This is a genomic window from Rothia sp. HMSC076D04 (assembly GCF_001814645.1).
GTDB classification, from domain to species: domain Bacteria; phylum Actinomycetota; class Actinomycetes; order Actinomycetales; family Micrococcaceae; genus Rothia; species Rothia mucilaginosa.
Map to the genome: position 1 here is coordinate 1 of NZ_KV817370.1, position 41,860 is coordinate 41,860.

Here is a 41,860-nt window from a genome sequence, read left to right on the forward strand (position 1 = left end):
TATTTAATGCGTCCAAGTTTCGGGGCGCAGTTCATAAAGTACCGGGGCTGACTTCTACGCTATACGGGTGAGAACCTTGCGGAGAAAAACGTTATGTTAGGAACCGCAGCGGGGCAGGGAATCATCCGGGGTGCCAGACTTAATTGCCTCGACCGTCTTCACCGCCTCATCCAGGGTCGACACCGGCACAACCACCATCGTGCCGCGCACCTGACCGGCGTGATAGTAGTTGAACAGGTCGGGGTCCTGCGCCTGCATCTTCACAATCGAATCGCAGTTCTCCTTAGGCGCCAAGAAATAACGCGCACCGTAACGGCCCGTCGCCAGAATCTTGTACTTGATACCGCCAATTGCGCCGACCTTACCGTCTGCATCAATCGTGCCGGTACCCGAAATGTAGCTGCGGTACGGGTCGCCGCCGGCGTCCTCATCGGCGAGCAGAGTACCCTCGCTCAGCTTATCGACCGTGCCCAGCGCCAGCATCAGACCGGCACTCGGGCCGCCCACACCGTCCAGGTTGTACTGCACGTGTGCCGGCAGGTCATAGCTTTGCTTCAGGCCAGCGCCCAGAATCCAGCGGCTATCATCACTCGAACGGACCGGGGTCAGCTTAAACGTCTGCTGCTTGCCGTCACGCTCCACGGTCACCTCAATCGGCGAACCGTTCGACGCATTCACAGCCTTCGGAACATCGGTGAGGGTCTCAATCTGCTTCTCCCCCACCTTCACGATGCGGTCATCAGCCTTCAGCGCACTCGCCGCCGGGGAACCCTCCACCGTGGAAAGCACCTGAACCTTCTCAGTCACCGGCATCTTCAGCTGGCGCATCGCCGCAACCTTCGCCTGAGTCTGCGAATCAGCCATCTGCGCGCCGGTCGCCGCCGTCGCCTGCTCATGGCTCACGTGCGGGTACAGGGCATCGGTCGGCACCACGAGGCTGCGGTTACCGTCAAACGCCAACCAGCCGTAGAACGCCTCCGCGCCGGACAGCTCCGTGTACGGGCCGCCCGAAACCGACACCGTGGTCATGTTCATCTTGCCGAACGTCTTATAGCTCGGCGCACCCGAGACCTCAATGACGTCCTTCTCCTGGTAGGTTCCGAGCACGTCAAAGAGAGGGCCGGGGCCCTCCTTCACATAGGAGCTGGGCAGCACAAAAGCACCAGCCAGCAGGGCGCACGTCGCCACAGCGCTCACCGAACGCAGGTTCACACGGCGCGGCGCAAAACGCGAACGGCGCTTAGCCGCCTTCTCATTACTCTTCACGCTCGCGGAGGCGGCGTTCGGCTGCTGCTCAGCATCGGGGGTGGACTTAGTCATGGTTTCTACAGTACCGGATAAACCTACTTTTCAACACGCGCGCGGGCACCCTCACCCAGCTAAAAATAGAGCAACCACGGGGCGTTTACTCTCTTGCCCCCGCTCTTGCCCCCGCCGCACTGTGTCAGCACCCCGAGGTTACAGCGGCACGAAAAAGCTCCCAAACCCCGGCGCCAGAGACAAGCTTGTGAGCCCTCAGCTGATTAAGCCGCATCCACAGCGGTGGCGCGGGAAATTCTCAGCAAAAATCGGTAGGCTGGACAGCGAGCGGGCCAGCTGCGCCCACCCCCGGATTACGAAAGGCTTCACATGTCTGAGAACCCCACCGGCGGCGCCTCCAACGAGCGCGACCCCCTCGAAGAATTCATTAAGAAGATGCAGGAGCAGGGCTTCGATCCCTCCGCAGGGGCAACCGGCCAGGGCGGTAAGGGCGCCTCCTCCAACGCACAGAACCCCTTCGGCGCGCTCTTCGGCGAAGGCGGTCAGAACCCCTTCGGCATCAGCATCGACCCCGAAGACCTGAAGAACATGGGCATGAGCTTCGACCCCGCCATGATGCAGAGCATGTTCGCGCAGGTACAGGCAATGTTCTCCGGCGCGGGCGCATCCGACAGCCCCAGCGGCGTGAACTGGGATAACGTGAAGAACCAGACCCGCCAGATGCTCGCATCCATGGGTGAAGACCCCTCCGTACCCGAAAACCTCAAGCGTGCCGTAGAAGACGCGGCGAACCTCGCCGACCTCTGGCTGGACGCCGTAACCACCGTTGAACGCCACAACCACCCGGTGCAGGCATGGTCCAAGGCCGAATGGGTTGAGCATTCCTTCGACTCCTGGCGCGAAATGGTCGAGCCGGTCGCAGCCGAAGTCACCCAGTCCATGGTCATGCCCGGCGCACCTGAAGACGTGCCCGAAGAGATCTCGCAGATTCTCAACAGCGGTTTCTTGAACAACATTGGTTCCGTGATTTTTGGTGCGCAGATGGCTCAGGCACTCGCGCAGCTCGCCGGTGAGGTGTACTCCTCCACCGACGTGGGCTTCCCCCTCGCGCCCGGTTCCTCCGCGCTGCTGCCCAACGGCTACCAGCAGCTCGCCGAGAGCATCGAGGTTCCCCCGCAGGAGGTCCTGCTCTACCTTGCCGTGCGTGAATCCGCGCTGATCCGCCTGCACAAGGCAAACCCCTGGCTGCGTGAAGACCTGGTCCAGCTCGTGGCACGCTACGCCCGCGGCATCCGCGTGGACATGAACCGCATGCAGGACGCCGCATCCCAGGTGGACATGAGCAACCCCGACGCCGTACAGGAAGCATTCGAAGGCGGCATGTTCAGCCCCCAGCGCACCGAGGACCAGGAGCTTGCCGTTCAGCGTCTCGAGGGTCTGCTGGCCCTCATCGAGGGTTGGGTGTCCGTCGTGACCGAGGATGCGACCCGCAACCTGCCCAAGGCACCGCAGCTGACCGAAATCATGGCGCGCCGCCGCATCGACGGCGGCCCCAGCGAGCAGGTCTTCGAGAACCTGGTCGGCCTGGAACTGCGCCCGCGCCTGGTGCGTGAGGCACAGCAGTTCTGGCGCTGGTACGAAAACTCCCACGGCATTGAGGCGCGCGACGGCCTCTGGGACACCCCGGAGACCCTGCCCACCCCCGCCGAGCTGGAAGACTTCACTGCATACGATGCGCGCATGAACGAAATAAGCCTGGACGATGTGGACTTCGACTCGGAGCTGCAGAAGCTGCTGGACGGTGGCTTCGGCGACGCGCCCGAAGAAAAGTAAAGCTGAGCAAAGTAACGCTGAGCGAAGTAAAGCTAAGCGTTAACAAGTAAATAGCTGACAGTCGAGCGGGGGTGGCTTGTGAATATACAAGCCACCCCCGCTCGAGTGTTCGGTTGGTTTTTGCTTCTTTGATTTTCGGGAAGCGCTTTAGTCGGCTGGATTTTAGTCGGCGCTGTTTTCGCCGCGCTCGCCCTCGGCACATTCGCTCTCGGCACGCGAGCGCCCCAGCGCGTACCCCTCCAGGTAGGCCTGCGCCCGCAGCAGCTGCGGGTAGCGCGCCTCCAGGGCACGGAACGCCGCCGAATGATTCGGCTGCAGCAGGTGGCAGAGCTCGTGGTGAATCACCGAATCCAGCACGTACTCGGGCACGCCCTGCAGCTCCGAGGAGATGCGAATCTGCGTGTTCGCGTAGGTTGCCGAGCCCCAGCGCTGACGCTGGTTGCTCACCCAGCGAATCGACAGCTTCTCGAGCCTGCCCGAGGCGACCAGCTCCGGCAGGTTCTTCTGCGCCAGGTGCAGGGCGCGGGAGCACAGGTACTCGTCCGTGACCGTCAGCTGCGTGGCACGCTCACGGCGGGCGGCACGACGCTGAATGCGCGGCAGCAGGCGGGCAATATGCTCGTCAATCTCTTCGCTCGTACTCGCGGCGGGAATGAGCAGGCGGTAGGCGGGGTTGCCGTGCTCGTCCACGCCGTTGCGCTGCATGCTGATGGTGCGGGTGCGGCGCGCCGAGCGGACCAGCTCAATCTGCGGACGGTCCTCGGTGGCGGGCAGAATCTCACGCTTAAAACGCTGAGCCATAATCTCCTCTTCCCTTCGACGAACGGCGAGTCTGAGCCGAGCGGGCCTGGCCGTACGAGGAACCGGCGCTCTCCACCCTGCGGCGGCGCTTCGCCGGATCAATATCGTCCAGGAAACGCGAACGCTTACGCTGACCGCGACCGCCCACGGTGCGGGTCATCGTCCAGGTTAGCCACAGGTACTTGCGGGCGCGCGTAATGCCCACGTACAGCAGGCGGCGCTCCTCATCCACCTCGTCCGGGGTGGTCGCAAAAGTGATGGGCATGAGGCCCTCGTTCAGGCCGCACAGGAACACGGCGTCCCACTCCAGGCCCTTAGCCGCGTGCAAGGAGGCGAGGGTTACGCCGTTGACCTGCGGTGCGTCATTGAATTCGCTGCGGTGGTTCAGGGTCGCCACGACCTCGTGCATGGTCAAAGGTAGTGGCTCGGGCACGCCCGGGCGCGGGGTCGCGCGGTGCTCCTGAAGCTGCTCTTGGCGGTGCTGCGCCATCATGTCCACCATGTGCACCAGGGCGGCGAGGGACTCCCACTTCTGGCGGGTGGCGCCTCCCGAAAGGGGGCCCTCCTCCTTATAGCCGAGGCCGCCGAGTACATCGCGGGTGTAGCGGGTGACGTCCTCGGTACCGTCCGTGGACTTCGCCGAACCGCGCAGGGCAAGCATCGCCTGCTTGACCTCGGGGCGCTCAAAGAAACGCTCCGCGCCGCGCAGCTGGTACGGAATATGGGCGGCAGCCAGCGCAGACTCAATCGCCGCCGACTGCGCGTTCGTGCGGAACAGCACGGCAATCTCTGAAGGCGGCACGCCGTCCTTCTCAATCAGGTCGCGGATATCCTCGGCAATGCCGGCCGCCTCCTGCTCATCGTCGGCATAGCCGAACCACTCCACATCCACGCCGGGGCCGCGCTGAGACATCAGCTCCAGCGGCGGCGCCCACGAATGCGGGCTCGAATCCGGATGCGGACGACGCGCCGCCAACAGACGGTTCGCCAACTCCACCACCTGCGAATGCGAGCGGTAGTCGCGGGTCAACTTCACCGTGTGCGCGCCACGGTACCGGCGCGCAAAATCCAGCAGGTAACGGCTGGTCGCACCGGTAAAAGAGTAAATCGTCTGAGAGGCGTCACCCACCACGCAAATATCGTCGCGGCCACCCAGCCACACATCCAGCAGACGCTGCTGCAGCGGAGACACGTCCTGGTACTCATCCACCACAAAATGGCGGTACTGGTTGCGGACGGTCGCGGCGAGCTTCTCATCCTCCTCCAGCATGGCGATGGTCAGCAGCAGCACGTCCTCAAAGTCGATGAGGTTACGCTCATCCTTCAAATCCTCATACGCCTGGAAAATACGCTGCATATTCTGCGGGGTAACCGTCGAGGGCAGCTGCTTCTCGCTCAGACGCTGCATGATGGTATCCGGGGTGAGTAGCTGAACCTTCGCCCACTCAATCAGCGATGCCAAATCACGCAGCAGAGAACGGTCCGTGCTGATGCGCAGACGGTTCGCCGCCTCCGTAATGAGTGCTGCCTTATTCTGCACGATGGACGGGAACGTACCGCCCACCACCTGCGGCCAGAAATACGCCAGCTGACGCAACGCCGCCGAGTGGAAGGTACGCGCCTGCACGCCGTGCGCACCCAGCTGGTGCAGGCGGGTACGCATCTCCTCCGCCGCGCGCAGGGTGAAGGTCAGGGCGAGTACGCGCGGGCCCTGGTAGCGACCGATCGCAATACCGTAGGCGATGCGGTGCGTAATCGCGCGGGTCTTACCGGTACCGGCACCCGCCAGCACGCGCATGGGCCCGTCCAGTTCGGTGGCGACCGCACGCTGATCCGGGTCAAGCCCGGCGAGGATATCGTCTGCGGAGATCATATGCTGAGGCTGCTGAGGTGTGGCGGTCATAATGCTCCATCAGTAAGGCGGGCGGTACGGGCAGACGGCTTACGCTCGCGCGGGCATACGGACATGTGCGTATGCGGGTGCGCGAGGCGGTGATAGCCGGTCTTCCATTGTATTCTCCCAGGCTGTGTTCTCCAGACCCGCCGCGGCTTCTTAGCTGCTGCTTTCATTCAGGGCGTGAGGAACCCACCTCTTTTGGAGTGGCAAGTAAAAGCGCAACAGGCAACGCAGACGAGCACGTTTAGGCTTGTCCACAAGTATCTTCACCACTTGGCATAAAGATCCTAAAAACTACTAAACGGCACACATTGGTTTGGTAACCTTAACCCGTGACTTTATCTCCCCTTCAGCTAGCAGCCATCGTCTCCGCCGGAGTGCCCGGGATTTACCCCGTCGGCGCCGAACCGGTCCGTGAAGACAGCGACGACTTCGACTCGGCAATCATCGCCGACTCCACCGGTCGCCGCTGGCGAGTGCGCGCCCCGCGCCGCCCCGACGCCAGCATGCGTCTGGAAGCTGAACACCTTATCCTGCAGTCGTTCAGCCCCGGCCTGCGCGCACGACTGCCCTTCGCCGTACCCACCGTCGCCGGGACCGTACCCTACGCGGGCGGCAACGTCTTCGTGTACACGCACATCCCCGGCACCATCTACGACGTGGACCAGCTCGCCGAACTGAGCCGCCGCGAAGTTGCGGCGAACCGCCCCTCCCTGGCGTCCATCATCGCCAAGGACATCGCGACCCTGCACGTGATGCCCGAAGACATTATTTACGAAGCCGACCTGCCCTCCTACTCTTCGGAGCAGATTCGCCTGCGCAAGAACGCCGAGCTCGAGCGTGCCGCCGCAACCGGCAAGGTGCCCGCCGACCTGCTCGCGCACTGGCGTACCGTGCTCTCCCCCGGACCCATGTGGCAGTTCCGCCCGCGCGTGGTCCACGGTGACATGGGTGCAGAAAACCTCGTACTGCATGTCACGCCCTCGACGGCGCGCATCGTGGAGGTCACCGGCTGGTCCGAGGTGCACGTGGGCGACCCCGCGCAGGACTTCGCGTGGCTGTACTCCTGCCAGGACATCGACTTCACCGACGAGGCAATCGAGGTGTACCGCCAGCAGATGCCTCAGCTGCCCGACGCCTACCTGGCGCAGCGCGCGAACTTCTACGCGGAGTTCGCGATCGCCCAGTGGCTCACCCACACCGTGGAGGTTGGCGACCGCGACGGCGCAACCCACGCCGTGTCCATGCTCCTGGATATTCAGGACGACCTGCGTGCCTCCGGCGAACTGCTCGGTCAGGAGGAGGTCGGTCCGCTAGTCGGCCCCACCGAGTAGGTATTGGGTCGGGTAGCTGTTAGGTTGCTACTTACCGCATAGGTTTTCGGTTCAGCTAGATTTTCAGTTCAGCCCCGCAGTACTGCGCTGCGGGGCTGAGCTGTACCTACTGGGCTGTATATCCGCTAGGTTGTAATCCGTTGCCTCGCGCCCGGTGAAACCAGCTCTCCTGACTGTCTGTCGAACCGACGGGATGATGCCTATAAGGGCTAATGGAGGGGCTTTAGTGGCCTTTTTGACAAAATTTCTTTAAGTGTTTCCTCTCACCTTTTGAGCACCAGTTTTGCATTTTTGTGCATGAATGACTCAGATTAAGGCTGAGACTTGAAGGTGCGCTAAAGGTGCCATTCACAATATTTCCCGGACGCAAATACGCCACAAACCCACAAAAACCAACTTTTGGTTTTGAGAGTCCACAGAGCCTCAACTTCACCTTGAACTATGCTCAAAATAGTGCATTTTAGGGTAAAAACTTTGCCCGTAGATTTTTTCAAAAACTCCTGGAATACTTTTGCTGTGCCGCGAGAATACCAGCGGACACACTCCCCATAGCGCACTGACCAGCGCTGATATCGTGGCAGCGATAAATTGGGGAGACAGATTGGACGGGACCCTGACCGGTCATGTCAGACCCGAGCCGGATTCATGCACCGCGCAACCAATCACCGATGGCAGAAATCTATAGAGTTACTTTCGAGGTTGTGTTTGAGAGTAAAGACGCACGCAAACCCCACGGGGCGCCGGCGGCGCGAGTGAGGTCGCGAGAGCGGCAGTCGTTCGGCGCGATTCTTTCCCGGAGCGTGCGAGGGCACGAAGTACCTCTATAGTTCTTCAGCGGCTGAGGACGCCTCTTACCCTAATGCAGTGGGGTAACGAGGCGTCCTCTGCCATTAACCGTAAAAGTCCGCGCAGAAAAGCAGCTCACGAGGCGCAACGCCTACGTGAGCTGCTTTTCTCTATTCGGTGACAGTAAGCGCTAGCACGCGAGCGCCGCCCGCCCGGCGCTGGGAGATTCGCTGTTGAGATCCGCTACCTAGCCCTTGCGCGCCTCGCGGATCACCTTCGCCAGCTGCGCCTCCGAGGGCAGGCCGCCGCGGATCTGGTGATCCCACACCTCCGCAACACCCTTGCCGCCCAGGTACACGAACACGGTGCTGATACGCTCCGGGTCCACGCCCATAATGCGGGAGAACGCGATGCGGTACAGGCCCAGCTGGAAGCGTCGAGACTGCATGGTCGACATCTTCGGGCGGGAACCGCTCTTCCAATCCACCAGCACCCAGCGTTCGCCGCCCTCGTCCTCGGTGCGGAACACCGCGTCGATACGGCCGCGCAGGCTTACGCCCTCGATGTGGGTTTCGACCGGGTATTCGACCGCCCAGATGCGGTCCTTCCACTCGTCGCTGCCCCACTCACTGTTGGCGAAGCGCTCCCAGAGGCGCTGAACGGAGGCGTCCAGTTCGCTCTCGGATTCCTCGAAGTCGTCCTCGAAGGTGAACTCGTCCTGTTCCTGCTGGTCAGCAGGATCTGCAGAACCAGAGGAATCTGCAAGCTCAGCGGGATCTGCAGGCTCAGCGGGCGCGGCGGAGGCGGAGGCAGCAGCAGAAGCAGGCAGGTCAACGCCCACCGTGTCCTCCGCGTCGGGTGCCTCCAGCGGGTCGGCGCTCGGCGCCACCCCGAAGTGCTCCTCAATTAGCGCGTGCACCGCCGTACCAATCGTTGCCGCGCGCGAGGGACGCTGCGGCACCGGGCGCATCAGCTGATGCACCGTGCCCTGCGGGTCCTCGCTTAGGCGAATGAACGTGGATGCGGACAGGTGCCCTGGCAGCTGCTCGCTCAGCACCGGGTCGGTCTGGCCCATCATGAGCAGTAGCAGGTCGGCTTCGCGTTCCCAGTCCACCGCCTGCTGGCGCAGGGATTCGGGAATGGCGGACTCGCCGTGTGTAGCGGGTGCGGCGGATGCAGGGTGGTTTGCGCTCTCCCCCGCTACGACCTCCGCGCCCTGCTGCGGGTCGCCCGCGCCAACGGCGAGCTCCACCGCCAGGGCGGCGCGCTCCACCGCCTCACGACGGCTCGAGGAGTTAATCGCAATCTCACGCTCCAGTTGCTCATGCTGGCCGCGACGAAGCACCGCCTCCGTGCCCCGGTTGAGGGCATCGTCAGAAGCCCAACGCCAAATCACGGGGCGCTCCAGCGGATCAAAAGGCCACATGGCGGTCAGCACCGCACCCAGGTTCGGGTTCCTGTCCTCGTAGTTCTTCTGGGCGAACTGGCCGCGCACCTCAATCGGCAGCGCCGCCGCCACCGTCGGCGAGAAACCGGGCTGAGGCGGTTGCGCCTCACGCCATTTCTCCCGCTCGGTGGCTTCGATAATCCATTCGGGCACCGGCAGGTTCAGGCGGGTACAGTTCTCCGCCACCGTGCGTGCTCGTACGGAAGGAGCCGCCAGCTGCCAATCCTGCGCGAGGGCAGGAGCCATGGCCTCAACCAGCGCCCACGCGTAGCGTTGCACCTGCTCGGCGTAGGTTGCCCGAGCATTCGCGCGCGCCTCCGCCTGTACGGGGGTGAGCTCGTCGGCGTCTACGGGGTAGAGTTCCAGCTCTTCCAGCAGTGCCGCCTCATCGGGGGCGGGCGGCAGGTTCGAGGGATCCACGACCGTACCGTGCACCAGGGTCACCGGCTCCGCCAGGCGGTACTTCGACTCCGCCAGCTGCTCAGCCCAGCGGCGCACATGGTTCAGGTGCACCTTCTTGCGCTTATCGGCGGGGTTCGGCATCGTGTACGACAGGCCCATACCCACCAGCTGCGGTGCCGCCCAGGGGGTATCCATTGTCTCTTCGAAACGTACAGAGGGCGCATCTACCGTGGGGGTGCCCATGTCAAAGAGCGACTTGAAAAGCATCTCCATCAGCTCCTCCCAGAAGGGCTGCACCGGCAGGGGGAGCATAGCGGCGCTCTTCCAGCGGTAGGCGCTCATCGCCAGCAGGTTACGGGCACGGGTCATCGCCACGTACATGAGGCGGCGGTCCTCCATGCCGGCATGCTCGGCGGCATCATCCTTATGCTCGGCCAGGTAGTCTTCCAGGTCCTTCGCCTTCTCGAAGGCGGTAATCTCCTCCGGGGTCTCAAGGATCGAGGGAAGGTACTCGCGGTCGCCACGCAGCGGCCAGGGCAGAGCCGTATTAGCCGACATCTGCCACAGGTTCGGGGTCTGCCCGCCGGTCGCACTACCGCACAGACCCGGCAGAAGCACGTGATCCCATTCCAGGCCCTTCGCGGCGTGCATGGTCATCAGCTGTACCGCGTTCGGGTCAGGCTCCACAGCGCCCAGCGCCAGGCCCTTCTCCTCATCATCGGCACGTTCAAGCCACGCGAGGAAACCCATCACGTAGCTCACGCCGCCCGAAGACAGCAGGAAGCGGCGCGCACCCGGGTCGCCCTCCTCCGCGCTCACGCCGTCAGAGCCGGCGTAAATCATCGCGTTAATACGCGGCGCCGACATGCCGTAGGCGGCGGCAACCTCGTGGAAAGCGTCCAGGTTCGCACGCGAACCCAGCGGGTCGGTACCCGGGCGGACCGCCAGCTCAATATCCAGCAGCATGGTGCGCTCAATCTCGTACAGCAGCGTGCCCAAATCCTCGCTCAAACCGGCACGCAGCACGCGCATCTGCTCGGCAAAAGCACGCAGACGCTCCAGCGCCGCCGGGGAGAAACGGCGGCCACGGTACTGCTCACCGTAGAGGGGTTCGCCGTCCGCGCCGTCCTGCGGTAGGTTCTCCACCGCCTCGATCAGGGAGGCGTAGCCGGAGGAATCCTCCACCGCGCCCTTGAGGGTTTCGTCCAGGCGCTCCTGGGCGGCGCGCAGGTGCTCTGCCTGCAGGTTGATAGCAGCAGCGTCGTCGGCGTCTTCAGCCTCGGCGAGCATACGCAACGCCATCTGCTCGCGCAGGGCACGCTCACGCTCACGCACCAGCGACTGAGCCCAATCACCCAGCGCCAACATATCCGCCGCGCCCAAACGCCAACGCGCACCCGTCAGCAGGCGCGCCAGAGCATCCGAACGGTTCGGATCAGCCAGCACACGTAACGCCGACACCAAATCCACAACCTCCGGTTGGGAAAGCAAACCGCCCAAACCCACCTGCTGCACCGGAATACCCAGACGCTCGCACTCCACACGAATCGGGTCCAGCTGACCGTGCACACGCGCCAACACCGCAATCTCAGGCATCTTCAAACGCGGATGCACAGAACCATCACCGGAACGATGCGCCGCGTAGGCGCGCTCATACTCGCGCACCGCCTGGGTACGCATCGCCGCAATACGCTCAGCGATAGCCACAGCCTCCTCGCGGTCAGAGTCGTGGTACGTCAAATCAACGCGCCCCACCATGCCCGCGGCAGCCTGCTCAAAGGCGGGTGAGCCCGGCTCCCCCACCAGAGCGCAGCGCGGGCGCAGGTCAGGAACCTGAGCGGCGGTAATATCGCCGTCGGCGGCACGCACCCACTCGGGAACCTCCTTCAGCTTCTCCGCCACATGGTTCGCCGCGTTCAGCACCGAAATGTCGTTACGCCACGCAATGGACAGGAACAGCGGCCGCACATGCTTGGTTGGGAAATGACGGTAGAAGCTGAACATCTGGCCGTCCGAAGCGCCACGGAAACCGTAAATCGACTGCTTCGGGTCACCCACAGCCATCACCGGATGCGCCGGAATACCCGCCGCCTCATCGGCACCGTAAATCGAGGAGAACAAGCTCATCTGCGCGTGCGAAGTGTCCTGGAACTCGTCCAGCAGAACCACCTTGAAGCGGGCACGCTCACCCTCGCGAATCGCCGGGTCAGCCTCCGCAATACGGGCGGCAAAACGCATCAGGTCACCAAAATCCAGCACCTGCATGCGCGCCTTCACGCGGGCGTAGCTCATCGCCATGCGCGCGTACACTCGGCGGTTCCGCAGCAGACGCTGAACCTTCAGAATGTCCTTCTCAGTCTTCGTCTCACGGCGAGGCTCGGGCACCGCCGCATACGCCGCCAACTGCTCGGTGCAGAAGTCAATAACCTGTTGCGGCTCCACCAGGTGCTCCGCGCACTCGTCAGAAAGCTGCAGCATCTGGTTAATCATGGTCGCCGCAGAGACCGGCACGCCGTCCTTATCGAGGGGAAGCTCCCCCTCCCAGTACTGCACAATCTGCGCGGCAAGCTGCCACTTCTGCGCATCGCCAAGCATTTGTGCGTCCTGCTCCACGCCCAAGCGCAGACCGTACTCCTTGACGAGGTTATTCGCGTAGGAGTGGTAGGTGAGCACGGTCGGGTCAGCGATACCTTCGCGCAGCTCCTCATCGGTCGGGGCGACGCGACGGCTACGGCGCAGCGTGTTCAGGCCGGCACGCATACGGCTGCGCAACTCGGTTGCCGCCTTGCGGGTAAAGGTCACGCCAAGCACCTCTTCAGGGCGCACAAAGCCGTTATCGACCAGCCAAATCACGCGGTCAACCATGGTCGCGGTCTTACCCGAACCGGCGCCCGCAATGACGAGGGTTGGGGCGGGGCCCGCCTCAATCATGCGGACCTGCTCGGGGGTCGGCTTCTTACCGTCCGCGCCGTTGAGCATCTCGGCAATATCGAGGGCACTGCGGTAGTCGGCAGGCTTCAGCGCGGGGTCATTCCCGGCGGCTTCAGCCGAGAAGAGCACGCCGTTGGGCAGCTGCCAGCTATTGTGCTCGCACCACTGGGCGGGGGTGAGCATGCCGGTGCCAGAACCGGGGTGAGCGCCGGGGGTAGTAGCGCCCTGCATATCAGCGCCATATGCGCCAGAGTCAATCATGATTCCTCTTCCTCATGAATCATTCTCATGGGAGGTTCGCGGTGAGTGATATCGAAAGTAAACGTAGGGTACGCGGCTACTAGGGCTGCGTCACCTGGCGGCCGCGCGTACAAATCGGGCAAATCTCCGGCAGGCGGCACCCATAGCCGCCCTCACGGTGACGAGCCTGCACCTGCGAGCCAGCAATCAGCTCCGCGGCGTGCTGCACCAGCTCAGCCGCCCACGAATCGTGCTCCGTCAGAGCCGGCTGAACCTGCAGACGAGTCTTGCTCTCGTCATTCACGCCCGAGGCGCCCAGCTGCACCAGCGCCGCGCCTGCGGAATGACCCGTGTAGCCGGTGTACTCCAGCTCCTGGGGGCGGGCATCCGGTAGCGGTTCGCCCGCCTCCAGGGCGGCGGCTTCGGCGCGGTAACGCTCCTCCAGCTGCTCACCCGCGCCAGCCTCCACCGCAACCTGGTAGGCGGCAAGCTGCGGATGCGTCTCCATCTCCGAGCCGGTCGGCTTAGACTTGCCGGTTTTCAGATCGACAATGGCGTAGCGGCGGGTGCCGTCCTCCGCCGGGGCGGTACCCTCGAGGCGGTCCACACGACCGGTGAGCAGCGCATCCAGCTCGCCAACCTCACCGGCGGGGTCGAAGGGCACGGGCACACGCACCGCGAAGGAGCCTTCAACACCGAGGTTCTGCCAGCCAGCGTCACCCATGTGCTGACGGTAGTAGTAGCTCAGGCGCAGAATCATGCGCTTGGCGCGCTCGTAGAGGGCGTAGGATTCCCAGGGCACGCGCTCGCGGTACTCTTCGTCGGTTTCGTCCTCCTTGCGGGCGGGCACGCCGAGGGAGCTAATGCGCTCGTCGAGGGCGGTTTGGAGCTCTTCGAGGGTGCCGGTCGGGTACTCTTCGGCGATGGCGTGCACGAGCGTGCCGAGGGAGCGGGACAGGTCGGTTTGGGCTTCCGCGCGGGCTGCGGAAACCAGCCAGTCCAGCGGGGAGCTGTGGATGGTTTCCAGGCGCGAGGGCGAGAGCGTAATCGTGCGGCGGCCGGGGTTTTCGGCCTGTTCTTCACCGTGTTCTTCGTCGTCTTCGCCGTGGTTTTCGTCCAGCTCAGCGTGATCTGCCGGGCGGTGCGCAAAGAGCAGCTCCGTGCTAGAAAGCGGCAGCAGACCCCACCACTCGTCGGGAGCGGCGCCGGGTGCCTGCGCATTCGCCAGGCGCGCCAGAGTGCGGGAGGCGGCATCAAGTCGGTATGCGGAAGCCTCCGGGGTGGGCGCCTCTTCTTCCGGTGCGTTGTGCATCGGCGCGCCGTCCTGAGCGTCTTCGGCACGCATGGCATTCAGCGACTCCTCAACGAGGGTGCGGCGAAGCTCCGCCACGAGGGAACGCAGGGTCGCGGGGCGGCGCACGCGGGTGATGGGCACGTCCGTGGAGTCGCCGACCGCGTCAGTGGGCAGCACGAAGTCGAAGAACTCGCCGGGTGCCTGATCGTCGTTGCGTACCGCGGTGAGCACGAGGCGGGTGCTGGCTCGGGTGGCGGCGACGGCGAACATGCGCAGCTCGTCGTGGCGGGTGTCGCGCACGCGTTCGGGGTAGCTGCGGATGCGGGCGGGCGGCACAGGCTGCTCGCTCTCCCCCGCCTGCTGTTCTGCCTGCTGGGCGCGCTGGCGGAGGCGCGCATCGCACAGGTCCACAAGGTCGCCGGTGCTCAGCAGGGAGCCGCGCACGGTGGTGTTGGGCCAGGTTCCTTCCTGCAGACCGCATATATATACAGTGCGCCAGGACTGACCTGCGGCGAGCGCGGGGGTGAGAATCTCGACCGCGTCTTGGCGTACGCCGCGGGCGGCGAGGGTGTCCATGGGTAGGTCCTGCGCGTCGATGAAATCGAGGAACTGCTCGGCACCGGCGCCGCGCATCTGCTCGTCGAAGCGGTCGGCAGCTTCGAACAGACCAATCATGGCGTCGAGGTTGCGGTGGGCGGCATCGGCGTCGGGGCCTGCGCCGCGTGACTGGGCGACCCAGGTTTTTTCGAGGCCGCTGGCTTCCCAGAGCGCCCAGAGCACTTCGGTGCTGGTGGATTCGGGGCGAGCGAGTGCTTTACGTCCGGCGGAGAGCACGGCTGCGATGCGGTGCACGGCGCGTCCTACGCCCTCTTCGGGGAGGGTTTCGGGGTGTAGCAGGGCGCCGAGGAGCAGGTCGTCGCTGGGGCGGTGGCCGCCGCTTTGCAGTTCGATGGATCGTAGCTGCTGGCGGAGTCGTCGCACGTCCATGCTGGATGCGCCACCGAGCCGGGAGGTGAGCAGGGTGATGGCGCTCTGCGCGCCACCGAGGGGGTTGGCGCGGCTTTCTTCGGCGATGACGTCGTCGAGGCTTCGGCGCATGAGCTCTTCAGCTTCGGTTGCGCTGAGGGTTTCGTAACCGCTGCGCTCGGCCGCCTCCGTACCTTCTGCACCTTCTGCGGCGGGCATGTGCACGGCGGGATTGAGTGCCTTCTCGCCGCGCTTGCGGGCGTAGACGAGCAGGCTGAGCGCGTCGAGGAAGGGGCGTACGGCGGGCTCGTCGCGCACCGGCACGAGCGCCGCGGAGGTACGCGAGGGAATACCGTTCGAGGAGAGCACGCGGCGGATGCGCGCCACGTCCGCGCTGCTACGCACGATGATGGCGGACTCGCGGTAGGGGTGGTTGCCGTAGATGCGTTCTTCGAGCAGCATTTGGGCGATGAGGTTCGCCTCGTCCTGAGAGCTGGAGAGCGCATACTTATACACGCCGGCGGGTGCGGTGCGGTAGTGCGCGGGGTCGAGGATTTTGCCGTCGGCGCCCAGGTGCAGCAGCGGTTCGTCTGCGGCGCCCCAGGTGAGGGCTTCGTCGGCGGGGGTGGTGTTGATGCGTCCAAAGGTTGCGGGCGCACTGTTCTTTGCGCCTCCCTGCACACCATTCTTCGCCCTATCCTGTTCAGCGGTGAGCGGCACAAACCGGGTGTAGCGTGGCAGGCGGCGGCGAATGTCTGCCACGAGCGGCATCATGAGAGCGGGCAGGCGGTACGAGGTGGTGAGCGTGCGGGTGCGCATGCTCGGGAAGCTTGCCTGCAGGGTGGTGACGAGGTCTGGGCGGGCGCCTCGGAAGCCCTGGACGACGGCTTCATCGCTGTAGGTCATGACAACCTGGGGGCCTTCAGCGAAGAGGTCGGGGTGGGTTTCGGTCAGGTGCGCGGCGTCTGCGGGGGCGACTTCTGCGGCGATGAGGCGCAGCAGCCGGTAGATGGAGGGGCTGAGTTCCTGCACGTCGTCGATGAGGATCAGGTCGTAGCGGCGGCGTTCTTCCGCGAGGAATTCGGGGGCGCGCAGTAGCAGCCGGCAGGCATCGTTAATGAGTACTGCCGGGTCGTAGGCGTTTTTGGCGCGGAGGGCTCGCACGGCACGGTATTCGGTGTGCAGTTGGGCGAGGGCGTGCCAGGCGGGCTGGTTGTGTTCGGTGGCGAGGGCGTGTACGTCTTCGGCGGTGAGGTCGTATTCTGCCATGCGGTCGAAGAAGTCGCGGATTTCGTGGCGGAATCCGCGGGTGGGCAGGGCGTCGCGGAGTACGTCGGGCCAGGTGGGGCCGGGTGCGATGCCTTGGGCGTGGTTGGCGAGCAGTTCGCCGATGATGACGTCCTGCTCGGGGCCGGAGAGGAGTTTGAGGTTGCCTTCTACGCCGCTGAGCAGCCCGCGGGTTTGGGCTCGTTTGAGCAGGTCGAAGGCGTATGCTGCCCAGGCGCGGGTGGGTGCTACGGAGAGGCTTCGGTCGCTGGATGCGGCGATGGTGTCTCGCATGCGGGTTGCGGCGGTGCGGGTGGGTGCGAGGATGAGTAGTCGGGCGGGGTCGTTCCCGTCGGCGAGGTAGCGCAGGGCGCGTTGGGTGAGGTGGTGGGTTTTACCGGTTCCGGGGATGCCGGTGAGAAGTTGGGTTGTCATGGTTTCAGTCTATCGGCTGTAGCGCGCTTGCACCTTGTCGGTGGTCTTGTGGGCTCGTCGGCTACTTATGTGCCGCCTCGGTGGTTTAATATGCCGCCCCGCGGGGGGCTTATCCACAGCTGCGTGACGACCGGGCGCGCGCCTGCACCGCCGCTGGGTTAGTCTTATAGCATGACCTGGATGAACGGCCTGCGCGCCACTTTTGACCTTGAAACCACCGGTGTGGACGTCACCACCGCCCGCATCGTGACTGCTTCCCTAATCCTGCTGGACCCTCAGGGTAATGTGGTGCGCCGTGGCGAGTGGCTTGCCGACCCCGGCGTTGAGATTCCTGCCGGTGCCGCCGCCGTGCACGGTATTACGACCGAGTACGCGCGTGAGCATGGCCGTCCCGCCCGTGAGGTCGTGTGGGAGCTTGCCGGCGCGATTGGTGCGCTCAATATTGATGGTGTGCCGATTATTGCGTTCAATGCCGCCTACGATTTTTCGGTGCTGCACCACGAGATGCTGCGCCACAATATTGCCAACGGCGAGCTGCCGCCGGGTGTGGTGCTCGACCCGTATGTTCTGCATAAGCACGTGATTCCGCGTAAGCGCGGCAAGCGCACCCTTGAGGTTCTTGCCGCCGAGTACGGTGTCTCCCTGGAGAATGCGCACACGTCCGCTGATGATGCCCTGGCGGCGGAGCGTCTGCTGGTGAAGCTGACCGAGCAGTTCCCCGAGGTTCTCAACGTGGATGCGCGCCAGCTGCACGAGCAGCAGATTCAGTGGGCGGCGGAGCAGGCGGCGAGCTTCCAGGCGTGGTTGCGAACGCAGCCGGGTAAGGAATCTGAGGTCATTGACGGCCGCTGGCCGGTGCGCCGATAAAACTGCGCCGCTAAAAACCTAGGCAGCATCCCCAAACACCTCTCCTTTACTGACGGGCTGACACTATCCCCGCAGGGGCTTCTCCCCTATGCTAGAAGGTAACCGCACCTACACGAATAGCACGTGAATAGCACGACCCGGAAGGCCTCTCATGGATGATCAGCCCCGCACTACCGAGCCGTACCCTGACACTAATACGCGCAGTATTTATCTGGGGTCTACCCGTCTGGCTCATGAGCACCTGGTGGCGCAGTCGCAGGTGGTGCTCCGCCTGGGCCGCATCCTGATGAAGTCGGGTGCGAGCGCATACCGTATTAAGGCGTCGATGGCGCGTTTGGCGAAGGCTGTGGGGTTGAAGGAGCATCACGCGCAGGTGACCTTCACCGAGATTTCGACTTCTTCGTACACTGACGGTAATTTCCGTACCGAGGTCGCTGAGCAGCGCACGATGGGCATTAACGCTCATAAGCTGGATCAGTTGGGTAAGTTCATTTCTGAGCTTCCTGAAAAGATCACCCCTGCGGAGGCGAACGCCGAGCTTGACCTTATTGATTCGGCGAAGCCTCTGTACACCCGCTGGATGTTGGCGCTGGCGTCGGCGGTGGCGTGTGCCGGGTTCGCGTTCCTAAACCGTGGCGGTCTGGTGGAGTGCACGGTGGTGTTCTTCGCGGCGGGTGCCGGCCAGTTTTTGCGTTCGACTCTGCTCAAGCGCGGGGTGAGCCATTTGGCAACGTGGATGGCGTGCGGCTTCCTGGCGGCGGGCCTGTACATTGCGCTTGTTAATGTGCTGGTCGCGGCGGGTTGGATTAGCCCGAACCATATGATTGGTTTTATTTCGTCGGTACTGTTCTTGGTGCCCGGTTTCCCCATGGTGACGGGCATGCTCGATATTTCCCGCATGGACTTTTTGGCGGGTATTTCGCGTCTAACCTATGTGGGTTTGTTGTTGCTGAGTGCGTCGTTTGCGGTGTGGGTTTTGGGTTCACTCTTCCACCTGCCGTTAGCGGCTCCTGCGCCTCTTAACCTTGACCCGACCCTGTATTTGGTGTTGCAGGTGCTTTCCTCGGGTGTTGCGGCGGCTGGCTTCGCGATGCTTTTTGCCGCTTCCCCAGTGGCGTGTGTGTGGGGTGGCGTGATTGCTGCGGTGGCGAACCCCGTCCGTATTCACATGGTGGAGGCAGGTATGCCCGCGCATATGGCAGCGACGATTGCCGTGTTTGGTGTGGGTATTTTGGCTGAGATTGTGGCGCCGCTGCATCAGCGTAAGTACACGCGTATTTCCCTGTCGGTTCCGGCGGTGGTGACGATGGTTCCGGGTGTTCCGTTCTACCGTTCGATGTCGCATTTTGCTAGCGGTGACATGTACTCGGCGGCAAGCGGTTTCGTGCAGTCCCTGCTGATTTTCATGGCGTTGGGTATGGGCCTGGCCTTCGTGCGTCTAATCTTCGACAAGAACTGGCTGTTCGATCAGGACACCCAGGTTCTGAACCGCCTGGATACCGACCGGCACCTGCGTTAGCGCGTTGCGCGTCCTCTCTGTTCTCTAACTTGTCTGTTGTGTTTTATCGTCACCTTTCGGTACGTTCAGGTGCTTGTCACCTGCGGTTCATCTGTAGCGCCTATGATGGTTAGGGTACGGGACGTTAGTAACGTGCGGGCTCTGTCGCCTGCCGTGCGTCGTCCCTTGTAATTCTTTAGTTCGCCGTCCCTGTTGAAAGGCACCGATACGATGACTCCTTCCTCTACCCACCCGCTGCACCACGAAGCCAGCGAGAAGCTTTTTGAGCGTTCTCGCGCGGTGATTCCCGGTGGCGTGAATTCCCCGGTGCGTGCTTTCAATTCTGTGGGTGGCACCCCCGCATTTGCCGCGAAGGCTAAGGGCGCGTACCTGTACGATGCGGACGGCAACGAGTACGTTGACCTGGTCTGCTCGTGGGGCCCGTCGATTCTGGGTCATGCGCATCCGCAGGTTGTTGAGGCGGTTCAGCAGGCGGCTGAGCGCGGTCTGTCTTTTGGTGCGGCGAGCGCGCCGGAGGCGGAGCTGGCCGAGCTGGTTGTCAACCGTATTAACGCGGTGATTCCCGGTGCTATTGATCAGGTGCGTATGGTGTCCACCGGTACTGAGGCGACCATGACTGCGATTCGTCTGGCGCGTGGTGTGACCGGTCGCGACAAGATTATTAAGTTCGCGGGCTGCTACCACGGTCACGTGGATGCGCTGCTCTCTGAGGCTGGTTCGGGCGTGGCTACCCTGGCGTTGCCGGGTTCTGCTGGCGTGACTGCCGCAACCGCCGCAGAGACCATCGTTCTGCCCTATAACGACCTGGACGCTGTACGTGAGGCGTTCGCGAACCACGAGGGTCAGATTGCCGCAATTATTACTGAGGCGGCGCCCTGCAACATGGGTGTGGTGACCCCCGAGCCCGGTTTCAACCGTGGCCTGCACGAGATTGCTCACGCGAATGGTGCGCTCGTCATTTTTGATGAGGTGCTGACCGGTTTCCGTGTGTCTTCGGCTGGTTACTGGGGTTACGCGGCCCCCGAGGATGGCGGCTGGGTTCCCGATATTTTCACGTTCGGCAAGGTCATTGGTGGCGGTATGCCCATCGCGGCGCTGGCTGGTAAGCGTGAGGTCATGGAGCACCTGGCGCCGGTCGGCCCCGTCTACCAGGCGGGTACCCTCTCCGGTAACCCGCTGTCGGTTGCGGCGGGCATTACGACCCTGACCCTGGCTGATGCCGCCGTCTACGCGCATCTGGATTCGCGCAGCGCCCAGCTGCAGCAGGCTCTGACCGAGGCGTTCAACGCCGCCGGTGTGGACCACTCCATCCAGAGCGCCGGTAACCTCTTCTCGGTCGCGTTCGGCACCTCTCAGGAGGGCGTGCACAACTACGCCGACATCAAGGCCTCGGCAACCAGCCGCTACAACGCGTTCTTCCACTCCATGCTCGAATCCGGCGTGTACCTGCCGCCGAGCGCATTCGAGGCGTGGTTCGTTTCTGCCGCCCACGACGATGAGGCGATGGACCGTATCATCTCGGCTCTTCCGGCTGCCGCAGCTGCTGCCGCATCCGCGTAGGAGTTTGAGAGACGTAAGGAGGTGAGCCGCTCATGGATCTGAGCGCTCTGGGACTGCCTATGGAGCAGCTACGCGACGTGTGGCTGATCGCCTTCATGGTGTACCTGGGCTTGTGCCTGCTGGTGGATATCGCCTACCCGGTGCCCATCAAGAAGGAGAAGGCAGCCGAACTGTACCTTGAGGTGTCCGGCTCGCCCGTTGATGAGGCGCGCCGCGCCACCGCGGAACGCACCGCGATGGGTGCGCCGCTGAGCTCCTCCCGCAAGGGTAGCGCCACGAAGAAGGCGAAGAAGAAGCTGGATTCTATTGAGGGCGCTGGCGTGTTTGGCGGCTGGTTCCATGTGGTCATGTACCTGTGGGGCTGGATTGTGGCGGTCTCCATCTTCACCCTGTACTGGGACATCGTGTACGACGGCGTTGTACTGCCGGCGCTGCTTCTGCCGTTCCTCATGGTGTACCTGGGTGCCCGTATTGGCCGCCGCCACTGGCGTGCGGCCCGCGGATACAGCAAGGACGACCGTGTGCTCGGCATGCCGCGCATCTACTCGGCGACGCTGGGTAAGCTGAGCGCACCGTTCCGTGTGCGCAGCACCGTGCCGGGTGTGGAGCCGATTCGTGACGACCGCACCGTCTACTGGGTGCTCAACGGTATTGCGTTCCTGCTCGCCGCTATCTTCTTGACTTCGCTGGCGGGCTGGAGCATCGACGAGGATTGGGAAGCAATCTATATCGGTCATGCTTCTTGGTTCTTGGCGGCGGCGTACATTCCGCTGCTGATTATGTTGCTGATGTATAACCGCGATTACGTGCTGTTCAACCCGGATTCGTTCCAGGCTGGGCGACTGCTCCTTCCGGCGAAGTCCCGCCCCTACTCGGATGTTCGTGCGTTCCGCGTGTACCCGAAGAACCCGGACGCGATCAAGCTGAACCCGAAGGATGCGAGCCAGTGGAGGCTGGAGATTCTGCTTCCGGGCGGCCGCAAGCACAACTATTCGCTGAATGATCACCAGATTGATTGTTTGGTGGCGCAGATTGCGTTCAACATTGAGCAGGGACGCTGGGCGCAGCTGGATTCGCCGGCGGACCGTGAAATGTTGGCGAAGTACTTCGTGGACGGCCGCGTGATCTGCACGACCATGGGGTACAAGCCTGCCGGTAAGCATGCGGAGGAGGCGGCACGCCGCGCGTCCTTCCAGAAGGCGCAGTACAAGTAAACCTGTAGCCTACATACCGCGAGAAGCCACATGTGTTTCGAGAAGCCACGTTTTATGTTGCTTTTCGAAACACATGTGGCTTCTCAGCACCGTAGACACACCATCACCGATACCCGTAGAGAGGACAATTCATGGAGCTAAGCGCTTTTGGGATACCCCTAGAGCCGTTGCGCTACATATGGCTCATCGCCTTTATCGTTTACATAGGGTTATGCATAGTACCCGCTATCACTCACCCCGCAACAATCAGCACGGAAAAGGCGAAGGAGCTCTACATCGCCCGTTACGGCTCCCCCGTCAACAATGCAATGAGGTATGCCGAACGTCGTTCCCTGGAGGGTAACCCGCTACCAAAACATAAACTGCGCTCTAACCTCACCCGTGCCCGCAAAGAAATCGATAGCGTATACGGTATCTCCTCGATTGAGGCGTGGTTCCACGTGCTCATGTATGTGTGGGCATGCCTTGTCGCACGGTCCATCTTTCGTCTGTACACAGATATTGCCCATAATGGCATTCTGCTACCGGCTCTGTTGTTGCCGTTCTACATGGTGTTCGTGGGTGCACGTTCAGGTCGCCGCACTTGGCGTAAAGCCCGCAGCATCGATACGGATGACATGACAGCCGGGTTGCCTCAAATCTATAGCACAGCGTTGATGCGTCTCAACGTTTTTGCTGTGCCGAATGGGGCTCATCCTCAAGCTAAACCGGTTCGGGCAAAGAATGATTTCTACGTTGAAACCCACTTTGTGTTGGTTGTGGCTCTCATCGTCTTCTTCTATTCGCTTGTCGGTTGGACAGTTCTAGGTGTTCAGCCAATGCCCATTGGTGGAGCTTCCATAACGCTGGCAATTGTTACCACCGTAACTGCAGTAACTCGGTGGGTTTATATGAGGCGGTACCTGCTGTTCAACCCCGACTCGTTCTACGTCGGGCGGCTTTTCCTACCCGCGAAGAAGTACAGATACACCGATATTGAGGAGTTCTGCGTCTTCCCGAAGAACCCCGAACAGATCAAGCCGACCTTCTACGAGCCCTCGCAGTGGCAGATAGAAATCAAGGTGCCGTCCAGAATCCCGCCGAACCTTGCCAAGCGTATGCCGTGGCTGCGCAGGCACATTGTGGCGGTACACGATGAGCGGGTCGTCTGCCTGACCTCCCAGGTTGCGTTCTACCTGGAGCAGGAACGCTGGGCGGACCTGCGCTCCCCCGCCGACCGCGAAAAGCTCGCGGAATACTTCACCAACGGCAACGTTGTGTGTACCTCCCTCGGGTACAAGCCAGTCAGCGAAGAACAATCATAAACGGCGAGAAGCCACATGTGTTTCGAGAAGCCACATAAGACGTGGCTTTTCGAAACACATGTGGCTTCTCAGCGTCTAACAGGGAGGGGTTAGGCGTCCTGCTCGCGGAGCCAGCGTGCCGCCTCCGTACCGTAGTAGGTCAAGATGACATCCGCACCGGCACGATGAATCGAGCGCAGCGACTCCAGCGCCACAGCCTTACGGTCAATCCAGCCGTTCGCCGCAGCAGCCTCAATCATCGCGTACTCACCCGACACCTGATACGCCGCCACCGGCACCGGCGAAAACTCCGCCACCTCACGCACAATATCCAGGTAGCTACCGGCAGGCTTCACCATCACCATATCCGCGCCCTCCTCCAGGTCAGCACGCACCTCCAGCAGCGACTCGCGGCGGTTCGCCGGATCCTGCTGGTAGGTCTTACGGTCGCCCTTGAAGGTCGACTCTACCGCGTCACGGAACGGGCCGAAGAACGCAGAAGCGTACTTCGCCGAATACGCCAGAATCGACACATCCTCAAAGCCGGCCTCGTCCAGGGCAGCACGCATCGCCGCGATCTGGCCGTCCATCATGCCCGACGGGGACACCGTGTGCGCACCCGCGCGAGCCTGCGAAACCGCCATCTTGCAGTACAGCTCCACGGTCTGATCGTTATCCACTACGAGGGTGCCGTGACCGTTATCAACCAGCACGCCGCAGTGACCGTGGCTCGTGAACTCATCCAGGCAGGTATCAGCCATAACCACCAGGTCATCGCCGAACTCCTCACGGCACACCGCAATGGCACGGTTCAGAATGCCCTGCGGATCCCACGCAGTCGAGCCGACCTCGTCCTTATCCTCATCGCGGGGAATACCGAACAGGTCAATGCAGCGGATGCCCGCCTCGTACGCCTCACGCACGGCGGGGATGATGCTCTCCAGGGTGTGCTGGTACTGACCGGGCATCGAACGAATCGGCTGCGGCTCGTCGATGCCGTCGCGAACGAAGAACACCTGAATCAGCTGCGCGGGGCGCAGGGTGGTCTCAGCGACGAGGGAGCGCATGGCTGCGGTGGTGCGCAGGCGGCGCGGGCGGCGGGTGAGGTTCATGATCTCTCCTGAAAACTCGATAAAAATATGTGGTCTTAGTAGATGAGGGATGCGCCTACATGAGGGATACAGCGGCGCGCGCCAAATCCTGCGGGGAGGGCGAATCAGCCTGCACGTAGCGCAGGTTCAGGGCGCGGCATGCGGAGGCGGTACTCGCCCCAATCGCCACCACCGGCGGCACGGATTCGGGCGGCACAGCTTCAGGCGTTAGCGCGGGGGTGCCATCCAGTAGGGCGTGCAGGCGGGAGGGGGCGGTCACCACCAGCACATCCGGCGCGGAGGTTTCCGGGGCGGTGATTTCCGGGTCGGCGGCATCTACGGCATTCCCCTGTACGAGCGCGCGGGCGGTGCTGAGGCTCAGCTCGCCGGGTGCTACCTGTTCGGCGGGCACCATGTCGTAGAGCACGCAGCGGCGGCTGTCCCAGCCCAGGTTTTTGAGGCCTTCGCGCAGGGTCGGGCGGGCGTTGGAACCCTCCAGAACCAGCACGGCGGCGGGCTCGGTTGCAGGCTTTTTAAACTCCGCGAGCATACCGGCGGCGCTCTGCACCTGCGGCTGAAAATCTGTGCCCAGCCCCAGCTGGGTGTGCACGGCACGGGCGGTTGCCGCACCCACGCAGGCGATGCGCACTCCCCCGCTCGCGCAGGCGCGGGCAAACTCCGCACTCCACAGCTCGGCGCAGGCGCGAACCGTGTTGGCGCTCGTGAAACTCACCCACGCATAGTGCCCGGAGGCGAGCGCCTTCAGCGCGGCGGCGTGGTCTGCGCCCGGTTCGACAGTGCGTGCCTGCTGTAGCGGGGCGAAGAGTACCCGTGGCTCCCCCAACTCGTTCTGTACGCTTTCTTCAGCGAGGGCGCGTGCGAAGGCGGCGCCCTGGGCGGCGGAGCGGGTCAGCAGAACCGTGCGCGCGGGTTCAGCTTGCGGACTAGCGGCAGACATGACGCCTACTTCAGATCCAATCCGGCCAGGGCGGCGGCACCCATCTGCAGCAGGTCTTCTGCCACGCGCACGCCCAGGCGTTCGGCGCCGGGCACATCCAGTTCGGCGGTTGCCGAGGTGTGGCGCAGCATGTCGGTGCCGTCCGGGGACGCCACCACAACGTTAAGCACCAGGTCGCCTTCAACCACGTGCGCGTACGCGCCGATGGGCGCGGCGCATCCGGCTTCGAGGCGGCGTAGCAGGGCACGTTCGGCGCTGACGGCGAGGCGGGTTTCGTGGTGGTTTGCGGCGAGCAGGGCACGGCCGAGGGCACGCACCGGGCGCGCCACCTCGGGGTCGGCGAGCACAGCGGGGTCCGGGTTCTCGAATTCGCTTTCGCGCACTTCCAGGGCGAGCGCGCCCTGACCGGGGGCGGGCAGCATGCGAGTGGGGTCAAGGTACTCGGTGATGAGTTCTTCCTTGCCCAAGCGCTTGAGGCCGGAGACGGCGAGCACCACGGCGTCGCAGTCGCCGCTGCGTTCGGTGCCTACACCGTGGTCGGCGCGTTCGGAAGTTTCGGTGTTCTGGCGGAGTACGACCTGCTTGCCGGCGTGCTCTTCCAGGCCCTTCACGCGGCCGATGCGGGTGCCCACGTTACCGCGAATGTCCACGATTTCAAGGTCGGGGCGCAGTGCGCGCAGCTGGGCGGCACGGCGGGGCGAGCCGGTACCCACGCGGGAGCCTTCGGGCAGGGTGTCGACGGTCAGGCCGTCGCGTGCCACAAGGGCGTCGCGGGGGTCTTCACGCTTGAGGGTTGCGGCGACCACCAGGCCGGGGCAGGGCGCGGAGGGCAGGTCCTTGAGGGAGTGCACTGCCATGTCCACGCGGTTTTCTTCGGAGGCGTTCTCGCCGTCGAGCAGACGCTGGCGCAGTGCCGCAGCGAATACGCCGGTGCCGCCGAGGGTTGCCAGGGGTCCGGTGAGCACGTCGCCTTCGGTTTTGACGGTGCGCAGGGTGAAGTCCACGACCTCGGCATCTGCGGCGCCGTGGTGTGCCTGGTGTTCGGTGTAGAGGGAGGTGACGGTTTCGGCGGCGATACGGCTTTGGGTCAGGGCGAGAGCAGACCCGCGGGTGCCCAAGATGTACTCGTGATGGCTCATATCTCTCCTTTTCGGTGATGTGTGTGATAGCCCGTAGGCGTGTGCGTTTCCCCCAGAGGCTGTGTGTTTGCGACGCTGTGTGTTTGTCTAAATTCTGGGGGTAGCCTGTAGGCACGTGCGCTCCGACCCGCCCGCGCACCCCGGTTAGGGGGTTTTGGGGCGAGCCGGAGCTACAGGGGTGGTGTTAGTGGGAGCAGCATCCGCCGGAGCCGCATCCACCGGAGCGGCTGGCGGGAGCTTCCTCAGACTCGGCGGTATCAGCACCGGCTGCGTACTCGGCGATGACCGGCTTCGGGGCACCTCGGCCGGGCTTGCAGCAGTCGGGTTCGCACTCGTCGAACCAGCCGTACTGACCGCTCGCGCTCGGGGCGAGGACGCTCTCACGTTCGGGGCGCAGGTCGGCTGAAACGCCGTCCTCCACGCGCTCCTCAATGAGGCGGCGCAGCGACTCTACGTACGCCGGATGCGTGCCGGGGGTGGGGGTGCGCACGGCAACCACGCCCAGGCGCTCGCAGGTGTCCAGCGCCTCGGTGTCCAGATCCCACTTGACTTCCATGTGGTCGGAGACGAAGCCGAGGGGCACCAGCACGACGCCTTCCACGGGGGCTTCGCCGTCCTCCGCCGGGTTGGCGGGGGTGGGCAGCGCCTCCAGAGCGTCGTTGACGTCCGGTTCCAGCCACGGCATGGACGGCGGGCCGGAACGGGACTGGTACACCAGCTCCCATTCGACGTTCTGCAGAAGTTGCGGGGCCTCATCGCGAACCAGCGAAAGCACGGCGCGAGCGACCTGCAGGTGCTTCTCCACGTAGGCGGAGCCGCCCTCGTAGTTCACACCGCGCGGGCCTGCCTCATTCGCCGCGGAGGTCGGCACCGAGTGGGTGCAGAACATAATCCGCAGGCGCGGGTTCAGCGAACCGCTATCGCGTGCGGCGAGCTGCTCACGCACCGTGGCGAGGCCATCCTTCAGCCCGTCAGCGAAAGCGCGGGAGAAGCCGGGCACGTCAAAGAACTGACGGATCTTGCCCACGTGCACGCGACCTTCCAGGCCGAGCTGCTCAATCGCCATGCCGTAGTCCTCACGGTACTGGCGGCAGCTCGAGTAGCCGGGGTAGGCGCTGGTCGCCAGCACGAGCACATTACGGTGCCCGTTCTCGTAGGCTTCGGCGAGCACGTCCTTCACGTAGGGCTTCCAGTTGCGGTTCGCCCAGGTGATCGGGATGCGCGGGCCGCGCTCAGCGAGCGCCTGTTGCAGTGCGGCGAGCAGGGCACGGTTCTGCTCGTTAATCGGCGAGACGCCACCGTTGGCGCGGTAGTGGGTGGCGACCTCTTCGAGGCGCTCATCCGGAATACCGCGGCCGGCGGTCACGTTGCGCAGGAACGGGATGACGTCCTCCTGCCCCTCGGGGCCACCGAAGGAGGAGAGAATCACCAGGTCGTAGGGGCGTACCTCTTCGGCACGGTCACGGGTGATGCTGCGTTCGCTTCGGTAGTCACCGAGGGTCTGCTCGTTGAGCGCGGCGGGGCCGTTGGAGGCGGTGTTCGCCGGGTCGGTGCGGTTGGGTACCACGTCGTCCGGCAGGAGCGTGCCGTTGAGGGTTACGCCGTCATTCGGCTGATGGCTCACGCCAGAACCTCTGCTACTTCGTCTGCGCCGATGCGGCGGCCGGTGTAGAAGGGGGTTTCCTCGCGCACGTGCAGGCGGGCCTCGGTGTTGCGGAAGTGGCGCATCATGTCGACGAGGTCAACGAGCTGGGGTGCTTCGAGGGCGAGGACCCACTCGTAGTCGTTCATGCCGAAGGTTGCGACGGTGTTTGCCAGAATCTGCGGGAAGTCGATTGCCTTCATGCCGTGGTTCTTGAGCATTTCTGCGCGGCGTTCGGGGTTCATGTAGTACCAGTCGTAGGAGCGTACGAAGGGGTAGACGCAGACCCATGCTTCGGGTGCCTTGCCGCGTGCGTAGGCGGGTGCATGGTTGCGGGTGAATTCTGCTTCGCGGTGTACACCCATGGTGGACCAGACGATGGTGGTGCCTGCGAACAGCGCGGTGCGGCGGATCTTGCGGACGGCTGCCTGCAGCTTTTCGGGGGTTGCGCCGTGGGTCCAAATCATGACGTCGGCGTTGTCGCGCATTGCGGAGACGTCGTAGATGCCGCGCAGGGTCACACCCTCGGCGGCCAGCTGCTCAACAACCTTCTCGAATTCGGCACGAGCCTCGTCGGTGTTAGCCTCTGCCGGGCGTGCGCCAGAGCGTGCGAACACGGTGTACAGGGCGTAGTGCAGGGTTTCGCCTTCTTCGCGGCCGCGGCGGTTCTCGTCAGCTGCGGAGTGCTGGACTGCGTAGCCCTTGGGTGCGCCGCCGTAGCCGTGGCCTGCGTGGGTGTAGCCGCCCTGACCTGCGCCGTGTGCGCCGCCGTGGCCGTGTGCTGCGTGATCGTGAGACATTGTGTGTTCCTTTCTTCAGCGAGGGTTCGCTGTGCTGGAGGCGCGGCTTCCGTAGCTGCGCGTTTTCTCAAATTTTTTGGTCTAGTTGCTGGTTGGTTTCTGCCGCTACGCCGTCTACTTGGCGGTTGCGGCTTTCGGGGAGGTGACGCCTTCCCAGTCCTGTGCCGCGTGGTAGATGAGGCGGTCCATCTGCTCGTAGGTGTCTTTGACGGTTAAGACCAGGCCGGAGCCTGCCGCCCAGGAGCCAACGGTGCTGAGGGTTCCGAGTTCGCTGGCGCGTTCACGGAATTCCTTGACTCGGTCGCGGTGGCCGGGGGTGGAGGCGGGCAGTACACCGCGCCAGCGTACGACATCCGCGTCAACGAGGTTGTTGTGGGTGAGGGCTACGTCCATCATGCGGCTTGCGTCGCGCAGGGCGAGGGTGATGAGCTGTTCGTCTGCGAGTGCCACTTCTGAGAAGCGGGCGTCTTCGCCGCCGCGGCCGTAGGACAGGCGTACCACGTGGCGTCCGGGGCCTGCGGCGTCGGCGACCCACTGCCATTTGGCGGTGGCGTGGGTGAGTGCCTTGGCGCGTACGGCGGTGGCTTCTTCGGAGACGAGCAGGCCGGTGCCGCGGGGGTGCTTGTCCAGGGCGGGGGCATCAACGACGAGGGTGACGAGGGCGACTTCGGGGCCGGGTTCCAGGGCGGGTAGTGCGGTGGAGACGTGCGGTCCGATGAGTCGTGCCACGGTCGGGCCGTCGGTGGCGAGCACCAGGTAGTCGGCGTAGAGGGGGGTGTTTTCGCCGTCGGTGGTGTGGCGCTGGATGATGAACCACTGGCCGGTGGATTCGTCGCGGTCAACGGCGATGACGTCGAATCCGGTGACGATGCGAACGCCGGCGGCGTACAGGTCTTCGACGAGACGCTCGGAGAGCTGGTTCATGCCGCCCACGATACCGGCGACCTGTGAGCCTGCGGGGGCTGCCGAACGGAAAGCGTGCGCTGCGGCGGAGAGGGAGCGGTGCTTGCGGAAGGCTTCGCGCAGACCGGGGATGGTGGCGTCCACGTCGAGCTTGTCGGGGTGGGTGGAGTACACGCCGGAGACTACGGGTGCGACGAGGTTGTCGAGCACTTTCTGGCCCATGCGGATGCGCACGAGCTCACCGAGGGTCTTCGCGTTCTCGCCTGCGGAGACGGGCAGGAACTTGTCCACCTGGGCGCGGCGCAGACCGTTCTTACCGATAACGGGGATCAGCGACTTATCGTTCACATTGCCGGGGATACCCATGATGCCGGTGCTGGGGGTGCGGCGGGCGCCCTGCGGCAGGTACAGCCAGGAGCCGTAGGAGTTGGGGGTGACGATCTGGTCGCCCAGGCCGAGTTCCTTGACGAGGTCGCTGACAATGGGGCTGCGGGTTGCGAAGGATTCTGCGCCGGAGTCCAGCAGAAGGCCGCCAACTTCGTGGGCACCAACGGCACCGCCAAGGTGGTGACGCTGTTCGAGCAGGGTGACGCGCATACCGGCTGCGGCGAGGCGGCGTGCGGAGATCAGGCCGGAGGGGCCGCCGCCGATGACGATGGCGGTGGGTGCCTTCTCGTTGCGGGTGAAAGCTCGTGCGTTCTGGGGCGCGGCGGAGGAACTGACCTGTGCGGTGCGGTGCGGTGCCTGGTTGGTGTGGCCCATGGTGGTTCTCCTTTGGTCTGCGTGCAGTGGAGTTGCCCATTGCGGTAACGGGTGTGGTGGTTGGTTCGGGGTGCAGATGTTCGGTGCAGATGCCGGAGGGTGTCCAGCATCTGCGCTGTCTATTTATCGTTATTTATCCTATGCCTGCGCGGTGCGTTCGTGGATATATGCCACGAGGTCGGTGAGCACCTGCGGGTCGGTGGTCGGGGGTACGCCGTGGCCGAGGTTGACCACGTGCGAGGGGGCGGCGTTGCCTTCTGCGAGGACCTCGTCTACGTGTGCGTAGAGGTTTTCGCTGCCTGCGGCGAGCAGTGCCGGGTCGATGTTGCCCTGCAGGGGTACGGCGCCGTTGAGCAGGGTGTTCGCTGCCGAGAGCGGCAGGCGGTAGTCCACGCCGATGACGTCTGCGCCGGCTTCGTGCATGGCGGGCAGCAGGGCGGTGGTGCCGGTGCCGAAGTGGATGCGCGGCACGCCGTATTCGCGCACCATATCGAGAGCAGTTGCGGAGTGCGCCTGCACGTAGCGGCGGTAGTCGCTTTCGCCGAGGGAACCAGCCCAGGAGTCAAAGAGCTGCACGGCGGATGCGCCAGCCTCGATCTGCGCACGGAGGAACTGGCCTGCGGTGCGGGCAGCCCAGGCGGCGAGTTCGTGCCAGGCGGCGGGGTCGGCGTGCATCATGGTGCGCGGGCGCAGGTGGTCACGGGAGGGGCCGCCTTCGACCATGTAGGCGGCGACGGTGAAGGGGGCTCCGGCGAAGCCGATGAGCGGGGTGTCGCCGAGCATTTCTACGGTTGCGGCGACGGCTTCACGGATGGGGTCGAGGTCGCTGTCTTTGAGTTCGGGCAGGGCGCGCACCTCGTCGAGGGTGCGTACGGGCTGGTCGAGGACCGGGCCCTTACCGGGCACGATGTCGACGTTGACGCCCGCGAGCTTCATGGGGATGACGATGTCGGAGAAGAAGATGCCGGCGTCGACCTTGTGGCGGCGGACGGGCTGCACGGTGATTTCTGCGGCGAGGTCGGGGGTGAGGCATGCGTCCAGCATGGGGATGCCTTCGCGTACCTGGCGGTATTCGGGCAGGGAGCGGCCTGCCTGTCGCATGAACCAGACGGGTCGGTGGCTGGAGGGGCGGCCGGTGAGGGCACGGAGCATGGGCGAGTCGGCGGTGGTGCCTGCGCGCAGGGGGTGGTTGGCGGGTAGGTGTGCGAGCTGTTCGTCGGTGAGCAGGGGTCGCTGGGCGTCGGTGGGGTGTGCGGGCAGGGCGGGTGCCTGTGCGGTGCCCTGTGCCGACGCGGGGGTGGTGTGCTGGTTTTCGCTCATAGTGTCTAGTGTGACAGGTTTATGCGGGCGTTTTTGCGACACTATGTCATGGTGACTCTTACCTAATGATGGCTTTCTTAGCGGTGAGGGAAACCTTAGTTCGTGCCTACTCTTTGTGCCCGCTCCCCCACTGTGCAGATTTTCTTGCCCCCTACGATGATGGAACTTAGGTTCTGTGAGCTTTACAGGGGCTTAGTCGGCGTGGTTATGATTAATCTCTAGTGAGTACTTATGCATTTGTGGCATCGCACCACACCGTTGATCTGACCACCGTCGCTGCGTTGAGCGCCGGTGCCTCCGGCGTACCCGATGTTCTGGCGGGCGATATGGCACGCCAGCTGGGCGTGAAGGGTGCAGTCGTTCTTGCCACCTGTAACCGTCTTGAAATGTATGTTCAGCTACACGTATCCGCCCATGTAAACATGGTTCGTGAGCTGATTGCTGATTCGATCGCGCGCACCTCCGGCCTGGATCAAGAACTGGTTGATTCCAGCTTCGACGTGTACGCCGATGATGAGGCTGCACGCCACCTGCTGACGGTCGCCTCCGGCCTGGAATCTGCCGTGGTCGGCGAGCGCGAAATCACCGGTCAGGTGCGCCGCGCCCTGGCCGCCGCGCAGGCGAAGGCACAAGAGGACGGCGTACCCCTTCCCGGTGAGCTGGTTCAACTGTTTGAGCATGCGGCGCATACGGCTCGTCAGGTGGGTCAGCATACGGCGCTTGGCGCTCAGGGCCGCTCCATTGTGTCTGTTGCCCTCGATCTTGCGGATGAGGTTGCCGAGAAGGACTGGTCGACCCGCCGCGCCCTGATTTTTGGTACGGGCGCTTACGCGGGTGCGACCATTGCGGCGCTGCGCGAGCGCGGTTGCACCGATATTTGGGTCAATTCCCGTTCGGGTCGTGCCGCCGAGTTCGCGGCAAAGCGCGAGGTTTCTGCGGTGCCGGTGGACGGCATGGAGCAGGCCATGGCTTCTGCCGACGTCATTATTGGCTGCTCCGGCGGATCCGACCCGTTGCTTCCCGAGCAGATTCCGGGCGGCCACCACACGATCCTCGACCTGGCGCTTTCGCGTGACTTTGACCCCTCGGTCGCCGACCTGCCGAACGTTGAGCTGATTACCCTCGAATCGGTGCGCCTTGCCGCACCCGAGGAGACCGAGGAGTCCGTGGCGACGGCTACGCGCATCGTGGAGTCTGAGCTGGCGGCGTTTGTGTCTCGTCAGCGTTCCCGCACGATTGACTCCGCGATTGTTGCGCTGCGCTCGCACACTATGGATGTGCTGGATTCCGAGCTGGAGAAGGTACGTAACCAGTTTGGTTGCGGTGCGGCGACGGAGCAGTTTGAGCTGGCGATGCGCCGCATGGTGAAGTCCCTGCTGCACACCCCGACGGTGCGCGCCAAGAAGCTTGCGGCGGAGGGCCGCACGGAGGATTACGTGCAGGCGCTGGAGACCCTCTACGGCATTCAGGTGGAGGATTCTTAAGAGCCTCCCCTCCCCTGCTCTTCCCGGCGTTTTTGCGCGCATTTTCACGCATCCGGCGGCGAGTATTTTATTAGCCCCCGGCGAAGTACTGCCCGTTCACGGTGCCGATGGGCGCATTCACGCTAGAGTAGATGCTAGATAAGATAGTTCCCATACCCGGCGCACGTTTGGCTGTGCCGGACTATTCTGCGAGGAGACTCATGGAAATCAAGATTGGCATTCGCCACATTGCTCGTGAAATCGTTGTTGAGACCAGTGAGGCTAAGGAAATCCTCATGGAGAAGGTCTCGAAGGCTATTGAGGACGGCTCGCTGCTGCAGATTATGGATGATAAGGGCAACACCACCCTGATTTCTGGCGCTCAGATTGGCTACGTTGAGCTGGGTTCCGACGCTAAGCGTCACGTTGGTTTCGGTATCGGCGCCTAATTAGTTCGGTAGCTGTTTACCCTTTAGCTTGAGCTTTCCCCCGCATCCGTCACGATGCGTAACCGCGCTTTATGCGCTGTGTGCGTGCGCTTTATGCGCCACGTGGTTACGCCGTGCCGAATGCGGGGTTTTGCGTTTTAAACCGCCTACACAAAAACCTCGCGGCACCCGGTTTTGGGGCGGTATATCGCCCATCACGGGCGCACGCCACAACCGGTCGGGGGTGCGCCGGAAGCAAATCCGGGTTAATATTGAGGGGTTAAGTGAATGACCGGTCGTACCCCTTTCAAGACCCCGAGGCTGCACCGCTTTCTCATCATGAATGAACCATGAGTATTAATCATGCGTGCAGGCGGCGTCTCGGTAAGAATTTCCCGTGTAAGAATTTCCCGCGGCCGGCTTTCGACGCCCGCCCGTCACCGCCTCCACCGTTGAGGCGCTGGCTGGTACACCCCGTTACGGGGAGAAACACACCCCGAGCAGGGGTAGAAAGATACGGTCCAGTGACTGAAACGAACACGCAGGAAACCACTCAGACTGCAAAGTCCTTCGCCGACTTCGGCGTTCGCCAGGATATTAGCGACGCTCTCGCGGCGGTTGGCATTACCTCCCCCTTCCCCATCCAGGAGCTGACTCTTCCCGTGGCTCTGTCTGGCCAGGACATTATTGGTCAGGCGAAGACCGGTACCGGTAAGACCCTCGGCTTCGGTCTGCCCACCATCCAGCGTGTGGTCGGCCGCGACGATGAGGGTTGGGCTGATTTGGAGTACCCCGGAGCACCTCAGGCGCTGATTCTGGTTCCGACCCGTGAGCTTGCTATTCAGGTGGGCGAGGACCTGGCGATTGCCGCGAAGCTGCGCAACGCCCGCGTCGCCACCCTGTACGGTGGTGTGCCGATTGAGCCTCAGGCTGAGCTGCTACGCCGCGGTCTGGAGGTTGCGGTGGGCACCCCCGGCCGCATTATCGACCTGTACCAGCAGGGCTTCCTGAACCTGAAGCAGGTTAAGATCGTGGTCCTCGATGAGGCTGACGAGATGCTGGATTTGGGTTTCCAGCCGTCGGTTGAGAAGATCCTCAGTTACCTGCCGGAGGACCGCCAGAGCATGCTGTTATCCGCAACCATGCCCGGCCCGGTCATTGCGATGGCACGCCAGTACATGACCAAGCCCATGCGCATTAGCGCCGCTGACCCCGAGGACGCCTCGAAGACTAAGGCGTCGATCCGTCAGGTCGTCTACCGTGCGCACCACCTGGACAAGGACGAGATGATTGGCCGCATTCTGCGCGCTACCGGCCGCGGCCGCACCGTCATCTTCACCAAGACCAAGCGTGACGCTGCCCGCGTGGCGGAGGAGCTGGTGAACCGTGGCTTCGCTGCCGCTCCCCTGCACGGTGACCTGAACCAGGTTGCGCGTGAGCAGGCGCTGAAGGCGTTCCGCACCGGCAAGGTCGACATTCTGGTTGCGACCGACGTGGCGGCTCGCGGTATTGACGTTGAAGACGTGACCCACGTGATTAACCACCGCGTGCCCGAGGATGAGAAGACTTACCTGCACCGTACCGGCCGTACCGGTCGTGCGGGCAATGAGGGTACCGCTGTGACCCTGGTTGATTGGGATGACCTGCCGCGCTGGAAGGTCATTAACGACGCCCTGGAGCTGGGTGTTCCTGAGCCGGTTGAGACGTACTCTTCCTCTGAACACCTGTTCTACGACCTGAACATTCCGGCTGGCACTAAGGGTCGCCTGCCGCGCGAGGAGCGTGTGGCTGAGGGCATGGGCGACGAGTTCTTTGAGAGTGCCCGCGATTCTCGTGATGGCCGTCCGGCTCGTTCTCGCGGTGGCCGCGACGGTTCCCGTGAGGGTGGCCGTTCTGGCGGTCGTGACGGTGAGAAGGGTTCGCGCCGTTCTCGCGGTGGCCGCGACGGTCGTTCCGGTGAGGGCCGCGGCGAGCGCCGTAGCCGCTCCGAGGGCCGCAAGCGTTCTGAGCGTTCTTCTGAGCGTGCGGAGCGTACCGAGCAGGGCGCATCCGAACGTTCTTCTGAGCGTTCTGAGCGTGCGCCTCGTCAGCGTCGCCGTACCCGCCGTGTTGAGGGTCAGCCCGTGGAGGGTGAGGGCCGCCGCCGTACCCGCCGCCGCTCTGAAGGCTCTCGTTCTGAGGGTTCTCGTGCTGGGGGTTCTCGTTCTGAGGGTTCTCGCGGTAAGGGCCGTGGCGCTGACCGTGCTGGTTCTGAAGGCTAGGGCCGGGGTTGGGTATTTCAGCATCCCCGGCGCCCGCCGCGCCCTCCCCTGCCGCTGAGGCGAACCGCACGGATTCGGCTGTTTTCGATCCGCAGGGCCCGTCGCTGCTGGTGCAGGCAGATAACCTGGAGTATCTGCGTGAGCTGCCCGATGGTGCGTTCACCGTGATTTACATTGACCCGCCGTTCAATACGGGCAAGAAGCAGACGCGCCGCACGTTGAGCGCGGAGGCTTCTGAGAAGGGTGACCGCACCGGTTTTAAGGGCAAGAGCTATTCGAGCACCCTGCAGACTCTGGCGAGCTATAACGACTCGTTCGAGGATTATTGGGCGTTCCTAGCACCGCGTATTGAGCAGGCGCATCGTCTGCTCGCGCAGGACGGCACCCTGTACCTGCACCTGGATTGGCGTGAGGTTCATTATGTGAAGATTATGTGCGACATGATTTTTGGTCGTGAAAACTTCATTAATGAGCTGATTTGGGCTTATGACTACGGTGCGAAGTCTACGCGCCGCTGGCCGACGAAGCACGACAATATTTTGGTGTACGCGAAGGATCACCGCAGCTATTACTTCAATACTGCGGAGGTTGATCGTGAACCGTATATGGCTCCCGGTTTGGTGACTGAGGAGAAGGCTTCTCGCGGTAAGCTCCCTACTGATGTGTGGTGGCATACTATTGTGTCGCCTACGGGTAAGGAGAAGACGGGGTATCCCACGCAGAAGCCTACGGGTTTGTTGCGTCGTATGATTGCGGCGAGTTCCCGCCCGGGTGATTGGGTGTTGGATTTCTTCGCTGGTTCTGGTTCTACGGGTGCGGCGGCGGCTCAGCTGGGTCGTAAGTTCGTGTGTGTGGATCAGAATCCGCCGGCTATTGAGGTGATGGCTAAGCGCCTGGGTGTGGATCCGGTGTCGTTCGCTGAGTATCGCGGTGTGCCGCGTGGGGCGAGTGTGCTGTTCACGCCGAAGCGTACGGTGGGTGTTCGTGGCGGTACGAGTCGTGATGCGTTGACGGCGGCGAGCCGTCATGCGCTGAAGGCCGTGTTGGATACGCTCACGGAGACTACGCAGCCGGTTGAGGGTGCGTCGTGCCGGTTTGTGCGTCACCGGTCGATGGATGCGGTGGATAAGAAGATGCGTATTGATGGTCGTGATGAGTTGCGTCGTCAGCGTCAGCATCAGGCGCGGGCTAAGGCTCGTGCGGCGCGTGCGGCTGCTCAGCTGGATGCGGCGGCTGCGGGTGCGGTGTTGCAGCATCATGCGTCGCGTGAGAGCGTCTAGGCGGTCTTGTCTGCGCGTCCGTGAGAGCACGTGTTAAGAGTGTGGGGCGGGTTCCCGGTAAAGGAACCCGCCCCACACTCTTTTGTTTTCACCTCATTGCATATTCTCTAAATCTCTACCTGAAGGTTAGGATTTTTGATACGCTGAGAACGTTCTACTCATGAGGGTGCACAAAGATTGTGCCCCCTTCTGTTCATGAAGGAGCTATGATGCTTCGACAATTATTCGCCCGTCCTACGAAGCGGGCTATCCAGGCTGGCGGCACGGTACTGTTGGCTGGTGCCATGGTGTGCGGTAGCGTGCCGGCATATTCTCTTGGTGTTCTGAAACCTCGCCAAGTGACCCCTATTGTGCAGCCCAATGAACCGGCGGTGACCTGTAACGACCGCGCAATCTACGAATATAAGTACCTTCCGAATGCTTATGTGACTTACAGTCGCAAGATTATCTACGACTGGGCTGAGTGCATTGGTCTAATTTCTGAATACCAGAAGTATCAGCTAATCGAAGAAAACACCGTAATTTCCCGTGGCCAGTTTGTGGAGTATTTGTATCGCCTGTCGGGTTCTCCTGAGGTGAAGAATCTTCCGGCTCAGTCTCCGTATGGCGATATCAAGACGGATGATCCGCGTTTTCCTGTGGTGATGTGGGCTCGTCAGCGGGGCATTACCTGGGGTTGGAGTGATGGGAATTTCCATTACGATGCCCCCGCGAATGAAACGACGACAGTAATCATGGCATACCGCCTAGCTGGTAGTCCGGCGGTCAAGCTACCCGATATGAATCCTCCGAATGAGGAAGAGCCCTGGACCAAGCGGAACCCCAACCTTCCTTACGGCTCAGAGTTGCATCGGGCCTATGTTTGGTTGAAATACACTGGAGCTGGCTCTGATAAGAAGTACACTGGCTTCCACGAATCGGTTAGGTACCATGACGTCGCGAGCATGGACTCTGAAGGTCGACGAGTGAGTCAATGGACTTTCCAAGCAACATATGAACAGGCTTTTGAAGTATTGCGCATGGCGGATACTCGAGGCGTATTTTAAAAGATTATAAAAATAGTTTGGTCCCCTGCTCTTCTATGCAGGGGACCAAACTATTTTCTAGTTTTCTGTGGACTCATTCTCAGCTTTAGGGATTCTCGGCGCTACAAGCTTTCCCTCAAATTTAAAATTATTAATTTCGATCCTTAATAGCTCATAAAGCTCAGAGTTAATTTTAAGAACCCATTTATCCCCCATAATTTTCTTTTGGGCCGCAGTTCTGGTCTTATCACTCATCTGACAAGCATCGAAAGCATTTGCGCCAATAATACTAAGACGCTTTGCGCCACCTTCAAGATAGAACCCCCATTGTGCTGCGAGAGCCTTATCTAGTGGAAATTTATCCTCTGGCTTGTCACTATCTTCGTAAGGATTATCAGAGCGCACTCCTGTAAAGGTGCAGTCGCTAGCCCACGAGCTGATATACCAGTTCGCTGCCTCGTGGTTATGCGCTTTATCTGAGACTGCGTCATGCCAGCTGGAGGATTCACCGATACAGCCCACATAGTTATTCCTCGGCATTAGGGCAAACCACCCGTGGCCGCCGTTCTCTTGAGCCGCACACCCCCTTTCTATCGCCAAGATACAGAGCAAACCGACACAGTTTCATTCTCTCCTTCAGCTTCAGTGCAATGTTAAAAATATTTAAAGCAATAGATTTTATATACCTCATTAATATGTTGAGGAAAATTAAAATATTTACGTAAAACTTGAAACGAATTTATGTAAAAATCATAAATTTTCTTGCAAAGAGAAGAAAAAGCGATACACACTAGAGATACCTTCTGCAGCGCAGCACGGTGCTACGTGCAGAAAGTATTCGCCCACTAACATCACTTCGTCGTGATGAAGGGCGAATAATTCACTCACCTCTAGGAGACATCGATGTCTGAATATCATGCGCCATCGCGGCGCGCCCTTTTGGCAGGAGGAGCTCTTGCCGCAACCACTGCAGGAGTCTCAGCTTTCTCCCCAGCCCATGCGGAGCAAGCAAACAAGACTGAAGAGTTCATGACTCGCGCCCCAGAATGGGTAAAAAATACCCAGAAGCGGCTAGACGAGTTCAATAAGCGTCTGCAATATCTCACGTACACTGATACTGCGAGGGAGTACACAGCCCATAATCTTGCGAAGAACGGCCTTCATGTTAATGTTCTGGATTACTGCGTAGACCCCACGGGCGGAGTGGACTGCACCGATCAGCTGAACAAGCTGGCAGAGCGCCTGTATTGGCTCGGCGGAGGGTCAATTGAGCTACCTGCCGGTATTTACAAGGTGTCGCACCCCTTCATTCACTTGCTCGATAAGGTGGAGTTTTTCGGGCATGGAATGTCTACCCGAATTATTGCGACGTCCACAGATGCGCTTACCAAGGCAGCGGGTACCTCTGATGAATGTTTCGGTGTTTTTCATACGGGAACTTATCAAAACCCGACATCTAATGCGACAGATAACCGTCCGATGCGTTTCGGAGTGCGTGATATGTGGATTCGCACGAGCCCCCAAAAAGGGCATATCAACGTACAGCAGCTTACGGATAATATGCATACTAGGGCACCTCTAGCCCATGTTGCAGGCATTATTCTACACACTGAGTTTACGGGTAAGCCTAATGACCCTGAAGCTGTCCCTTCCCTCTCTAACCTAGAAATTTGGGATGTAGATATGGGTGTTGCGATTTTGGGGCTTCATGACCGAGGTATGAAAGTCGATAAAATCCGTGTCCGCAAGTCTTTGCGCCAAGGCTTGCTGGTTGGCAAACCTGTCGGTCATCCGTTACGCCGCAAAGATGGCAATAATCCTGGTGGCGCAGATAATAAGTTCCTTACAGTAGATATTTCTGATGCCAACCTTTCAGGGAAAAACTACGCCGGAATTGAAATCTACGCCTCCCAATGCAAATTTTTTGGGTCAACCAGCTGGTACAACCGCCGATCCGTGCTACAAAATTCTATCTACGTAACGCGGAAAAAGGACCAGTCCGACGATCAATATACTGCCAAGACCGGTGCTGGATGGTATGTCGCCGGAACGCGTAACCTCTTTCAAGGATGCACGGCTCAAGAGAACGGTGGTCACGGATGGTTTGCCCTAATGCCGAGGAATAACTATGTGGGCTGTATCGGTGAATCCTCCAGCTGGCATGACGCAGTCTCAGATAAAGCGCATAACCACGAGGCAGCGAACTGGTATATCAGCTCGTGGGCTAGCGACTGCACTTTCACGGGAGTACGCTCAGACAACCCCTACGGGCCAAGCCAAGAAGTACCCCTAGAAAGAATCCTCGCTTCACTGTGGGGCTTCTATCTTGAAGGTAGTGTTAGGCGTTTGAATATTATTGGAGCAAACGCATACGACGAATGCCACATGGACTACGAAGACAATAACAAACCTAAACCCAAGGTTCTGAACGATAAATGGAAGTTTTCTATTAAAAATTCCCTGAACCCACCCTACAAGATTGAAATTAATCAGTATGTCTATAAATCTACTGAGGATTCAGCAGATATTTCTAATAAAAAAGATTTTCCAATCACTGAATAAAAATTACTAAAATGTGCGCCTCACCTAACATTAGGTGAGGCGCACATAGTTTATTTAAATTTGAAAGATTTATCTGCTAGACGAATCACTTCGATAGCCTGCTCATAAGTAGCGTAAGCCAACCATTCAAATTCATCGTTAGGCGATACGATACCATACCGTCGATACGATACGTTCTCAATAGAATCTTCATTATTTGGATTCTGAAGACCATAGTGTAACCAGGTGTATGCCTTATGAAGCTCCGAATTATATGGCATATTCGGCCATTTTTCCTTCCAAGGAGTAGGGGGGAAATACTTCTCAGGGTCATATGCAGCTACCGTTACTTTTGGACTGCCCGCCAACCGATACACCATCAAGGCAGTAGAAGACTCACTAGCAGGGGTATCATAATGGAAATTCCCATCACTCCAACCCCAGGTAATGCCCCGCTGACGAGCCCACATCACCACAGGAAAACGCGGATCATCAGTCTTAATATCACCGTACGGTGACTGAGCTGGAAGATTCTTCACCTCAGGAGAACCCGACAGACGGTACAAATACTCCACAAACTGGCCACGAGAGATAACACTATCTTTCTTGACCATTTGGTGCTTCTGATACTCAGAAATCAGACCAATGCACTGCGCCCAATTAAAGATAACGCGACGCCCCAATTCACCATCTTGCCGATAGTACTCATATTCTGCGCGGTCGTTGCAGGTCACTGCCGGTTCGTCCGGCTGTACAATGGGGGTCACCTCGTGAGGCTTCAAATGCCCGGTGGCATACGCCGGAACACTACCGCACACCATGGCACCTGCCAGCAGTACCGTGCCACCGGCCTGGATGGCCCGCTTTGTGGGGCGGGTGAATAATTGTCGAAGCATCATAGCTCCTTCATGA

General features: G+C 61.8%; 27 protein-coding genes. 13 read left to right on the forward strand and 14 right to left on the reverse strand.

Annotated elements, in window-relative coordinates; translation table 11 throughout:
* Positions 1-96: 96 nt before the first annotated feature.
* Positions 97-1,320 (reverse strand): YlbL family protein, encoded by a 1,224-nt coding sequence (locus HMPREF2980_RS06195; protein WP_070690860.1) that lies wholly within the window; start codon positions 1,318-1,320, stop codon positions 97-99.
* 309 nt (positions 1,321-1,629) lie between these two features.
* Between HMPREF2980_RS06195 and HMPREF2980_RS06200 the strand changes: the two genes are divergently transcribed.
* Positions 1,630-3,093: a zinc-dependent metalloprotease gene (locus HMPREF2980_RS06200; RefSeq protein WP_070690863.1), complete on the forward strand. Its 1,464-nt coding sequence runs from the start codon at positions 1,630-1,632 to the stop codon at positions 3,091-3,093.
* 162 nt (positions 3,094-3,255) lie between these two features.
* Here the strand turns inward: HMPREF2980_RS06200 and HMPREF2980_RS06205 are convergent, their stop codons facing one another.
* Both HMPREF2980_RS06205 and HMPREF2980_RS06210 read right to left on the reverse strand, forming a co-directional pair.
* Positions 3,256-3,894: a M48 metallopeptidase family protein gene (locus tag HMPREF2980_RS06205; protein WP_083313515.1), complete on the reverse strand. Its 639-nt coding sequence runs from the start codon at positions 3,892-3,894 to the stop codon at positions 3,256-3,258.
* Positions 3,878-5,797: an ATP-dependent helicase gene (locus HMPREF2980_RS06210; RefSeq protein WP_070690864.1), complete on the reverse strand. Its 1,920-nt coding sequence runs from the start codon at positions 5,795-5,797 to the stop codon at positions 3,878-3,880. Before HMPREF2980_RS06210 ends, HMPREF2980_RS06205 begins: the two co-directional genes overlap by 17 nt.
* Positions 5,798-6,123: 326 nt before the next feature.
* On the opposite strand from HMPREF2980_RS06210, the gene HMPREF2980_RS06215 reads away from it, so the two are divergent.
* Positions 6,124-7,125: a phosphotransferase gene (locus HMPREF2980_RS06215; RefSeq protein ID WP_070690867.1), complete on the forward strand. Its 1,002-nt coding sequence runs from the start codon at positions 6,124-6,126 to the stop codon at positions 7,123-7,125.
* 1,033 nt (positions 7,126-8,158) lie between these two features.
* Here HMPREF2980_RS06215 and HMPREF2980_RS06220 read toward each other — a convergent pair.
* Together HMPREF2980_RS06220 and HMPREF2980_RS06225 are read right to left on the reverse strand one after the other, a co-directional pair.
* On the reverse strand, positions 8,159-12,952 hold the full coding sequence (locus HMPREF2980_RS06220) for an ATP-dependent DNA helicase (protein ID WP_070690870.1): 4,794 nt from the start codon (positions 12,950-12,952) through the stop codon (positions 8,159-8,161).
* A 79-nt stretch (positions 12,953-13,031) separates the two neighbouring features.
* A complete protein-coding gene (locus HMPREF2980_RS06225; RefSeq protein ID WP_070690873.1) occupies positions 13,032-16,892 on the reverse strand; it encodes an ATP-dependent DNA helicase in 3,861 nt (1,286 codons plus the stop codon).
* Between the two features lie 171 nt (positions 16,893-17,063).
* Here HMPREF2980_RS06225 and HMPREF2980_RS06230 point away from each other — a divergent pair, with 171 nt between their 5' ends.
* The 5 genes from HMPREF2980_RS06230 (at position 17,064) to HMPREF2980_RS06250 (ending at position 23,356) form a co-directional block, all read left to right on the forward strand.
* Positions 17,064-17,759 carry a 3'-5' exonuclease gene (locus tag HMPREF2980_RS06230; RefSeq protein ID WP_049353292.1) on the forward strand — a complete coding sequence of 232 codons (696 nt, stop codon included), beginning with the start codon at positions 17,064-17,066 and terminating at the stop codon, positions 17,757-17,759.
* Between the two features lie 151 nt (positions 17,760-17,910).
* On the forward strand, positions 17,911-19,278 hold the full coding sequence (locus HMPREF2980_RS06235) for a threonine/serine exporter family protein (RefSeq protein WP_049346936.1): 1,368 nt from the start codon (positions 17,911-17,913) through the stop codon (positions 19,276-19,278).
* A gap of 210 nt (positions 19,279-19,488) precedes the next feature.
* Positions 19,489-20,838 carry a glutamate-1-semialdehyde 2,1-aminomutase gene (hemL, locus tag HMPREF2980_RS06240; protein ID WP_070687495.1) on the forward strand — a complete coding sequence of 450 codons (1,350 nt, stop codon included), beginning with the start codon at positions 19,489-19,491 and terminating at the stop codon, positions 20,836-20,838.
* A gap of 32 nt (positions 20,839-20,870) precedes the next feature.
* Positions 20,871-22,052, forward strand: coding sequence for a sugar dehydrogenase (locus HMPREF2980_RS06245; RefSeq protein ID WP_070690876.1), 1,182 nt, complete (start codon positions 20,871-20,873; stop codon positions 22,050-22,052).
* Between the two features lie 131 nt (positions 22,053-22,183).
* Positions 22,184-23,356 (forward strand): hypothetical protein, encoded by a 1,173-nt coding sequence (locus HMPREF2980_RS06250; RefSeq protein WP_049349423.1) that lies wholly within the window; start codon positions 22,184-22,186, stop codon positions 23,354-23,356.
* Between the two features lie 89 nt (positions 23,357-23,445).
* Here HMPREF2980_RS06250 and hemB read toward each other — a convergent pair whose 3' ends face one another.
* From hemB to hemE, 7 genes are all read right to left on the reverse strand, one after another.
* Positions 23,446-24,447, reverse strand: coding sequence for a porphobilinogen synthase (gene hemB / locus HMPREF2980_RS06255; protein ID WP_049358985.1), 1,002 nt, complete (start codon positions 24,445-24,447; stop codon positions 23,446-23,448).
* 55 nt (positions 24,448-24,502) lie between these two features.
* Positions 24,503-25,384, reverse strand: a complete 882-nt coding sequence (locus HMPREF2980_RS06260) for a uroporphyrinogen-III synthase (protein WP_070690879.1) — start codon at positions 25,382-25,384, stop codon at positions 24,503-24,505.
* Between the two features lie 5 nt (positions 25,385-25,389).
* Positions 25,390-26,523 carry a hydroxymethylbilane synthase gene (locus HMPREF2980_RS06265; protein WP_005505274.1) on the reverse strand — a complete coding sequence of 378 codons (1,134 nt, stop codon included), beginning with the start codon at positions 26,521-26,523 and terminating at the stop codon, positions 25,390-25,392.
* Between the two features lie 184 nt (positions 26,524-26,707).
* On the reverse strand, positions 26,708-28,147 hold the full coding sequence (locus HMPREF2980_RS06270) for a ferrochelatase (protein ID WP_070690881.1): 1,440 nt from the start codon (positions 28,145-28,147) through the stop codon (positions 26,708-26,710).
* On the reverse strand, positions 28,144-28,965 hold the full coding sequence (gene hemQ / locus HMPREF2980_RS06275; RefSeq protein WP_070675748.1) for a hydrogen peroxide-dependent heme synthase: 822 nt from the start codon (positions 28,963-28,965) through the stop codon (positions 28,144-28,146). Before hemQ ends, HMPREF2980_RS06270 begins: the two co-directional genes overlap by 4 nt.
* Positions 28,966-29,079: 114 nt before the next feature.
* On the reverse strand, positions 29,080-30,630 hold the full coding sequence (gene hemG, locus HMPREF2980_RS06280; protein WP_070690884.1) for a protoporphyrinogen oxidase: 1,551 nt from the start codon (positions 30,628-30,630) through the stop codon (positions 29,080-29,082).
* Positions 30,631-30,768: 138 nt separating this feature from the next.
* Positions 30,769-31,950: a uroporphyrinogen decarboxylase gene (gene hemE, locus HMPREF2980_RS06285; protein WP_049337885.1), complete on the reverse strand. Its 1,182-nt coding sequence runs from the start codon at positions 31,948-31,950 to the stop codon at positions 30,769-30,771.
* A gap of 221 nt (positions 31,951-32,171) precedes the next feature.
* Between hemE and HMPREF2980_RS06290 the strand changes: the two genes are divergently transcribed.
* The 5 genes from HMPREF2980_RS06290 to HMPREF2980_RS06310 all read left to right on the forward strand — a co-directional run bounded on the left by HMPREF2980_RS06290 (position 32,172) and on the right by HMPREF2980_RS06310 (position 38,428).
* Positions 32,172-33,434 carry a glutamyl-tRNA reductase gene (locus HMPREF2980_RS06290; protein ID WP_070690887.1) on the forward strand — a complete coding sequence of 421 codons (1,263 nt, stop codon included), beginning with the start codon at positions 32,172-32,174 and terminating at the stop codon, positions 33,432-33,434.
* Between the two features lie 200 nt (positions 33,435-33,634).
* Positions 33,635-33,862: a DUF3107 domain-containing protein gene (locus tag HMPREF2980_RS06295; RefSeq protein WP_005505268.1), complete on the forward strand. Its 228-nt coding sequence runs from the start codon at positions 33,635-33,637 to the stop codon at positions 33,860-33,862.
* A 503-nt stretch (positions 33,863-34,365) separates the two neighbouring features.
* Positions 34,366-36,102, forward strand: coding sequence for a DEAD/DEAH box helicase (locus tag HMPREF2980_RS06300; protein ID WP_070690890.1), 1,737 nt, complete (start codon positions 34,366-34,368; stop codon positions 36,100-36,102).
* An 8-nt stretch (positions 36,103-36,110) separates the two neighbouring features.
* Positions 36,111-37,382, forward strand: coding sequence for a DNA-methyltransferase (locus HMPREF2980_RS06305; protein ID WP_070690893.1), 1,272 nt, complete (start codon positions 36,111-36,113; stop codon positions 37,380-37,382).
* A 206-nt stretch (positions 37,383-37,588) separates the two neighbouring features.
* Positions 37,589-38,428, forward strand: a complete 840-nt coding sequence (locus tag HMPREF2980_RS06310) for an S-layer homology domain-containing protein (protein ID WP_246823692.1) — start codon at positions 37,589-37,591, stop codon at positions 38,426-38,428.
* 57 nt (positions 38,429-38,485) lie between these two features.
* Here the strand turns inward: HMPREF2980_RS06310 and HMPREF2980_RS06315 are convergent, their stop codons facing one another.
* Positions 38,486-38,929, reverse strand: coding sequence for a hypothetical protein (locus HMPREF2980_RS06315; RefSeq protein ID WP_199908899.1), 444 nt, complete (start codon positions 38,927-38,929; stop codon positions 38,486-38,488).
* Between the two features lie 381 nt (positions 38,930-39,310).
* On the opposite strand from HMPREF2980_RS06315, the gene HMPREF2980_RS06320 reads away from it, so the two are divergent.
* Positions 39,311-40,969: a hypothetical protein gene (locus HMPREF2980_RS06320; protein WP_049327635.1), complete on the forward strand. Its 1,659-nt coding sequence runs from the start codon at positions 39,311-39,313 to the stop codon at positions 40,967-40,969.
* A 50-nt stretch (positions 40,970-41,019) separates the two neighbouring features.
* On the opposite strand, the gene HMPREF2980_RS06325 is transcribed toward HMPREF2980_RS06320, so the two are convergent.
* The coding region (locus tag HMPREF2980_RS06325) for an S-layer homology domain-containing protein (protein WP_246823693.1) at positions 41,020-41,860 on the reverse strand (841 nt) is incomplete at its 5' end.

What these genes read in the sequence shown, in the direction of transcription:
- HMPREF2980_RS06205 (WP_083313515.1), bottom strand. Translation starts at nt 3,894, where the DNA reads ATGGCTCAGCGTTTTAAGCGTGAGATTCTGCCCGCCACCGAGGACCGT.
- HMPREF2980_RS06245 (WP_070690876.1), top strand. Translation starts at nt 20,871, where the DNA reads ATGGATCTGAGCGCTCTGGGACTGCCTATGGAGCAGCTACGCGACGTG.
- hemE (WP_049337885.1), bottom strand. Translation starts at nt 31,950, where the DNA reads ATGAGCGAAAACCAGCACACCACCCCCGCGTCGGCACAGGGCACCGCA.
- HMPREF2980_RS06295 (WP_005505268.1), top strand. Translation starts at nt 33,635, where the DNA reads ATGGAAATCAAGATTGGCATTCGCCACATTGCTCGTGAAATCGTTGTT.
- hemL (WP_070687495.1), top strand. Translation starts at nt 19,489, where the DNA reads ATGACTCCTTCCTCTACCCACCCGCTGCACCACGAAGCCAGCGAGAAG.
- HMPREF2980_RS06265 (WP_005505274.1), bottom strand. Translation starts at nt 26,523, where the DNA reads ATGAGCCATCACGAGTACATCTTGGGCACCCGCGGGTCTGCTCTCGCC.
- hemQ (WP_070675748.1), bottom strand. Translation starts at nt 28,965, where the DNA reads ATGTCTCACGATCACGCAGCACACGGCCACGGCGGCGCACACGGCGCA.
- hemG (WP_070690884.1), bottom strand. Translation starts at nt 30,630, where the DNA reads ATGGGCCACACCAACCAGGCACCGCACCGCACCGCACAGGTCAGTTCC.
- HMPREF2980_RS06310 (WP_246823692.1), top strand. Translation starts at nt 37,589, where the DNA reads ATGATGCTTCGACAATTATTCGCCCGTCCTACGAAGCGGGCTATCCAG.
- HMPREF2980_RS06230 (WP_049353292.1), top strand. Translation starts at nt 17,064, where the DNA reads ATGACCTGGATGAACGGCCTGCGCGCCACTTTTGACCTTGAAACCACC.
- HMPREF2980_RS06195 (WP_070690860.1), bottom strand. Translation starts at nt 1,320, where the DNA reads ATGACTAAGTCCACCCCCGATGCTGAGCAGCAGCCGAACGCCGCCTCC.
- HMPREF2980_RS06235 (WP_049346936.1), top strand. Translation starts at nt 17,911, where the DNA reads ATGGATGATCAGCCCCGCACTACCGAGCCGTACCCTGACACTAATACG.
- HMPREF2980_RS06200 (WP_070690863.1), top strand. Translation starts at nt 1,630, where the DNA reads ATGTCTGAGAACCCCACCGGCGGCGCCTCCAACGAGCGCGACCCCCTC.
- HMPREF2980_RS06225 (WP_070690873.1), bottom strand. Translation starts at nt 16,892, where the DNA reads ATGACAACCCAACTTCTCACCGGCATCCCCGGAACCGGTAAAACCCAC.
- HMPREF2980_RS06320 (WP_049327635.1), top strand. Translation starts at nt 39,311, where the DNA reads ATGTCTGAATATCATGCGCCATCGCGGCGCGCCCTTTTGGCAGGAGGA.
- HMPREF2980_RS06220 (WP_070690870.1), bottom strand. Translation starts at nt 12,952, where the DNA reads ATGATTGACTCTGGCGCATATGGCGCTGATATGCAGGGCGCTACTACC.
- HMPREF2980_RS06250 (WP_049349423.1), top strand. Translation starts at nt 22,184, where the DNA reads ATGGAGCTAAGCGCTTTTGGGATACCCCTAGAGCCGTTGCGCTACATA.
- hemB (WP_049358985.1), bottom strand. Translation starts at nt 24,447, where the DNA reads ATGAACCTCACCCGCCGCCCGCGCCGCCTGCGCACCACCGCAGCCATG.
- HMPREF2980_RS06210 (WP_070690864.1), bottom strand. Translation starts at nt 5,797, where the DNA reads ATGACCGCCACACCTCAGCAGCCTCAGCATATGATCTCCGCAGACGAT.
- HMPREF2980_RS06260 (WP_070690879.1), bottom strand. Translation starts at nt 25,384, where the DNA reads ATGTCTGCCGCTAGTCCGCAAGCTGAACCCGCGCGCACGGTTCTGCTG.